The organism is Caulobacter sp. (assembly GCF_039596335.1).
Classification (GTDB): Bacteria; Pseudomonadota; Alphaproteobacteria; order Caulobacterales; family Caulobacteraceae; genus Caulobacter.
Genome location: NZ_JBCNJZ010000004.1, coordinates 1 through 54,943, shown reverse-complemented (window position 1 = coordinate 54,943; position 54,943 = coordinate 1). Strand labels below are relative to the sequence as shown.

The following is a 54,943-nucleotide window of genomic DNA, read 5'->3' as shown; positions in this document are numbered from 1 at the left end:
GCGCCTAGCGAGCCCAGCGACGCCGGCGCGACCCTGCCGCCGCCGACCCCGCCGGCGCAGAGCCAGCCGATCGCGCCTGTCAGCCGTTCGGACCTGCCGCCGCCGCCCGCCGCCCAGCCGCCGGCCCCCGCGCCGCAGCCGACGCTGCGCCCGGTTCCGCCGCGCACCGTGGTCACCACCACCGTCGCCGGCCCGGTCGTCAATGTTCCCGGCAAGCCTCAGGTCCGGACTGTCGGGTCCGGTGACGCCCTGGACGCCATCGCCCGCGGCATGGGCTCGACCCGCGCCGAGCTGGTCAAGCTGAACGACCTGAAGCCACCGTATAACCTGAAGCTGGGCCAGAAGATCAAAGGCCCGGCCAAGGACGACCAGAAGGCCTATGTCGTCCAGACCGGCGACACCATGTTCTCGATCGCCAAGCGTTTCAGCGTGACCTCGGCCGCCCTGGCCGAGGAGAACGACCTGTCGTCGGGCGCGGCGATCAAGAAGGGCCAGAAGCTGATCCTGCCGGACGGCTACAAGGACAAGGGCCCGACCAAGACCACGACGGTGATCCCGGGCACGCCCGTGCCGGTCCCGACCACCACCCTGGCCGGCGCTGCGCCGACGCCGTCGCGTCCGACCTATCAGCCCGAGCCGACCCCACAGCCGACCACGGTCAGCAGCACGACCACCACCACCAGCGTCACCGGTTCGGTCGTTACGGTCGCCGGTCCGCGCCAGATCCACACGGTCAAGTCGGGCGACACCCTGACGGCGATCGCCCGCAAGTTCGACATGAGCGTCAAGGAACTGGCCGACGCCAACGACCTGGACAGCAGCAAGCCGCTGAAGCTGGGCGCCAAGATCAAGGGCCCGGCCAGCTCCGCGAAAGCGTATGTGGTTGGCGGCGGCGACACCCTGGCCGCGGTCGGCAAGCGCTTCAGCGTCTCGGCCAAGGAACTGGCCGACGAGAACGACATCCGCATCAACGCCTCGCTGCGCAACGGCCAGCGCCTGCGCCTGCCCGACGGCTATCGCGACAAGGGCCCGATCAAGACCACGACGACGGTGACCCGTCCCGCGCCGACCCCGGCCGCGCCGAGCAACACCTACGCCCGCGCCGAGACGCCGACGCCGACCCCGGCGCCCCGTCGTGTCGAGCCGACCCCGTCGACGCCGTCGGCGCCGATCCCGTACACGACCGTGCGTCCCAACGCGCCGGTCGCCGCCCAGCCCGTGACGCCGCCGGCGTCGACGGCGCGTCCGATCATCGAGAGCAGCGCCGCCCCGACCGAGGCCGAGATCATCGCCTCGGGCAAGGGCAAGTTCGTCTGGCCGGTGCGCGGCGAGGTGATCTCCAGCTTCGGCGTCAAGGGCACGGGCCAGCGTAACGACGGCCTGGACATCCGCGCGTCCCAGGGCACGCCGGTGGTCGCCGCCGCCGACGGCGAAGTGGCCTATGCCGGCAACCAGGTTCCGGCCTTCGGCAACCTGGTGCTGGTCAAGCACGCCGACGGCTGGGTTACGGCCTACGCCCATCTTTCGACCACGGCCGTGAAGATGCGCCAGCAGGTGCGCCAGGGCGAGCAACTGGGCGCGGTCGGCCAGACGGGCGGCGCCGCCGAACCCAAGCTGCACTTCGAAATGCGCTACGCCCCGACCGCCAAGGACAAGGCCAAGCCGGTCGATCCCGGCCTGGTGCTGCCGCGCTAAGGCGAACGCGATCGCTGAAACTTGGACGGCCCGTTTCGAAAGAGGCGGGCCGTTCTGCTGTCCACAGGAAACCTCATTGCGGGTAACCCTTTGCGCGCCAAGCCTCGCCTAAGGTCGTGCGCCGATAGGGCAGGGAGCAGCCATGGCTTTGCGGATTCTGGGTTTGGCGTCGGCGCTGACTTTGGGGCTGGCCAGCTGCGACGACGGCGGCGCCAAGGTCGAGACCGGCGCGGGCATCACGGCCGTCGAGACGCCCGGCGCGCCTCAGCCGACGCCCTTCGCGATCGAGAACAGCGCCGTCATCCCGATCCGGTCTAGGGCCAGCCGCCGCGACTACGAGATCTTCGTCAAGACGCCGCCGGGCTACGACAAGCCTCAGAACGCCGGCCGGCGCTATCCCGTGATCTATCTGACCGACGGGCCCTACACCTTCCAGGTGGCCTCGGGGATTTCGCGCGTGCCGTTCAGCCAGGCGCGGTTCGACGAGTTCGTCATCGTCGGCCTGTCCTGGGCCAAGGGCGATGCGCCGGCCGACAGCCGTCGGCGCGACCTGACGCCGTGGCGCGATCCGCAGATCAAGGGCGAGACCGGCGGCGGTCCAGCCCATTTCGCCTTCCTCAAGGACGAGGTGATGCCGCTGGTCGAGGGGCGCTATCGCATCGATCCGGCCGAGCGCACGCTTGCGGGGCAGTCTTACGGCGCGATCTTCGGGCTATGGGTGCTGTTCCACGCGCCCGAGACGTTCGACAATTACATCCTGACCAGCCCGTCGATCTGGTACGCCGATAAGCAGGCCCTCAAGGACGAAGCGGCCTATGCCGCCGTGCACAAGGATCTGAAGGCCAACCTCTACCTCGCCGTCGGTTCGCGCGAACACCCTGGCGCCGGCGGCTGTCCCGGTTGCGATCACGACATGGTCGCCGACCAGGCCTTACTGGCGAAGACCTTGAAGTCACGCAACTACCCGGGCCTGCGCGTGCGCGCCGAGGTGGTCGAGGACGGCTATCACGAGACCACGTTCCCGATCGGTCTGATGCGCGGGATGCAGCAGCTGTACCTGAAGGACTAGTCCTTCTGCTTCCAGCTGAACCAGGGGCGGTCGCTCTTGGCCCGGCCAACCAGGATGAGGGCCAGGATCAGGAGGACCCTCAGGGTCGGCTCCAGCCAAGGATGGGCCTTGGTCAAGGCGTCAGGGATGGCGTGGAGGCTGAACAGCGCCACCACGAACGCCACCATCACCGCCCAGCCTTCCCAACTGCAGGGGAGGTCAGCGCCGTAGCCGTAGACCTTCGTCCGAAACCAGGGCTTGCCCATCAGGTCCTCGCGGTGGAGCGGTGGCTCACTATCCACCTATCCGCGATCTCTGAAAAGCCTAGCCGGGCAGCTTGACGCCCAGTTCGCCGGCCAGGTCGCGAACGAACTGCCAGGCCACGCGGCCCGAGCGGCCGCCGCGCTGGGTCGACCATTGGAGGGCGCGGCGGTCCAGGGTCGGATCCGACAGGCCAAACCGCTCGGCATAGGCGTGGATGGCGGCCAGGTAGGTGTCCTGGTCCATGGGCGGGAAGCCGATCCACAGGCCGAAGCGGTCGGAGACGCTCATCTCTTCTTCAGCGTTCTCGGCGGCGGCGATGGCGCCCTGGCTCTCGACGTGGTCGCGCGGCATCAGGTGGCGGCGATTCGAGGTGGCCACGAACAGCACGTTCTCCGGCGGACCCGAGACGCCGCCTTCCAGCGCCGACTTCAGGGCCTTGGCCGCGGCGGCGCCGTCCTCGAACGAGAGATCGTCGCACAGCACCACGAAGCGTTCGCCACGCGTGCGCAGCAGATCAAAGAGCGGGGGGAGGGCAGCGACCTCGTCGCGATCGACCTCGATCAGCTTCAGGTCCGGATATTCATTGGCCAGGGCGACAAAGGCGGCCTTGGTCACCGAGCTCTTGCCGGTGCCGCGCACGCCCCACAGCAGCACGTGGTTGCACGACAGGCCCACGGCGAAACGGCGCAGGTTCTCGACGAAGCGGGTCTTCTGGCGGTCGATGCCGACCAGCAGGTCCAGCGACAGCGGATAGTCCGGCGCGGCCACGAAGGCGCCGGCGAGCGGCTCGTGCCGGAACAGGCGCGCACCCGAGAAGTCGGGGGCGGCGGGCGGCGGCGGCGCCAGGCGCTCCAGGGCGTCGGCGATGCGGGCGAGAAGGGGCGCGGTCACGTCGGTCATAGCCTCGCTCCATACCGGGCGCGGTCGCATTGCAAAAGGGGAGGCGAACGCATAGCTTCCGCCGACTTGGCGCGACCCTATCTAACGGCGGCGCGCCGCACGGAATTTCTCGGAGTACCTATGAACAACCTCAACGCCCAGATCATTCAGCTCGCTCCCATCCTGCTGATGGTCGTGCTGTTCTACTTCATGCTGATCCGTCCTCAGCAGAAGCGCGCCAAAGAGCACCAGACGATGCTGGGTAACCTGAAGCGCAACGACACCGTCGTGCTGTCGAGCGGCGTGATCGGCAAGGTCGCCCGCGTCGAGGACAAGGAAGTCGGCGTCGAGATCGCCACCGGCGTGACCGTGAAGGTCGTGAAGGGCATGATCACCGAAGTCCGCGCCAAGGGTGAGCCGGCCGCGGCCAACGACGCCAAGAACTAAGCGACCAAAGTCCCCTGCGAGGCGTCCGTAGCGGCGTCGCCTGAAAAGTCACCGATCCATGCTGACCCTCTCCCGCTGGAAGATCATCGCCGTCACCCTGTCGGTGATCTTCGGCATTCTGTTCTCCTTGCCCAACGTGCTTCCTCAGAAGACGCTGGACGCCCTGCCTGGCTGGCTCCCGCACAAGAAGCTGAACCTCGGCCTCGACCTGCAAGGCGGCTCGTATCTGCTGTACGAGGTCGACACCGACGCGCTGCACCGCGAGCGTCTGTCGAACCTGCTGGAGGACACCCGCACCCAGCTGCGCAACGAGCGGATGCCGTTCGGCGAGCTGGCCCTGCAGGGCGAGGTGGTCACGGTCCGCATCGGTGACGCCGCGCGCTATGACGACGCCGTCAGCCTGCTGCGCCGGAACCTGGGCGCGCCCCTGGCCGGCGCGATCGGCGGCAAGGACGTCTCGGTCAATGGCCGTGGCGACCAGCGCATCGAGGTCCGCTTCGTTCCCGAGGCCGCCCGCGCCGACGCCGCCAAGGCCGTCGACCAGTCGATCGAGACGATCCGTCGCCGTATCGATAGCCTGGGCACCAAGGAACCCTCGATCAACCGTCAGGGCTCCAACCGGATCATGATCCAGGCCCCGGGCGAGAGCGACCCGCAGAAGCTGATCGCCGTGGTCGGCAAGACCGCCAAGCTCACCTTCCAGATGGTCGACGAGACGGTCACCGCCGAGGACATCGCCGCCGGCCGCATCCCGCCGGACGCCGAACTGCTGCAAAGCGAAGACCAGTACGCCCCGGTGTATGTGGTCAAGCGCCGCGCCGTCGTCTCGGGCGACGAACTGACCAACGCCTCGCAAAGCTTCGACCAGAACGGCCGTCCGGCCGTGGCCTTCGCCTTCAACGGCTCGGGCGCGCGCAAGTTCGGCGACGTCACGATGCGCAACCGCGACAAGCGCTTCGCCATCGTGCTGGATAAGAAGGTCATCTCGGCCCCGGTGATCAACGACCCGATCACGGGCGGCAACGGCATCATCACCGGCAACTTCACGGCCCAGAGCGCCAGCGAGTTGGCCCTGCTGCTGCGTTCGGGCGCCCTGCCAGCCCCGCTGAACATCGAAGACCAGCGCACCGTGACCGCCGAACTCGGCGCCGACGCCGTGCGCGCCGGCTCGATCTCGCTGGCCATCGGCGCAGTGGCGATGTTCGTCTTCGTGATCCTGGCCTACGGCCTGTTCGGGGTGTTCTCGGCCATCGCCCTGGTGGTCAACGTGCTGCTGATCATCGGCATCATGTCGTTCAGCCAGGCGACGCTGACCTTCCCCGGCATCGCCGGCCTGATCCTGACCCTGGCCGTGGCCGTCGACGCCAACGTTCTGATCTACGAGCGGATGCGCGACGAATCCCACGCCGGGCGAACGCCCATGGCCGCGGCCGACTATGGCTACAAGCTGGCCCTGACCTCGATCCTGGACGCCAACATCACCAGCCTGATCTCGGGCCTGATCATGTTCAGCTTCGGCTCGGGCCCGGTGAAGGGCTTCGCCTGGACCCTGGTGATCGGCGTGTTCACGTCGCTGTTCACCGCCATCTTCATCACCCAAGTGCTCATCGGCTGGTGGTTCAAGACCGCCAAGCCGAAGAAGCTGCCGATCGCATAGGAGATCCGACCATGCGTTGGCCCCTCATTCGCTACATCCCGCGCTCGACCCACTACCGGTTCGTGCGCTGGGCTCCCGTCGCGGCCGTCTTCTCGGCGATCCTCATCGTCGGGGCGATCGCCTCGCTGTTCTTCCACGGCCTGAACCTGGGCATCGACTTCAAGGGCGGCGTCTCGCTGGAAATCGCCATGTCGCGCCCGATCCCGGAGGCCGAGCTGCGCGCGGCCGTCGACAAGATCGGTGTCCATGACGCCCAGGTCCAAGGCTTCGCCAGCCAGCCGAACACGGCGATGGTGAAGTTCCTGCCGGCTGAGGGCGAGGCGGCTTCGGCGGCGTCCAAGCACGTCGAAGCTCAGCTGGTGAAGCAGTTCCCTGACCTTAAGGTGACCAGCCGCTCGGAAGTGGGCGCCAAGGTCTCGGGCGAGCTCTTGATGGGCGGCTTCAAGGCCCTGGGCATCGCCCTGGCCCTGACGCTGGGCTACATCTGGTTCCGCTTCGGCCTGTCGTACGGTTCGGGCGCGGTCGTGGCCGTGATCCACGACATCGTCCTGGTGCTGGGCGTGCTGTCGATCGCCGGCATCGAGTTCTCGATGACCGAGATCGCGGCCCTGCTGACGGTCATCGGCTACTCGATGAACGAGAAGGTCATCACCTTCGACCGCCTCAAGGAAAACCTGCGCAAGTACAAGACCACGCCGCTGCGCGACATCATCGACCTGTCGGAGAACGAGCGTCTGTCGCGGACGATCATCACCGGCACCACGGCCCTGCTGGCCCTGGGCGGCACGATGCTGTTCGGCGGTCCGGTGCTGTTCCCGCTGGTCTTCACCATGGTCATGGGCATCATCATCGGCACCTATTCGTCGATCTACATCGCCCTGCCGCTGATTCTGGTGTGGGGCGTCAAGCGCAACGACGACGACGCCACGCCGATCCGCTTCGGTCAGGCCTCGCGTCCCTGATGCGTCAGCCGCCGTCCATCGACGCCTGGGGCGGCGGCGGCTTTCGGGTCGCCGGCGTCTGGCGGCCCGGCTCGCTGCTGGTCATCGACGACCAGCCGCAGGACTGGGCCGCGACGTCGCTCGCGGACCTCACCCCCGACGCCTTCGCCCAGGTCTTCGCGGCCGGCGGCAGCGTCGAGTTCGTCCTGCTGGGCACGGGCCTGGTCAACGCCCTGCCGCCGCGCCCCGTTCGCGACGCCATCAAGGCGGCGGGCCTGGGCCTGGAGTTCATGAGCACCGAGGCCGCCACCCGGACCTACAACGTCCTGGCCAGCGAAGGCCGGCGCCTGGCCGCGGCGATGATCGCGGTCTGATTTCGCGCTGAGCGCCCCCTCCGTCTCGCTGCGTATCCGCAGCGATCCACCTCCCCCGCAGGCGGGGGAGGTGGCCCGAAGGGCCGGAGGGGGCGCTTTTGCCCGACTCTCCAAATCCCCCTAAGCTCCGCAGAGCAATCGAGGGGGAAACCGATGTCCGGACTGCTGTCCAACTTCCGCAACACCATCATCGTCAGCATCGTGCTGGCCCTGGTCATCGTGCTGGGCTACGGCCACGGCCCTCAGGGCCATAGCGCCGCCTACTTCCAGGCCGTGTTCCGCTTGCTGCACGTCTGGTTCGGCATCCTGTGGATCGGGCTGCTGTACTATTTCAACTTCGTGCAGATCCGGGTGATGCCGCAGATCCCGGCCGAGCTGAAGCCGGCCGTCAGCAAATACATCGCGCCCGAGGCCCTGTTCTGGTTCCGCTGGGCGGCCCTGGCCACCTGGATCATGGGCGTGGTCCTGGCGTTCAGCCGCGGCTATCTGGCCGAGGCGGCGACCCTGGGCCTGTGGGGCGGCTACACCCCCGGCGTCGACATGGGCTTCACCTTCATCGGCACCGGCATGTGGCTGGCCACGGTGATGTTCCTGAACGTCTGGGGCGTGATCTGGCCCAACCAGAAGCGCGCGCTGGGCATCATCGAGGTCGACGCCGAGACCAAGGCGAAGGCCGCCAAGACCGCCATGCTGTTCAGCCGCATCAACGTGCTGCTCAGCATCCCGATGCTGGCGACCATGGCGATGCACCAGACCATCTTCGGCTAAACAGCGCCGCGAAATGCTGTAAGGGGAGGGCCCGCCGCCTTGGCGGGCCTTCTTCGTTTGAGCGCATGGCCGACACCGAAACCCTCGACGATCTCGTCCGCCGCGTCGATCCCGATCGCTGGCTGGCCAGCCGCTTCATCAGCGACGCCGCTGCGCGGGCCGACATCATCGCGCTGTATGGCTTGAACTACGAGCTGGCCCGGGTGGCCGGCGGGGTGTCCAACGCCCTGATGGGCGAGATCCGCCTGACCTGGTGGCGCGAAGCCATGGAAGAGATCGCCGCCGGCAAGCCGCCGCGCAAGCATCCCAATGTCGAGGCCCTGGCCGCCTCCAAGTTCGATCCCAACGCCCTGGCCGCGCTGTCAGAGGCTCGTTTCACCGACCTGGACGAAGGGCCGCTGAAGGACGAGGCCGCGGTCATGGCCTATGTCGACGGCACCGCCGGCGCCCTGGCCGTGCTGGCCGCTCGCCGGCTGGATCCCAGCGCCGATCCGCACGCCGTGAAGGGCGCGGCGCGGGCCTGGGGTCTCTCGGGCCTGTGGCGGCTGAAACAGGCCGGCCGCGCGCGCCTGCCCAGCGACTGGACGCAAGCCGACGTCCAGCGCCGCGTCGAGGACCAGCTGAAGCTGGCCCGCGCCGAGGTGAAAGCTCTGCCGGTCGCGGCCTTCCCAGCCGTGGCCCCGGCGGCCCTGGCCCGCAGCTATGTTGGCCAGCGGGAGTTGGGCGAGCTCGAAAAAAAGGCCCGCCTCACCTTGGCGGTGGCGACGGGCCGATTCTAGCGGCTAGCGCAGGGGCCTACTGCCCCGGACGCTTGTTTCCCGTCCACTGGTCCAGCCAGTCCAGCACTTCCTTGTGCCACTGGACCGAGTTCTGGGCCTTCAGCACCCAGTGGTTCTCATTGGGGAAGTACAAGAGCTTGCTGGGCACGCCCTTGCGCTGCAGAGCACTGAACGTCGCCAGGCCCTGTTCGACGGGGATGCGGTAGTCCAGCTGGCCCTGGACCACCAGCTGCGGCTTGACCCACTTGTCGACGTGGTTCGCCGGATTGAAGGTCTCGTAGGTGGTGTTGGGCTGCCACGGCGTGCCGCCGTTCTCCCACTCGGTGAACCACAGCTCCTCGGTCGCATAGCCCATGGCGCGGGTGTCGAAGACGCCGTCGTGGTTCACCAGGCACTTCCAGGGCGCGTTCCAGTTGCCGGCGATCCAGTTGACCATGTAGCCGCCGTACGAGGCGCCCAGCGCGCAGGCGCGGTCAGCGTCGAGGAAAGAATATTTGGACAGGGCCGCGGCCCAGCCCTTCTGCAGGTCTTCCAGCGGGCGGTCGCCCCAGTGCTGGCTGATCGCGTCGGTGAAGGCCTGGCCGTAGCCGGTCGAGCCGTGGAAATCGACCATCACCACGGCGTAGCCGGCATTGGCGTAGACCTGCGGGTTCCAGCGGTACGACCAGCTGTTGCTGAACGAGCCCTGCGGACCGCCGTGGATTAGGAAGGCGACCGGATATTTCTTGCTGGCGTCATAGTTGGCCGGCTTCAGCACGAAGCCGTGCACGGTCTCGTCGTTCCAGCCCTTGAAATTGAACTGCTCAGGCTCGCCCCAGGCGACGTCCTTGAGGGCCTCGCTGCTGACGCTGGCCACCTTCACCGGACCGCCCTTGGGCAGGGTCATGTAGAGCTCCGACGGGCTCTTCAGCGAGTCGGACGCGTAGACGATGCCGGTCGGACCGACGTCGAAGGCCCCGACATGGCCCTCGCCGGTCAGGGCGGTGACCTTGCCGGTCTTCACGTCGATGGCGAACAGCTTGCCTTGGCCCACGTCCAGGGCGGTGGCGTAGATCGTCTTGCCGTCGCGGCTCCAGGCGATCGAGTCGGCCGAACGGTCCCAGGTCGGGGCCAGTTCACGGGCCTGGCCATTGGCCAGGTCGCGCACGATGATCCCGAAGCGGTCGGCCTCGAAACCCGGGCGCTTCATGGCGCGATAGGCGGCGAACTTGCCGTCGGTCGAATAGACCGGCGCGGCATCCCAGGCCTTGTTGGCCTCGGTCAGGTTGCGCGGCTTGTCCGAGCCGTCCAGCGCCACCGACCAGACGTCGTAGTTGGTGGTCCAGGCCTCGTCCTTGCCGGCCACCTTGGCCGAGAAGGTCAGGGTCTTGCCGTCCGGGCTGATGGTGAAGTCGTCGTCGCCGCCATAGGGCTTGGTGGGCGTGTCGCCGTCGAAGCCCTTCATCAGGTCGATCGCCTGTCCGGTCGCTACGCCGTCGGGACCCAGAGTCCAGGCGAACAGGTGGTTCTGCGTGCCATCGGCCCAGGTGTCCCAGTGGCGCACGAACAGCTTGTCATAGACGACGCCGGTGGCCTTGGTCGCGCCCTTGGCCGCCAGGCGGGCCTCGGTGCAGGACAGGTCGGCGCAGTCGGGAAACACGGCCTGGCCGACGACGATGGTCTTGCCGTCCGGCGCGACGCGGAAGGCCTGCACGTCGAACGGAGCCTTGGTCACCTGGGTCGCGGTCTCGCCCATGACGTCGGTGCGGAACACCTGCTCGGTCCCGCCGGCGCGGCTGGACGAGAAATAGATGGCCTTGCCGTCGGCGCTCCAGCGGCCGCTCGACGCGCCGCCGTCCGAGATCTTCAGCCGGCGCGGGGCCATCTTGGTCTTCAGGTCGGCGACCCACAGCGACATCGCCGCCTTGTTGGCCGGATAGTCCAGGGTGCGCACGGAATAGAGCACGTGGCGGCCGTCCGGCGACACGCGCGGATCGCTCAGGCGGTCCAGGCTGGCCATGTCCTTGGCGGTGAAGACATGAGGCTTTTGCGGGGCCTGGGCGTGGACGGCGGTAGCCGCCGCGGTCAGGGCCACGACGGAGGCGGCGAGGCGCAAGCTCTTGATCATGAAACCGAAATTCCCGGAAACAGTTATCCCTTTTGGCGGCGCAGCCTAGTCCTGCTTTCGCACTACGGCCAGGGGAGCCGGGCAAGAGATTCCCGACCACGGATCGCCGAGCGGCGTTCCGTTTCTACGCGTACGTTCGCATGACAAAAGCGTAATAAAGTCAGCTTCTTAGCGCGTAACAATCCGAAACAGACTTTGCTTTGCCGCGACGCAGCATCATGCCTAGTGCTAGGTCGGGGCGAAAGGGCGACCGCAGAGTCGTCCATCGAACGATAAGGGTTTCTTGTGTCGGCTTCGGGTTATTTTCAGCACACGGTCGCAGGGCCGGTGATCTTCGCGGGGATCGGCCTGCACACGGGTGCGCACGTTCGCGTCTCGGTGCGTCCGGCGGCCCCCGACGCGGGGATCGTCTTTGTGCGGACCGACGTGCACGCCTCCGACAACCGCGTCCCCGTCACGCCTGAGTCGGTCTGCCAGACGCAACTGGGCACCGTCATCTGCAATGGCGACGACATCCGCGTCTCGACCATCGAGCACCTGATGGCCGCCCTGGCGGCGCTGTCGATCGACAACTGCGTCGTCGAGCTGGACGGCCCGGAAGTGCCGATCATGGACGGCTCGTCCGAGCCCTTCGTCCAGATCCTGGACCGCGCCGGCCGCCGCCGCCAAGAAGCCGTTCGCCAGTACATCGAGATCCTGGCGCCGATCACGGTCGAGGAGGGCGACAAGCGCGCCAGCCTGCTGCCGTCGGACCGCTTCGAGGTCGCCTTCGAGATCGCGTTCGGCAGCAAGGCCATCGGCCGTCAGGTCGTGGACCTGGCGATCGACGAAGAATCGTTCCGCGCCGAGCTCTCGGACTGCCGCACCTTCGGCTTCGTTCGCGACGTCGAGGCCCTGCGCGCCATCGGCCTGGCCCGTGGCGGCTCGATGGAGAACGCCGTGGTCATCGACGGCGACCGCGTGCTGAACCCGGAAGGCCTGCGCCGTCCGGACGAGTTCGTGCGCCACAAGGCCCTAGACGCCATCGGCGACCTGTATGTGCTGGGCAAGCCCATCCTGGGCCGTTTCGAAGGCGTGCTGGCCGGTCACGGCCTCAATAACGCCGTGGTTCGGGCGCTTCTGGCGCAACCGCGCGCCTGGCGCCTGCGCAGCTTCGCGCCGGAACTCGCACAAGCGGTCTAAAGCCTGCTCGCAGGCTTTAGCTCTTAAAGTTAGAGCGTGACGGCCGCCGAAACCGGTTTCCACTTTCGGCTGTCACGCTCTGGGATAGCGTTCGAGAGTCGGGGCTCGGCGTTCGCATTTGCGCCTTTCACGGCGTGGTGTAGAAGCCTTCCACGGCGCAGGGGCGCGCGTTTGCTTCGAAGGTGAGACTCGGTGCTTCGTAAATTCTCGGGACGTTCGGCCGTCACCATCGCCGTCATGGTCGCCGCCGTGTCGGTGGGCGGCTGCGTCGGCAAGTCCAAGAAGCCGACCCTCGCCTACGAAGAGCGCCCCGTCGAGCTGCTGTACTCCACTGGCGCCGATCGCCTGGACCGTGGCAACTGGAACGAGGCCGTCGACTATTTCCGTGAAGTCGAGCGCCAGCACCCCTATTCGGAATGGTCGCGCCGCTCGATCATGATGACGGGTTACGCCCACTACATGGGCAACCAGTACAATGAGGCCATCGGCGACGCCGACCGCTTCATCTCGCTGTATCCGGGCAATCCGTCGGCGCAGTACGCCTACTATCTGAAGGCCATCTGCTATTTCGAGCAGATCGTCGACGTGAACCGCGACCAGGCCGCGACCGAGCAGGCCCTGGCCTCGCTGCGCGACGTGGTTCAGCGCTATCCCAACACCGAATACGCCACCGACGCCCGCCTGAAGATCGACATGGTCAACGACCAGCTGGCCGGCAAGGAAATGGCCATTGGTCGCTGGTACCTGAAGAACGGCAACACCCTGGCCGCGATCGGCCGGTTCAAGGCCGTGATCGAGCGCCACCAGACCACCTCGCACACGCCCGAAGCCCTGTATCGCCTGGTCGAGGCTTACATGACCCTGGGCCTGCTGGAAGAGGCCAAGCGCAACGGCGCGGTCCTGGGCTACAACTTCCCGGGCGATCGCTGGTACCTGGACGCCTACAAGCTGCTCAACGACAACGGCCTGCGCCCCGCCGTCGAGCCGCTGAAGGCGGGCACCAAGCGCAATGCGTTGGAGCGGATCCTGACCAAGGACAAGGACGCCACCCTGCCGCCCCCTGGCGAGCGCAAGGCCAAGAAGGGCCTGATGGGCGTTTTGGGCATGTAGTTGGGTGATGGAGCGAGTTTGTACTTGCTCCGTTCTCAAAGCCTCTTTGAAAAACTTTGATTCCCGGCGATCTTGCGACCCATGCTGATCGGCCTATCCATCCGTGACGTCGTGCTCATCGAGAGCCTGGACCTTGCTATCGGCGAGGGCCTGACCGCGCTCACCGGCGAAACCGGGGCGGGGAAGTCGATCATTCTCGACGCCCTGGGCCTGGCCACCGGCGCGCGCGCCGATGCGGGTCTGGTGCGCCGCGGCGCGACCGGCCACGCCTCGGCCACGGCGATCTTCGCCCTGCCGGCCGATCACCCCGCCTTCGCCTACCTGGACGACAAGGGTCTGGACTACGCCCGCGACGAGGACCTCGTTTTGCGCCGCCAGCTGTCGGCCGACGGCCGCAGCCGCGCCTTCGTCAACGACCAGGCCACCAGCGTCGGTGTGCTGAAGGATCTCGGCGCACTGCTGCTGGAGGTCCACGGCCAGCACGAGACCGTCGGCCTGCTGGATCCCAAGACCCACCGCAGCCTGCTGGACGCGTTCGGCGGCGTCAGCGTCGGGGCCGTCGCCTCGGCCTGGAGCGCCTGGCGCGCCGCCCGCGAGAAGGCCGAGGGCCTGCGCGACCTGGCCAGCCGCGCCGCCGCCGAGACCGAGGAGCTGACGCTTCGCCTGTCGGAGCTGGACCGTCTCGACCCCCGCGAGGGCGAGGAGGAGAGCCTGGCCGAGGAGCGGGCCCTGCTGAGCTCGGCCGAGAAGGTCATCACCGACGTCGCTTCAGCCCAAGACGCCCTGGGCGGCGAGTTCTCGGGCAAGCTGGCCCAGGCCTATCGCGCCCTGGAGCGGGCCCGCGATCGCGCCCTCCAGGCCGGCGCGCCGGCCGACGGCGCGGCCATGACCCGGCTACAGGCCGCCTGCGATGCGGTCGACCGCGCCCTGGTCGAAGCGCAGGAGGCCAGCGCCGCCATCGACGCCGTTGCCGAGTCGTTCGAGTTCGAGCCTGACCGCCTGGAAAAGACCGAGGAGCGGCTGTTCGCCCTGCGCGGCATGGCCCGCAAGCTGAACGTGCTGGTCCAGGACCTGCCGGCCAAGCGCGCCGAGTTCGCCGCCCGCCTGCAGGCCATCGAGACCTCGGAAGAAGCCTTGAAGGAGGCCGACGCCGAGGCTGCCGAGGCGCGCGAGACCTATCTCTACGCCGCCGAGGCCCTGTCGGCCGAGCGCCGCGCCGCCGGCGACGCCCTGGCCGTGGCGGTCGAGGCCGAGCTGACGCCGCTGAAGCTGGAAAAGGCCCGGTTCCGTGTCGCCGTCGAACCCTTGCCCGAGGATCGCGCCGGCCCGACGGGCCTGGATCGTATCGCCTTCGAGATCTCGACCAACCCCGGCGCACCGTTCGGACCGATGGAAGCCATCGCCTCGGGCGGTGAGCTGGCGCGCTTTGCGCTCGCCTTGAAGGCCGCCTTGGCCGCACGCGGCGGCGGCCCGCAACCGCTGATGATCTTCGACGAGGTCGACCAGGGCGTCGGCGGGGCCGTGGCCGACGCGGTGGGTCTGCGCCTCAAGCGCCTGGCCTCGGCTGCTCAGGTGCTGGTCGTTACGCACTCGGCCCAGGTCGCCGCCCGCGGCGACGCCCACTGGCGCATCTCCAAGTCCGGCGACGACACCTCGACGCGGACGAAGGTCGAGCCGCTGACGCCGTCCGAACGCGAGGAAGAGATCGCCCGGATGCTGTCGGGGGCGGAAGTGACCGAGGCCGCGAGAGCGGCCGCGCGGGCCTTGATGGCCTAACTCAACTTCGCTCATCCCCGCGAAAGCGGGGACCCAAGCCGAAGTAGATCTTGATCTAAAGCCGCGCCGCGACCTGAGAAGCCGCTTGGGTCCCCGCTTTCGCGGGGATGAGCGGTTGGTGAGATTTGATCCACCGCTGCAGGGGCGCATCCACGAAGCGCTCGAACAGCCAGGCGGCGACGATCGCGGCCGGGATGGCCATGGCCCACAGGATCCAGCCGGCGGCGGCGGGCAGGGCGACCTTCTGCTCCAGCAAGCGGACCACGCCGAACCAAACGGCGGCGACCAGGGTGTTGGTCAGGAACAGCGAGAAGCTCAGCTTCCCCGCGATGCCAGCCCACCGCCAGGCCTTGGGCTTGGATGCGCCGGCCGCGTAGATCAGGAAGCCCAGCAGGGCCAGGCTGAAGTGGTCGAAATTCCCCAGCGCCTGGATGCCGATGACGATGGCCAGGGTCGCGACGGCCAGCGGAACCGCTTGGCGGCGCGCCAGGGTGGTGACGGGCAGGCGGGCGATCAGCAGGCCGATCATGAACAGCGGCACGCCGCGGATCAGGCCATAGCGCAGCGGCAGCTGGTAGCTGTGGGCGCCCAAGATCTCCAGAGCGGCGAAATCGATGGCCACCCAGGCGCACACGCCCATGGCCAGCAGCTGCAGCGGGCGCTGCCACGCGGCCACGCGGCGCCAGACCAGCGGGAACAGGGCATAGGCGACGATCAGCGCCGACAGGGTCCAGGTCGGCACATTCCAGCCCGAGGTTCCCGGCACGAACCAGGCCTGGACCAGGAAGATCTGCGGCAGCAGCTGGTCCCAGGCGAACCACTGCGGGTTTTGCGGGGCCAGGCCGATGGCGCTGGTCGTGACGAAGAAGGCGACGAACAGGGCCAGCATGACCAGGTGCGCGGGCCAGATGCGCAGCACCCGGCGCTTCAGGAAGGCGAGGGCGCCAACCCCCGAGGCCTGGACGCGTGGGCCATAGGCGCGGGCCAGAACATAGCCCGACAGCATCAGGAAGAAGTCGGTGGCCAGGTAACCGCGCCCGAAGGCCGGCGAGAGTTCGAACAGCGACACCGGGGCGCGCTCGGCCACATGGTAGAGCACGATGAACAGCGCCGCCAGGAAACGCAGGGCGTCCAACGGTCCGTCGCGCGACAGGACGGGCGCAGCGGGACCTGTGCTGGACTTGAACATGGCGGGCTCCTTCCCGCGTCATATCGCAAGGTGGGCGCCAGATTTGCTAACGTGCGCAGACTTCCCGCCTTCCCGGATTCGCCCCGTGTCCCAGATCCCTGAATCGTCGATTTCTGTCGCCGACCTCACCGAAGCCCAGGCCGTCGAGGAACTGGAAGCGCTGGCCGATAGCCTGGCGGCGCACGACATCGCCTATCACAAGCAGGACGCGCCGACGATCGACGACGGCGCGTACGATGCGCTGAAGCGTCGTAACCTCGATATCGAGACCCGGTTTCCGCATCTGGTGCGCGACAATTCCCCGTCCATGCGGGTCGGCGCGGCGCGGGCCGAGCAGTTCTCGCCGGTCGAGCACGGCGTGCCGATGCTCAGCCTGGACAACGCCTTTTCCAACGATGAGGCAACCGAGTTCGACGCCCGCATCCGCCGCTTCCTGCGCCTGACGCCGTCCGACACAGTGGCCTACACCGCCGAGCCCAAGATCGACGGCCTGTCGGCCTCGCTGCGCTATGAGAAGGGCGTGCTGGTCCAGGGCGCGACGCGGGGCGACGGCCGGGTGGGCGAGGACGTCACCGCCAACCTGCGCACCATCAAGGACATCCCCCAGCGCCTGAAAGGCTCGGGCTGGCCCGACGTCATCGAGGTGCGCGGCGAGGTCTATGTCGAGCTGGAGGCCTTCGCCGCCTTCAACCAGGCCGCCGAGGAGGCGGGCCAGCGCACCTACGCCAATCCGCGCAACTTCGCCGCCGGCTCGCTGCGCCAGATCGATCCGAAGATCAGCGCCCAGCGGCCGCTGCGCTTCTTCGGCTATGCCTGGGGCCTGGTGTCGGAGCCGTTCGCCGACAGCCAGTGGGGCGCGCTGGAAGAGCTGGCCGAATGGGGCTTCGTGACCACGGCCCCGCCGGCCCGCCGCGTCGAGAACGCCCAGGGCTTGCTGGACGTCTATGCCGAATTCGAGACCCTGCGCCCGCAGCTGGGCTTCGACATCGACGGCGTCGTCTACAAGGTCGACGATCTGGAGCAGCAGCGCCGCCTGGGCTTCGTCTCGCGCTCGCCGCGCTGGGCCATCGCCCGCAAGTTCCCCGCCCAGCGAGCCCGCACCATCCTGGAAGCCATCGACATCCAGGTCGGCCGCACCGGCGCCCATACGCCGGTCGCCCGCCTGAAGCCCGTCACCGTCGGCGGCGTCTCGGTGACCAACGCCACCCTGCACAATGGCGACGAGATCGCCCGCCTGGATGTCCGCATCGGCGACACCGTGGTCCTACAGCGCGCGGGCGACGTGATCCCGCAGATCGTCGAGGTGGTGCTGGAGGCGCGACCGGACGGCGCGGTCATCTACGACTTCCCGCACGTCTGCGAATGCCCGCTGAAGACCGCCCTGGCCCGCGAAACCAACGCTAACGGCGTCGAGTCGGTGGTGCGCCGCTGCACCGGCGAGTTCGCCTGTCCGTTCCAGCGGGTCGAGCACCTACGCCACTTCGTGTCGCGCCGCGCCTTCGACGTTGAGGGGCTGGGCGAGAAGCAGCTGCAGGCCTTCTTCGACGCGGGCTGGATCACCGAGCCGGCCGACATCTTCAAGCTAGCCAAGGACGAGGAGAAGCTGGCGGCCCTGCGCGAGCGCGACGGCTATGGCGAGACCTCGATCGCCAATCTGGTGAAGGGCATCAACGACCGCCGCAAGATCGGCCTGGACCGGATGATCTACGGTCTGGGCGCGCGCGACATCGGCGAGACGACCTCGACCGTTCTGGCCCGCAACTTCGACCGCTTCGAGGACCTGCAGGCCGCCGCCGAGGCCGCCGCCAAGGGTCTGCCGGGCGAGACCTATCTGGAGCTTTCGACGGCTCAAGGCGTGGGCCCCAAGGCGCTGGATCTGCTGATCGAGGCGGGGAAGGGCGGCTTGCTGGCCGATCCCTGGCCCGAGGCCGCCGACCTGGAGATCAAGATCGGCCACGCGGTGCCCAAGCTGACCAAGCCCGCCAAGGCGGCTCTCGCCCAGCGCTATGGAGCCTGGGACGCCTTCGCCGAGGGCCTGGCCGACGCGGCTAAGGGTGCGCCGGGCGACGACTACCTGCATCTGGCGGCTGTCGACGGTGTTGGCCCCGTGGCCGCCCAGTCCCTGGCCCGGTTCTTCGCCGAGGAGCACAACCGCCAGAAGGTCGCCAACCTGGTCGCCGAGCTGGACATCCAGCCGGTCGCCAAGCCCAAGACCGACACCGCCGTGGCCGGCAAGACCATTGTCTTCACCGGCTCGCTGGAGAAGATGACCCGCGACGAGGCCAAGGCTCAGGCCGAGTCTCTGGGCGCCAAGGTCGCCTCGTCGGTGTCCAAGAAGACCGACCTGGTCGTCGCCGGCCCCGGCGCGGGCTCCAAGCTGAAGACCGCCACCGAGCTGGGCATCCAGGTGATGACCGAGGACGAGTGGCTGGAGATGGTCGCGAAATGAAGGTCATCGCCCTCGACTTCGAGACCGCCAACGAGCAGCGGTCCAGCCCGTGCTCGATCGGCCTGGCCTGGATCGAGGATGGCGAGGTGGCGCGGGTCGAGCACCACTACATCCGCCCGCCCGGCAACCGCTTCGCGCGCTTCAACATCGGCTTCCACGGCATCACGCCACAGCATGTCGAGGACGCCGAGGAGTGGCCGGAGGTGCTGGACCGTCTGCGGCCCGAACTGGAGGGCGCGCTGGTCCTGGCCCACAACGCCTCGTTCGACGTCAGCGTTATCCGCCGGACCTGCGAGCACTACGGCGTGGCGCCGCCCAGCTTCGACTACCTCTGCACGGTGCAGGTGGCGCGCGGCGTCTGGCCCGACCTGCCGTCGCACAAGCTGAACGTGGTCTGCGGCCATCTCAGCGTCGACTTCAAGCACCACGACGCGGCGGGCGACGCCTATGCCTGCGGGCGGGTGGCGCTGGCGGCGACGTCGTTGAACAGCCTCTCGCATGTCCGCGACTTGGCCGGCAGCCTGGGCATGACCGTCGGTCGCCTGCATCCCGACGGCTACACCCCGCCGCGCGGCGCGGTCAGCGCCCGCCGGCCGCGCGTCTTCGGCTGAGGCGCATCGCCGCAACCACAATTCCCGCCTCGTTTTCGCCGCGCCCCTTGTCCGAAGTGCAGGGATGACGCAACGAATGGGCTCAAACGCGCATTCGAATGCGTGAACCGACTAGGGAGTTTTGGATGCTTCGCACCGCCATGATCGCCGCCGCGCTGAGCGCACTCGCGGTCCCCGCCTTCGCTGCCGACGTCACCGGCCTGTGGGCGACCCCCAGCAACGGCGGCCAGGTCGAGATCGCCCGCTGCGGCAACAGCCTGTGCGGCAAGCTGGTGACCAGCAACCACATCAAGACCGACCCGGCCCGCAAGGACGCCAAGAACAAGGACGAGGCCCAGCGCAACCGTCCGCTGAAGAACCTGCAGATGCTTTACGACTTCACCGGCGGCCCCACCAAGTGGACCGGCGGCAAGGTCTACAACCCCGAGGACGGCGGCACCTATTCCGGCACGATCGAGCTGGTCAGCGACAACGAACTGAAGCTCAAGGGCTGCATCGTCGCCCCGCTGTGCAAGACGCAGAAGTGGACGCGGATCCGCTAGGACCCGCTATCCTGCGCGCCTAGAGCGGCGCGCAGGCCTCTTCCAGCCATGCCCGGATCTCCGGCTCGACCCGCGGGCCGATCTCCGTCAGCACCCGCGCGTGATAGGCGTCGAACTGTGCGACTTCCTCGGCCGTCAGCAGGGTCTTGTCGACCAGGCGGCGGTCGATCGGCGCCAGGGTCAGGGCCTCGAAGCGGTGCATCGGGCGATCGCCGCCGGCCACCGGTTCGGCGGGCATGACGACTTCCAGGTTCTCGATCCGGATGCCGTATTCGCCGTCCTTGTAGTAGCCGGGCTCATTCGAGACGATCATGCCGGGCTGCAGGGCGATGACGTTCGGGGCCTTGGAGATCCGTTGCGGACCTTCGTGCACGCCCAGATAGACGCCGACGCCGTGGCCGGTGCCGTGGTCGTAGTCCAGGCCGTGGGCCCACAGCGCCATCCGCGCCAGGGCGTCGATGGCCGAGCCGGTGGTGCCGGCCGGGAAGCGCAGGCGGGCGATGGCCAGGTGGCCCTTCAGCACCAGGGTGTTGCGCGTGACCATCTCGGCGCTGGGCTCGCCGATCGCCACCGTGCGGGTGACGTCGGTGGTGCCGTCCAGATACTGACCGCCGCTGTCGACCAGCAGCAGCGAGCCCATCGCCGCGCGCTCATTGCTGCGCTCGGTCGGACGATAGTGGGGCAGGGCGCCGTGGCCGTTGGCCGCGCCGATGGTGTCGAAACTGAGATCCTTCAGCACGCCGGTGGCTTCGCGGAACCCTTCCAGCTTGGCGACGGCCTCCTTCTCGTCCGGCGGATTGACCTGACCCTCGGTGGCCAGCCAGTGCAGGAACCGGGTCAGGGCCGCGCCGTCGCGCTTGTGGGCCTCGCGCGTACCGTCCAGCTCGACGTCGTTCTTGCAGGCGCGCGGCAGGGTGCAGGGGTCCATGGCCCGCACGACCTTGGCGCCGGCGGCGGCCAGCATGTCGAAGTACCAGGCAGAGGACTGGGTCGGGTCGACCAGCACGCTCTTGCCTGACAGATCGCCCAGCGCTTCGGCCAGCTTGTCCGGCGTCTCCAGCGAGACCTGGTTGCCCAGCCAGGCGGGCAGGGGCTCGGAAACCTTGGCCGGCTCAACGAACAGGCGGGCCGTGCCGTCGGCGTTCAGGATGGCCTGGGCCAGCGGCAGGGGGGAACGGATGACGTCGCCGCCGCGCACATTGAACAGCCAGGCGATCGACGACGGGGCGGTGATGACGGTGGCGTCGGCGCCCAGGGCCGCGACGGCCTCGCCGACGCGGGCGCGCTTGGAGCTCGACTCCTCGCCGGCATAGTCGACGGCGTGCGGCACGACCGGGGCCATCGGCTGGGCGGGGCGGGCGTCGCCCCAGGCCTCGTCGACCGGGTTGGCGGCGACGGGCTTGAGCACCGCGCCGGCGCGGGCGGCGGCGGCCTTCAGGCCGTCCAGGGCCGCGGGGCTGTGCAGGCGGGCGTCATAGCCGATCACCGCGCCCTTTTCGGCGGTCTCGAGATAGGCGGGGACGCCGCCCTCGACGAGGTCGCGGATCTCGAACACGCTCTGGTCGACCTGCTCGCGGACCTGCAGGGTGTAGCGGCCGTCGACGAACACGGCGGCGCGGTCCTTCAGGATCACGCCGGCCCCGGCCGAGCCGGTGAAGCCGCTGGCCCAGGCCAGGCGGTCGTTGGCGGCGGGCAGGTATTCGTTCTGGTGCTCGTCCTCGTGCGGCACGAGGAAACCGTCCAGCCCCTGCGCGGCCATGGCGGCGCGGATCAGCGGAACGTGCTTGGGCCCGAAGGACGGGTCGGTGGATTCGTCGAAGGTCTGGCGCATGGCAACCGATTTAGGCCTGTCCGGTGCGCCTGGGAAGATGCTCCCCCGCGATGCGGGGGAGCTGTCACGAAGTGACTGAGGGGGCTAATGCGGCCTATGCCCAGCTTGCCCCCTCCGGCCCTCTGGGCCACCTCCCCCGTATCGCGGGGGAGGATCTATTCTACGGCCGCTGCAGGACCAGCGTGGCCCAGGCGTCGCGGTGGATGCGGGTCACGACCTTGAAGCCGCGCGACAGGTAGGCGGCCTTGACCATGCGTTCCTGGGTGCGCAGCAGGCCCGACAGGATAACGGTGCCGCCCGGGACCAGGGCTTGCTTGATCTCCTGGGCCAGGCTGATCAGCGGGCGGGCCAGGATGTTGGCGAAGACCAGGTCGTAGGGGGCGTTCTTGGCCACCAGCTGGTTCGACAGGCCCGAGGCGTGGACGAACTGGGCGTTGGCCTTGTTGACCTTGGCGTTCTCCTTGGAGATCCGCACGGACGGCTTGTCGATATCGGTGCCGACGGCCAGCTTCGTGCCGGTGCGGGCGGCGGCGATGGCCAGAAGGCCCGTGCCGGCGCCGACGTCCAGAACCTTGTTGAACTTCCGGGCCTTGATCAGGCGGTCATAGGCCTGCAGGCAGCCGACGGTGGTGCCATGGTGACCGGTGCCAAAGGCCGCGCCGGCCTCGATGCGCAGGTTCACGGTGCTGGCGGGCAGGCGGCCGCGGTCGTGCATGCCGTAGACGAAGAAGCGGCCCGCGCGCACCGGCGGCAGGCCCGACAGCGCCATGGCCAGCCAGTCGGCGTCGGCCAGGGTGTCGCGATGGACCTTCAGGTCGTACTCGCCCAGCAGCGCCATCAGGCTGGCGTCTTCGTCGTCGGTCGTCGGGAAGGCGTCGATGCGCCAGACGCCCTTGTCCTCGTCCTCTTCCAGGATCGAGTAGGTCGCGCCTTCCAGGCCGGGATGGTTGTCGATGGCGTCGGCGGCGGTCTCGGCCTCGACGCGCGAGCCGCGGGCGACGATCTGTTGGGGCGTGTAGTCGGTCATGCCGCTCCGTTAGCGGCAAAGGCGCAGAAAAGCGAGCTTTAGCGCGTGGTCATGCCGGTCGCGGCCGCGTCGGCCATCACCATCGGCGCGGGCTCAGCGCTGCGGTCCTCAGGCAGTGAGACGTCCAGAATATCGCCGCGCGACGAGGCCCAGCGCGGGGCGGTGTCGACTTGCGGCGGCGGCGTGGCGGGACCGTGGCTGGCGGGGACGTAGGGCGGGACCTCCGGCTCCGGTGGCAGCGGATACTCGGCGAACTCGACCGGCGGCGGGGGCTGCTGGCTCTTCACGAAGTCCTCGCCAATCACGTAGTCGGGGATCTTGCCGGCGGGCCACGCGGTCGGCTCGGCCGTGTTCTCGTACGACGCCATCACTGGCGCCATGTCCGGCATGGGGCCGGCGTCTTGCGGTCCGGTCTGCATCGCCAGGCCCGCGAGGGCGCCGACGAAGGCGCAAGCCGGCGCGCCATAGGCCACGGGACGGGTGAGGGCGAAGGCCTTCAGGTTGGCGAGGATGTTTTCAAGCCGCTGATCCATGTCGGCATAGCGCGCGAAGGGGCGGTTTGGTTTCTGGCCCCCACCTGACCGCTTCGCGGTCATCCGCCCCCAGAGGGGGCAGACGCAGACCCGTCTTCCCCCCTCCGGGGGAGGAGCGCCGAAGGCGCGGAGGGGGCAAGTCAGCCGATCAAGCCTTCTCCACAAAACTATCGATGACCTTCTTCTCGCCCGCCTTGTCGAAGGCCACGGTCAGTTTGTTGCCTTCGATACTGGCGACCTTGCCGTAGCCGAACTTGACGTGGAACACGCGGTCGCCGCGCGAATAGGCGCTGTTGGTCGGGGCCGAGACCGCCACCAAGCGGCCTTCGCCCTCGATCGGGGCCGAGCGGGCGGACGAGCCGGCGCGGACGCCGCGCCACGAGCCGCCGCGATCTGCGACACCGGCCGTGCGTTCCTGCGCGCGCTTCCAGCCGGGGCTGTCGTAGCTGCCGCCCTGGAAGGTCGAGCCGCCGGTGTCGTCCCAGCGCGAGGGGGCGGTCGACTGCATGCCGGGACCGCCGCCGTAATAGCCGGTCTCCGACGCCGCATCGACGTGGGCCAGGGGCAGTTCGTCGACGAAGCGGCTGGGGAGCTGGCTGGTCCAGCGGCCATAGACCTGCCGGTTGGCCACGAAGCTGATGCGGGCCTCTTCGCGGGCGCGGGTGATGCCCACGTAAGCCAGGCGGCGCTCTTCCTCGAGGCCCTTTTCGCCCTTGTCGTCCATGCTGCGCTGGCTTGGGAATACGCCTTCCTCCCAGCCGGGCAGGAAGACCAGCGGGAATTCCAGGCCCTTGGCCGAGTGCAGGGTCATGATCCAGACGGCGTCGCCGGTGGCTTCGCGGTCCAGGTCCATGACCAGCGAGACGTGCTCCAGATACGCCTCCAGCGTCTCGAAGGCGCCCATCGACTGGACCAGTTCCTTCAGGTTCTCCAGGCGGGTCTGGCTGGTCGGGCCCTTGTCCAGGCGCAGGGCGTCGGTATAGCCGCTCTCCTCCAGCACCGTCTCCAGAAGACGCTGGTGGTGGATGTTGCCGACCATCGAGCGCCAGCGGTCCAGATCGCGGATGAAGTTGCTGAGCGCCGTGCGGGTGCGGGCCGGCAGCTCGTCGCTGGTGATGATCTGGCGAGCGGCCTCAGTGGTCGAGATCCCGCCCAGCCGGGCGATCTGCAGCAGCTTCTGCACCGAGGTGTCGCCGATGCCGCGCTTGGGCGTGTTGACGATGCGCTCGAAGGCCAAATCGTCGTCGGGCGACTGGATCAGGCGCAGATAGGCGTGGGCGTCGCGGATCTCGGCCCGCTCGAAGAAGCGCGGGCCGCCGACCACCTTGTAGGGGATCTGCAGCAGCACGAACCGCTCTTCGAAGGCGCGCATCTGGAACGAGGCGCGCACCAGGATGGCCATCTGGTTGTAGCGTCGGCCGGCCTTCCTGGCCTTCTCGATCTCGTCCGCGATCATCCGGCTCTCGGCCTCGCCGTCCCAGACGCCGCTGACCTTGACCTTTTCGCCGCCCTTGGCCGGTGTCCACAGGGTCTTGCCCAGGCGGCCCTTGTTGGCGGTGATCAGGCCCGAGGCGGCGGCCAGGATGTGCTCGGTCGAGCGGTAGTTGCACTCCAGCCGCACGACCTTGGCGCCGGCGAAGTCGCGCTCGAAGCGCAGGATGTTGTCGACCTCGGCCCCGCGCCAGCCATAGATCGACTGGTCGTCGTCGCCGACGCAGCAGACATTCTGCCGGCCCTGGGCCAGCAGGCGCAGCCACAGATACTGGGCGACGTTGGTGTCCTGATACTCGTCGACCATCACGTATTTGAAGCGGCGCTGGAAATCCTCCAGCACGTCGGGATGCCCCGTGAAGATCGTGATGTTGTGCAGCAGCAGGTCGCCGAAGTCGCAGGCGTTCAGGATGCGCAGGCGCTCCTGGTACTGTCGGTACAGGCTGATGCCCTTGCCGTTGGCGAACTCGCCGGCCTCGCTGGTGGGCACCCGGTCGGGCGTCCAGCCGCGGTTCTTCCAGGCGTCGATCAGCCCCGACAGGATGCGTGGGGTCCAGCGCTTGGCGTCGATGTTCTCGGCCTCGATCAGCTGCTTCAGCAGCCGCTCATTATCGTCGGTGTCGATGATCGTGTAGTTCGACTTCAGCCCCACCAGCTCGGCATGGCGGCGCAGGATCTGGGCGGCCACCGAGTGGAAGGTGCCCAGCCAGCGCAGGCCCTCGGCCTCCGGACCGATGATGTGGGTGATCCGCTCGCGCATCTCGCGCGCGGCCTTGTTGGTGAAGGTGACGGCCAGCATTTCCCAAGGCCGCGCCTTGCCGGTCGCCAGGATGTGGGCCAGGCGCGTGGTCAGCACCCGGGTCTTGCCGGTGCCGGCGCCGGCCAGCACCAGTAGCGGGCCTTCGGTCGTCACCACGGCTTCGCGCTGCTCGGGGTTCAGCCCGTCCAGATAGTCAGGCGCGTGCAGGGGCGACGCCGGCGGTTGGGCGCGGGCCAGGTCGGAAATGCGCGGGGAGGGGAGGTCGCCTGGAAAACCAGCCGAGTCGTCATCAGGATACATGGAACATATGTAGCACAAACTGTGCGGGGCTTAAGCCCCAAGGAGGCCGTGTGCGGCTCTAAAAGCGGAACTTCCCCGCTTGGGTACCGTTGATCCGCCAACAGCAACTGAGCCACAAGGCGCGGAGTTTCTCATGGCCGAAGGTACCAACAGCAGCAGCGGCGGCGGCAACAGCGGCTTGGCGTTCATCGTCGGCGGACTGGTGGTCGTGGTCGCGGTGCTCGCCTTCTTCATGTTCTCGGGCGGCATGACCCAGAAGAAGAGCATCGACGTCGATATCTCGGCCTCGGCGCCGAAACTGGACGCGCCGAAACTGCCCGAAGCGCCGAAGGCCCCCGGAGGCTAGGGCGCGATGAAGACGCTCGCGCACGATCATCGACATTCGCACGGCGGCAGCGGCGGCGGCTTGATGGCCGCCCTGCTGGTGGTGGTCCTACTGGCCGGCGCCGTCTGGGGCGCCTGGCGACTGGGCGTGATGGCCGGCGACAAGGTCGAATGGCGCCAGCGCCTGCCGGATACGCCCCTGACGCTGCGTCGAGGGCCGAATCCGCAGCCTACGCCGCTGCCGATCCAGCGGCGGCCGGGGGTTGAGGCGGAAGTCCGCTAACCCTGTCATCCCGGGCGAAGACCCGGGACCGCAGGAAGTGCGGCGTTTGCAGTGGTCCCGGGTCTTCGCTTCGCTTCGGCCGGGATGACACTTGGGTGGTGGCCTACCCGCCCGCTCTACCCAGCGCGAACACCCGGCACGCCGAGGCCAGCGGTCGCTCGCCCCGTTCGGTGTCGATCTTCTGAACCAGGCCCGCAAAGCTCAGCCCATCGGCCGCGGCGGCGCGGTCCAGCACCGCCCAGAACTCGGGCTCCAGCGCCAGCGAGGTGGCGTGGCCGGCCAGGTTCACCGAGCGCTTCTTCAGTCCCGCCATCAGTCTTCGCGCCCAATCACTCTTCGCGCTTGGCCCCGTCCAGGTCGCGCTTCAGCTTGTCGGCGCGGGCGGCGTCGAGGGACTTCTCGCCCTTGGTGCGGCCGAACTTGGCGCGGTTCTCGGCGGCGCGGGTCTTGTCGTCGGCTTTCGCCTTGGCCTTGCGGGCCTGATTGAGGTTGACGATGTCGGCCATGGCTACTTCGCCGCCTTAGGGGGCGTCGCGGGACGGATGACCAGGGTTTCCTGCAGCCTCAGGGTCTCGCCCTTCTTCAGGATGAAAGGCGCGCGGCCCGGGAAGACGCAGTTCTGCATCGACAGCTCCTTGCGCAGGATCCACTGGGTGATCGGCTGGCCATTGGCCTTGCAGGCCAGGCCCAGGCTCCAGGCGGGACCCGTGCCGGCGGGCCAGGCAAAGCCCATCGACGCGCCGGCCGTGACGGCGGTGTTGGTCGCCGTCACCGTCTTGCCGGCCGAGGCGAAGGTCAGGTTCTGCGGCTGGACGAAGCGGGCCGAGAACCCGCCGTAGCCCTTGACGTCATCGCTGCCGCCCAGGCCCAGGGCGTCGACCTTGGACGTGATCGTGGTCTCGAAGTCGATGCGGCGGCCGCCGGCCTTCAACGGGTGGACGGTGACCTTGGTGGTCTCGCCGGCGACATAGGTCACCTCGCCGTTGATCTTGACCAGCCAGTCGGCGTCGATGGTCAGGGTTCCGCCGCCTTGGGCGTCGCCCTTGAAGCGCTTCTCGCGCACCGACGGGGCGATGTCCTTCATGAACCACTGGTCGGCCACCGACTTGCCGTTCACGGTGATCTGGTGCCAGGCCCAGAACAGGCCGCGCTGGTGCAGGTGGTCGGCCGGACGGTCCTCGGTCAGCACCGCGCCGTCCGGCGCGTACAGCGGATGGATGTAATTCAGGCGGCCCGGCTCAGCCGGATCGGCCGCCTTGGTGCGGTAGACCAGCACGGTCTTGCCCGCCTCGGTGATCGTCACCGTATCGTCGGCCATGACGGCGTCGACCCGCTTGCCGACCGCGGGATCGGCGAGGACAGGGGCGGCCGTCGCCAGGCACAGGGTCGCGGCGAGGATCGGAAGGCGGGCGCGGAAGGTCATGCGTCATCCTTAGCGAGGGCCCGCGCCAGGGCCGGGCGGGTGGAGGCGCGCGCCAGCCAGTCGTCGTACACCGCATGCGGCGGCAGCATCTGGCGGGCGAACTGCAGGAGACTGATAAACAGGATGTCGGCGGCCGAGAAGTGGTCTCCCAGCAGCCAGGGCGAGCTTTCCAGCGTGATCCGCAGCCGATCGTCCAGGGCGCCGTAGATCTTCTTGTCCTCGTCGTCCTGCCGCTGCTTCCACAGATTGACCACCGAGGGCTCCAGCACCCCGGCGTAATAGGCCAGCCACGACAGGTACGGACCACGCAGCGGATCGCCCACCGTGGGGCCCAGGCCCGCGCTGGGGAACTTGTCGGTGAGGTAAAGCGCGATGGCCGCCGACTCGGTGATCAGCACACCCTCGTCCAGCAGGGCCGGCACCTGGCCGTGCGGGTGCGGATTGGCCGGGTCGCGCTCGCCGGTGTTGTTGTGACTGCGATAGATGCCGACCGTCCTGACCTCATAGGGCGCGCCCAGCTCCTCCAGAAGCCACAGGAAACGGGTCGAGCGCGAGCGGGGAGCGTGGAACAAGGTCAGCATGGCGGCCTCATGAATGAGAACTTAACAAGAACAAATCTTGTCGGGCGCCGCAAGCCGAAACTTGGCAGCAGGCGCGACCGTTGAGGGGACGGAAAAGGGGACCAGCCGGTCCCGCGATTGGGAGACGACGACATGATCGACCTCACGCAAATCAAGGAACACCAGGAAGTCGTCGGTTCGGACGGCGGCCACGTCGGTCGCGTCGACCACGTCATGGGCGGCGAGATCGAACTGGCCAAGCTGGACCTGGGCGGCGGCTTCAAGCACCACATGATCCCGCTGTCGTGGGTGGAATATGTCGACGACGACAAGGTCCACCTGAGCCTGACCAAGGACGACGCCAAGTCCAAGTGGCGCGAGAAGCACTAGATCTCAGCACCTAGTGACATCGAAGGGCCTCCGTCCGCAGGGACGGGGGCCTTTTGCTTGACCGCATCCCAGAAGCAGCCGCCTATCCGCGCCGATCAGCGCGAGGGGTCTTGGCATGTACACGCTCTATGGTTCGCCCAGCACGGCCGGCACGGCCATCCACTGGATGCTGCTGGAGCTGGGTCAGCCGTTCGACCTGAAACTGCTGGACTTCGACAAGGCCGAGCACAAGTCGCCGGACTATCTGGCGCTCAATCCCGACGGTTTCGTGCCGACCCTGATCGTCGACGGTGCGCCCGTCACCCAGATGGCGGCGATCGCGGCCCTGCTGGCCGAGCGCCATCCCGAGGCCGGCCTCGCCCCGCCGCCCGGCTCGCCCGCGCGCGCCGACTATCTGAGTTGGAGCTACTGGCTGGCCAACAGCTGGCAGCCGCACTTCCGGGGCTGGTTCTATCCGGACGAGCCGGCCGGCGCGGCGGCGCAGGACGACGCCCAGGCCGTGGCCCGCGCGCGGATCGAGGCTGGGCTGGAGCGCCTGAACGCCCGCTTGGCTGACCGCGACTACCTGGCGGGCGACAGCTTTACGACCGTGGACCTGCTGACCACCATCCTGTGCCGCTGGACGCGCAACATGCCCAAGCCGGCGACGGAATGGCCGAACCTAAAGCGCTATCTCGACACGATCCGCCAGCGCCCGGCCCTGCGCGAGGTCCATGTCCGCGAGGGCCTGACCGACTGGATCAACGGCTAGCGCGGCAGCCGAAAGTGGACGCCGGTTTCGGCGCCCGCCGCGCGCCCGATAGAAAGGTCTAGCCGATCCGGCTCGACATGCCGCCGTCGACGGGCAGCACAACGCCGGTGACGAAGCGGGCCTCGTCGCTGGCCAGGTAGAGGGCGGCATAGGCGGTGTCCCAGGCCGTGCCCATGGCGCCGCCCAGCGGCACGCGGGCGCTGCGGCTGGCGCGGACAGCTTCGATGGTCTGGCCGGTGGCCTCGGCGACGCCGGCGACGGCCATCGGCGTGTCCATCAGCCCCGGCGCGACGGCGTTGCAGCGCACGCCCTTGCCGGCATTGGCCTGGGCGACGCTGGAGGTCAGGCGATTCACCCCAGCCTTGGAGACCTCGTAGGCCAGCTGATTGCCGCCGGCGATTCCGGCCAGAGATCAGATGTTGACGATCGCGCCCGACCCTTGCGCGCGCAGGACAGGGAGGGTGGCGTGGGTCACCCGCCACAGGCCCTTCAGATTGACGTCCAGGATGCGGTCGAAGGCGTCCTCGGTCAGGCGATGGGCCGGGCCGTCGCCCCCGCCGCCGATGCCGACATTGTTGACCAGGATGTCGAGCCCGCCGAGTTGAGCCTGGGCGGCGGCCACGATCGCTTCGCCGACCTCGGCCTGGCGGATGTCGGCGGCCAGGGCGTGGGCGGTCCCGCCCTCGGCCGCGATCAGGGCGGCGGTCTCCTGGGCGCGGTCCAGGTGGCGATCGACGCAGAGGACGTCGGCCCCTTCGCGGGCGAACAGCAGGGCGATGGCGCGGCCGTTGCCGATGGTCTCGCCCGGCGTCTGTCCAGCCCCGACCACGACGGCGCGCTTGCCTTCCAGGCGGCCGGCCACGCTCAGAAAGCCTTCAGGTCGGGATCGAGGGTCTGGCCTTCGTCCAGCTGCACCCCGAAGGTGTTCAGCAGCATCGACACCTGGGTGTACTGGCCGGCGGTGAACACCACGTCCATGACTTGCTTCTCGCTGAAGTGGGCCAGCAGCGCCTTCCAGGTCGGGGTCGAGACGAACTGGTCGTGGTGCAGCTCGTCGGTGGCCTGGATCAGCACCGCGTCGGCCGGGCTCCAGCCGGCGGCCGCGCCGGCCTTCAGGCGTTCGATCTCATCGTCGCTGAGGCCACAGCGGCGGCCGATCTCGGCGTGCTGGGTCCATTCATAGCCGCTGCGGCACAGGAGGCCGGTTCGCAGGATGACGATCTCGCGCTCGCGCGGCGGCAGGTCGTTCTTCTTGGAGAGGACGTAGTTGCCCCAGGTCAGGAACGCCTTCAGCGCCTTGGGCGCATGGGCCATGGTCCGGAAGATGTTCAGCACCGGTCCCGCCGGGATCACGCCGCCGCCGCCCAGCGGCGCCAGCACCTCGGCCTGTTCGGCGTTCCAGTCTTCGGGCGCGAGCGGACGGATCCGCGGCTGTGACAGGCGCATACGAAAAATCCTCCCGGCTCGGCGGACTTGAGGCCGCTTTGCCGAGAGGATCGTTCGTTTAGTCGCCTGACGTCAAACGTTCGTTTGATGTGGCTACTTCACGCTGGCGCAGAAGCGCTGGATGCGCTGGCAGGCGTCTTCCAGCACGTCGTTGGCGGTGGCGTAGCTGATGCGGAAGAACGGCGACAGGCCGAAGGCCGCGCCATGCACGACGGCTACGCCCTCGGCTTCCAGCAGTTCGCCGGCGAAGTCCTCGTCGCTGGTGATGACCTTGCCCGAGGGGGCGGTCTTGCCGATCAGGCCGGCGCACGACGGGTAGACGTAGAACGCGCCTTCCGGGGTTGGGCAGTCGATGCCCTGGGCCTGGTTCAGCATCGACACGACCAGGTCGCGGCGCTCCTGGAACAGCTTGGCGTTCGGCTTGATGAAGTCCTGCGTGCCGTTCAGCGCCTCCAGCGCCGCCCATTGCGAGATTGAGCAGGGGTTGGAGGTCGTCTGGCTGATCATCTTGCCCATGGCCTTGATCAGCGCTTCGGGACCCGCGGCGTAGCCGATGCGCCAGCCGGTCATCGAATAGCCCTTGGAGACGCCGTTCATCGTCAGGGTGCGGTCGTAGAGCTTGGGCTCGACCTGGGCGATGGTGGTGAATTCGAAGTCGTCGAACACCAGGTGCTCGTACATGTCGTCGGTCAGCACCCAGACGTGCGGGTGCTTGAGCAGCACGTCGGCCAGGCCCTGCAGCTCGGCGCGCGTATAGGCGCCGCCCGACGGGTTGGACGGGCTGTTGATGATGAGCCACTTGGTCTTGGGCGTGATCGCTGCTTCCAGGGCCGCCGGGGTGATCTTGAAGCCGCTCTCGGCCGTGGTCTCGACCGAGACGGGCGTGCCGCCGGCCAGCAGGGTCATGTCGGGATACGACACCCAATACGGCGCGGGGATGACGACCTCGTCGCCCGGGTTCAGGGTCGCGACGAAGGCGTTGTAGATCACCGGCTTGCCGCCCGGGGCGACATGCACCTGGCTCGGCTTGTACTCCAGGCCGTTCTCGCGCTTGAACTTGGCGCAGATGGCGGCCTTCAGCTCGGGCATGCCGTCGGGGTCGGTGTACTTGGTCTTGCCGCCCTTGATCGCCGCGATGGCGGCGTCCTTGATATTGTCCGGGGTGTCGAAGTCCGGTTCGCCCGCGGACAGGGCGATCACGTCACGTCCGGCGGCTTTCAGCGCGCGCGCCTTGGCGCTGATGGCGATGGTGGCCGACGGTGCGATGCGCCGCAGGGCGGCGGACTCAAGCGACATGGTTCAGGACTCCCCTGGAAAGGACTTGGCCTTGAAAGACCGGTTTCAGGATTGCGGCGGTCTTTACGCCCGCGCTTGGCGCGGCGCAACGCGGGGAACCGCGTTTCGTGAAGGTTTTGGGTCAGGCGGTCTTTGAGCGCAGAACCGCAGCATAGGCGGCCAGGTGGCGAGCCAGGCCCTGGCGGGTGCGCTCGTCGGTCAGACCGCCGTTCTCGAACTTGCCCGGCGCCTGGCCGACCAGCACGTCCGACAGCGGGGCCAGGTCACAGCCGGCGCGCTTGAGGTTCAGGCGCAGGGCGTCCTGGGCGCGGACCGTGCCGGTGATCCCGGGGCTGGCGCCGATCGCGCAGGCCAGCTTGCCGTCCAGCGGAGCAGGCTTGCCGCGCGAGGCCCAGTCGATGGCGTTCTTCAGCACCGCGGTCAGGCCGCCATTATATTCGGGACAGGCGATCAGCAGGCCGTCGGCCTCGCGCACGGCGGTCTTCCAGGCGGCGACCGACGCCGGCTCGCCCTGGTCCTCGAGGTCCTGGTTGAAGAACGGCAGCTCGCCCAGCCCGCTGAAGATCTCGATCGACAGCTCTTCCGGCGCCAACTCGCGGGCGGCGTGCAGCAGGGCGGTGTTGTACGAGGCAGCGCGCAGGCTGCCGGAAATGGCCAGAATCTTCATTCAGACAGGTTAGACGGCCTGGGCTTGGATGTCCTCGTTGCCTAGCAGCATCGGGCCGACCTGGGCCCACAGGCGGGTGATCTCCTCGGCGGCGGACGAGCTCGGATCCCACTCGCAGACCGAACGGCCGTGGGCGATCGATTGCTGGAAGGCGGCGCGAGCGCGCAGGCCGATCGGCGAGACCGGCATGCCGACGAAGCGCAGGGCCTCGGCGGCCTTCAGCACGGCCGGCGGCTCGAAGCCGTTGCGCTTGGGCGGGGCCTGGCTGAGCACGATGACGCCCTTCTTGCCCAGACGGCGGACGGCCTCGGCCGAGCGCACCACCGAGGCGATGTCCAGGAAGGTCGGGCGGCAGACCAGCACGCACAGGTCGGCGCACTGGATGGCCTGCAGCACGTCGGCCTCGGGGGCGGCGGGGGTGTCGATGACCAGCACGTCCTGACCGTGGTTGCTGGCGTGGACCTGGGTCGAGAACAGCTTGCCGGCGTTGATCTCGGCCAGGGTCGGGCCGTCGCCGGTGCGGGCGCGCAGCACGTCGGAGGCCGAGCGCTGGGGATCGATGTCGGCCAGCATGGTCTTGAGGCCGGCCAGGTGGGCGGTGATCGCCAGATTGATCGAAAGCGTCGTCTTGCCGGCGCCGCCCTTACGCGAGATGACAGCCAGGGTCTTCACGAAGCAACTCCCTATCAGGCCAAGGTTTTCGACCCTTGCAGCCTGTGGATAAGTAACGCTGTCATGTGAAGCTCACGCAACCGAAATGTCGTGACAGGCGAGCGTTAATGTCCCCGGATCGCGGTTTGAGGGGAGGGGCGGTGCGTCCTGGTGGCGCTTGACCCTGGACAGCGCCTGCGCGAGGAGGGGCGGTGATCCGCCGTATCCTCGATTTCGTCACCAATATGGACGCCCGCGCCTGGCGCACGGTGGCGGTCTCGTTCGTGCTGTTCGGCGGCGTGGGCGTGGTCTTCCTGTTCGGCGCGCAGCTGCTGGGCGTCAACGGCGAGGCGGCGGTCGAGCACTGGCTGGGCGCGGCCACCGGGCCCTGGGCCCTGCCAATGGCCGTGGCCGCCTTTGCGGTTATGGCTTTCCTGGGCGTGCCGCAGTTCGTGCTGATCGCCGCGGCGGTGGTCGCCTTCGGGCCCTGGACCGGTTTCGCCTACAGCTGGATCGGCACCCTGGTCTCGTCGCTGGTCGGCTTCTGGCTGGGTCGGGCCTATGGCGCGAAGATCCTGCGAGATTTCGCCGGCGAGGGCGTCAGCAAGTTCATGCGGATGATCGGCCGCAACGGCTTCATGGCCAGCCTGATCGTGCGCCTGGTGCCGTCGGCGCCGTTCATCGTCGTCAACATGGCCGCCGGCGTCACACCGATGAAGCTGCGGGACTTCGCGGCCGGCACCGCCATCGGCATCGTCCCGAAGATCGCCCTGACCGCTTTCGCCGGCAATTCGATCGTCCAGGCCATGCGCGGCGGCGGCAAGCAGCACATCGTCATGATCGCCCTGGCCGTGGTCATCTGGCTGGGCATGGGCCTGGTCAGCCGCGCCTGGCTGAAAAAGCGTGAAGCGGCGGAAGAAGGGCAGGGCTGAACGGCCTGGGCCGTTAAGTTCGCCGACATCTTGCCCTGTCCAGGCGGCTAGCTGGGCATAAACTTGCCGAGGCTGCGGCCTATCGCGCCGCGGGCGCAAATTGCTTGCTCGATTCTGGGGCGATGTGTAGAAAGTCGGCCATGAACGTCGCGCGCGCACTGCTTTCGCTTCGGCTTACCAACCCCTGGGCGCTCTAGGGGCCGCGCATCGTCGTGGCCGGGCGCACAGGGGATATTGACCCGCAGCCCGCACGCCACACACCCCATTCGACGAGTACCCCCATGACCACCCCCGCCAACGCCGCTTCGGACAAGCGCGACAACGTCGTCATTTTCGACACCACCATGCGCGACGGCGAGCAGTCGCCCGGCGCGTCGATGTCGCTGGAAGAGAAGCTGGAGCTGGGCAAGATCCTCGAGGAGATGGGGGTCGACATCATCGAGGCCGGCTTCCCGATCGCCTCGAACGGCGACTTCGAGGCCGTCCGCGAAGTGGCCAAGATCGTCAAGAACTCGACCATCGCCGGCCTGTGCCGCGCCCACCAGGTCGATATCGACCGCTGCGCCGAGGCCCTGAAGCCCACCCAGCGCGGCCGCATCCACGTGGTCATCGCCACGTCCGACCTGCACATGAAACACAAGCTGCAGATGGAGCCGGATCAGGTGATCGACGTGATCGCCCGCTCGGTGGCCCACGCCCGCAACCTGCGCGACGACGTCGAGTGGTCGGCCGAGGACGCCACCCGCAGCGACCGCCAGTTCCTGCGCCGCGCCATCGAGACCGCCATCAAGGCCGGCGCCACGACGATCAACCTGCCCGACACGGTGGGCTACACCTATCCGTCGGAATATGCCGACCTGTTCAACTGGATGGTCAACAACGTCGAGGGCGCCGACCGCGTCATCTTCTCGACCCACTGCCACAACGACCTGGGGCTGGCCGTGGCCAACAGCCTGGCCGGCGTGCAGGGCGGGGCTCGCCAAGTCGAGTGCGCCGTGAACGGCCTGGGCGAGCGCGCCGGCAACGCCGCACTGGAAGAGATCGTCATGGCCCTGAAGGTGCGCGGCGACCGTCTGCCCTTCCAGACCGGCATCGACACCACCCACATCACCCGCGCCAGCCGCTACGTCTCGGCCATCACCGGCTTCCCGGTGCAGTACAACAAGGCCATCGTCGGCAAGAACGCCTTCGCGCACGAGAGCGGCATCCACCAGGACGGCATGCTCAAGAACCGCGAGACCTACGAGATCATGACGCCGGAGTCGGTGGGCCAGGCCCCGTCCAGCCTGGTCATGGGCAAGCACTCGGGCAGCCACGCCTTCCGCGCCAAGCTGAAGGACCTGGGCTACGAGCTGGGCGAGAACGCGCTGAAGGAAGCCTTCGGCCGCTTCAAGGACCTGGCCGACCGCAAGAAGCACGTCTACGACGACGACATCATCGCCCTGGTCGACGACGCCCTGGCGCGCGGCTCGGAGAAGATCCGCGTCTCGCACCTGCGCGTGGTGGCCGGCACCGACGGCCAGTCGGCCGAGCTGACCCTGGACGTCGACGGCGTCTCCAAGACCGCCGAGGCGACCGGCGACGGTCCCGTCGACGCAGTGTTCAACGCCATCCACAAGATCGTGCCGCACGACGCCGCCCTGCGCCTGTTCCAGGTGCATGCGGTGACCGAAGGCACCGACGCCCAGGCCCAGGTCTCGGTGCGTCTGGAAGAGGACGGCCGCATCGCCACCGGCGCGGCCGCCGACACCGACACCCTGACCGCTTCGGCCAAGGCTTACGTCAACGCGCTCAACAACCTCTTCGCCCGCAAGGAGAAGAGTGCGCCGGCGGCGATCGCCAGCGGGTTCTAGGGCGCGATAGCCGAAAGTGGCTGCCGGTTTCGGCGGCCATCGCGCCCCAACTAAGCCGCGCGGCGGCTGCTGAAAGGCCGCGTCGCCAGGATCTCGGCCCTCAGGTGCGCCTGGGGCTGAACGTCCAGACCCAATTCCCGCAAGGCTTCGGCGAGCGCCCTGCGGGGTGTCTCGTCCAGCAGCGCGCCCGCGTCCACAACCAGCGTCCCGCCGGGGCGCAGCAGGGTGTAGGTCGCGGCGATGACGGCGCGCGCGTCGGGCAGGGTCGGGCAGTCCAGCACCAGCAGCACGTCGCTGCGCTCGTCGGCCGCCCCGCAGGTGGCCCGGCGCGCGGCCTCGACGCGCTGGTAGCCGCGCCGCCACAGCTGGCACATGGCCTCCCCCGCGCCCGGACCCGCCACGGCCACGAAGGCCAACGGCGTTGCCTGGGCCAGGTCCAGCATGCGGTCGAGCGCAGGATTGAGCCCTTCGGCCGGCACGCCCAGCAGGAACTGGGCGGCTTGACGGAGCGGGGAAGGCGACATGGCGGAGAAACCTCTCAGGGAGACTGCCGCCTGTCTTGCGCCCAGGGCGCGTAAAGGCTCCATGCGAAACCCGCCTACCGGTCTAAGGACGGCGTAAAGGTCGAAGAGATGATCTGGATTCCCATCACGGTGGCTGCGGCCGCCCTGCAGGTGGCGCGCAACGCCGCCCAGCGGTCGATCATGGGCGGGGCCGGGCCCTGGGGCGCGACCCTGGTGCGGTTCCTGTTCGGCCTGCCGTTCGCCACGGTGTTCGCGGTGGTCGCCTGGCTGGTGACGCCGGCCGTGGTCCCGCATGCGACGCCGCTGTTCTGGCTGGCCTGCGCGGCGGGGGCGGCGCTGCAGATGGGGGCGACGGCCGCCCAGCTGACCGCCATGCATCGCTCGACCTTCGCTCTAGGCACGGCCATGCAGCAGAGCGGCCTGATCTTCGCCCTGGCCTGGGGCGCGCTGTTCTTTGGCGACAAGGTCGGGCCGGTGACCTGGCTGGGCGCGCTGGTCGCCTCGGGCGGGCTGGCGGCCCTGACCTGGCCGCGCGGCGAGGTGGTCATGCGCCGGGGCGCGCTGACGGCCGGGCTGGGCGCGGGGGCGATGTTCGCCATGAGCGCCAACTGCTTCCGTCAGGCGAGCCTGGCTTTTGATCCGGCCCACGCGGCCGTCTCGGCCCTGGTGACGGTGATGGTGGTGCAGGCGATCCAGACCGTGGCCCTGACCGGCTATCTGGCCTGGCGCAATCCCGACGCCCTGAAGGCGGTGGTCGCGGCCTGGCGGCAGTCGCTAGGGGCGGGGTTCTGCGGCGCGGCGGCCTCGGGCCTGTGGTTCACGGCCATGGCCCTGTCGCCGGTGGGGCCGGTGAGGGCGGTCGGGGTGGTCGAGATGCCCATCGCCGCCATCGCCGGACGTCGTCTGTTCAAGGAGCGTCTGTCATGGACGCAGATCGCCGCCGGGGCCGTAACGGCGGTCGGCGTGGCGATGGCCGCCTTGGGCTAGATTTCGCCATGTTCGGGTGCTTGGCCAGCTTGACCGCAAAAGCCTTAGATAAGCCCGCGAATAGACCTTGAATTCAACGCTTTCGCAGGGCAAACGGGCGGCGTCGGCGCGTTTTTGGCCGCTCGGACGACGGCGCGGCCAGGGTGCGGCGCTCCCGTCGGGTGACAGGACACGCGGACTGGGTCGAAATCCCCTAAATGCGGGAATCATGTTGTCCTCGCATTGAGATGAAGTAGGAGCCGTTTCTTCTCCGCCGACGCCGTCCCCGGGACGGAAAAGGCTCCGCTTCTTCGACTTGCCCACCTCTTCTTCTTCGAACTGCCCGTAACGCCCCTCCTACCCCTCAGTCAGGGCTCTCAATGTTCTCTTCCCTCTTCGGCGTGATCTCGAACGACATCGCCATCGACCTCGGAACGGCCAATACCCTCATCTATCAGAAGGGTAAGGGCATCGTGCTGAACGAGCCGTCGGTCGTGGCGCTGCGCAATGTCGGCGGCCGCAAGGTCGTCCACGCCGTGGGCATCGAGGCCAAGCAGATGCTGGGCCGCACCCCGGGCCACATGGAAGCCATCCGCCCGATGCGCGACGGCGTCATCGCCGACTTCGAAGTCGCCGAAGAGATGATCAAGTACTTCATCCGCAAGGTTCACAACCGCAAGGGCTTCGTGAATCCGAAGGTGATCGTGTGCGTGCCGTCGGGCGCCACCGCCGTGGAACGTCGCGCCATCAACGACAGCTGCCTGAACGCCGGCGCCCGCCGCGTCGGCCTGATCGACGAGCCGATGGCCGCCGCGATCGGCGCCGGCCTGCCCATCCACGAGCCGACCGGCTCGATGGTCGTCGACATCGGCGGCGGCACCACCGAGGTGGCCGTGCTGTCGCTGTCGGGCATCGTCTATTCGCGCAGCGTCCGTGTCGGCGGCGACAAGATGGACGAGGCGATCATCAGCTACATGCGTCGCCACCATAACCTGCTGATCGGCGAAACGACCGCCGAGCGCATCAAGAAGGAAATCGGCACTGCCCGCGCGCCGGCCGACGGCGAAGGCCTGTCGATCGACGTCAAGGGCCGCGACCTGATGCAGGGCGTGCCGCGCGAAGTCCGCATCTCGGAAAAGCAGGCTGCCGACGCCCTGGCCGAACCGGTCGGTCAGATCGTGGAAGCCGTGAAGGTGGCCCTGGAAGCCACCCCGCCGGAACTGGCTTCGGACATCGCCGACAAGGGCATCATGCTGACGGGCGGCGGCGCGCTGCTGCGCGGCCTGGACGCCGAGATCCGCGACCACACCGGCCTGCCGGTGACGGTGGCCGACGATCCGCTGTCGTGCGTGGCCCTGGGCTGCGGCAAGGTGCTGGAGCACCCGAAGTGGATGAAGGGCGTCCTGGAATCCACCCTGGCCTAAAGTAACATTGCTCTAGAGACGCCTCGGGGGGCGTCGGGAGACAGAAGTCCGTGCCCTTTCGCGAAGGTCCCCTCGGCGACCTGAAAGTGCCGCTTACCTGGACGGCGGCGGTGGCCCTGATCGTGGCGGCCGTCATCGCCGTGGCCTTCCTGCTGGCTGATCGTCGAGAGACGCTGCAGGAACAGGCCTATGGCGTCACCCGCCAGACGGTGGACGTCGTGGCCAAGCCGGTCAGCGGCGCCATCGCCGCGCCGGGCCGCTGGACCGGGCTCGGCTTCGACTACATCCGCAGCTATTTCTTCACCGCGTCGGAGAACCGTCGCCTGAAGGCCGAGCTGGCCGAGATGCGTCAGTGGCGTGACCGCGCCCTGGACCTGCAGGACCAGAACCAGCGCTTCAAGTCGCTGATGGGCCTGCGCACGGATCCGCCGATCCCAATGGCGGCCGCCCGCGTGGTGGCCGACAGCCGCGGCCCGTTCGCCAACACCCGCCTGGCCGACGCCGGTTCGGAGCGCGGCATCGTGGTGGGTAATCCCGTGCTGAACGAGCGCGGCCTGATCGGCCGGGTCGTCGGCGTTTCGCGCGGCGCCAGCCGCGTGCTGCTGCTGACCGACATCGCCTCGCGCACGCCGGTGATGATCGACCGGACCAACGCCCGCGCCATCCTGACCGGCGACGGCGGCCCCAATCCGAAACTCGAATACCTGCGCGGCGTCGATCCGATCCAGCAGGGCGACCGAGTCGTGACCTCCGGCGACGGTGGCGTCGTGCCGCGCGGCCTGCCGGTGGGCGCGGCCGTGAAGGGCCTGGACGGCCGCTGGCGCGTGGTGCTGTTCGCCGACCAGTCGTCGATCGATTATGTCCGCATCCTGCTGTTCAAGGACTTTGCCCAGCTGGCCGACGAAAAGGCGCTGCAGACCCGCAGCCTGCCGCCGGTGACGACCGAGGATCCGCAGACCTCGATCCTGTCGAACCCGACTCCGACCCCGGCCCCCACGGCGGCCACGCCTCCAGCCGCCCGGACCCCGACCTCGACTCCGGCCCCGGCGACGACGACGCCCGCTCAGCCCAGACCGGCGGCGCCGCGTCCGGCCGCGCCCGCTACGCCAGCGCCTGTGCCCGCGCCGACGGGAGCCCCCCGATGAGCATGAGCGGCGCGCGGCCTCTCAACCCCGGCCGCTGGCTGGGCGTGCCCATGCTGCTGTGCATGGCGGCCACGGTGGTGTTCGCCGCGCCGATCCGCATCTGGGGCCTGCAGCCACCCGAGCCGATCTTCGCCATCGTCCCGGCCTTCGCCTGGGCGCTGATCCGTCCGTCGATCCTGGCCCCGTTCGCCATCCTGTTCCTGGGCCTGTTCCAGGACATGTTCTGGGGCGGTCCGACCGGCCTGTGGGGTCTGTCGCTGCTGGTCGCCTACGCCATGGTGCTGATCCTGCGCAACATGATGACCGGCCAGAGCCGCCCGATGCTGTGGATCTGGTTCGCCGGCGCGACGGCTGTGGCCATGGGCGCGGGCTTCCTGTTCAGCATGCTGGACAGCCTGGCCATGCCCAGCCTGCTGGCCGTGTTCTGGCAGTTCCTGGTTACGGCCCTGCTGTTCCCGTTCGCCCACCGCCTGCTCGATCGCTTCGAGGACGCCGACGTGCGGTTCCGGTGAGGCGATGAGCGAACCGTCCATCTTCTTTTTCGAGGTCAATGAGCGCCAAGGGGTCTTCCACCGGCGCGCGTTCCTCTTGGGCGGTCTGACGGGCGTGGGCCTGCTGGCTCTGGGCGGTCGCCTGGCCCAGCTGCAGCTGGTCGAGGCCCAGCGCTATCAGAAGCTTTCGGCCGGTAACCAGTTCAACTACCGCCTGGTGCCGCCGCCGCGCGGCCTGATCCTGGACCGCAACGGCGTGTCGCTGGCGTCCAACCGGCCCAACTTCCGGCTGATGATCAACAAGGACAAGGGCCTGGACGCCGAGGCCGTCCTGGACGACCTGACCAAGCTGGTCCCGATCGACGGCACCCGTCGCGCCCGCGTGCTGCGCGACCTGGAGCGCGCGCCGCGCAAGGCGCCGGTCGTGGTGATGGAGGACCTCTCGTGGGAGGAGTTCAGCCGCGTCAACATCCGCGCGCCGGAACTGCCCAACGTCACCGCCGATATGGGCGAGGTGCGGGTCTATCCGTTCGGCGGCGCCTTCGCCCACGTGATCGGCTATGTCGCCAAGGTCAGCGATCGCGACCTGGAAACGGCCAAGAAGGACCCGACCCAGGACCAGGACCTGCTGCACCATCCGGGCTTCCGGATCGGCAAGCAGGGGGTCGAAAAGGCGTTCGACATCGAGCTGCGCGGTCGCACCGGGGCCACCAAGGCCGAGGTCGACGCCCAGGGCCGCGTCGTGAGGCTGGATCCGGCCGGCGATGTGCCGCCCACCCCGGGCAAGGCCATCCGCCTGACCCTGGACGCCGACATCCAGAACCGCGCCCTCGAGGTGATGGGCGAGGAGAGCGGGGCCATCGTGGTGATGGACTGCCGCAACGGCGACCTGCTGGCCATGGCCTCGGCGCCCAGCTTCGACGCCAACCGCTTCGTGCGGGGTCTCAGCGGTCCCGAGTACAAGGCCTTGTCCGAGTACGAGCGCAAGCCGCTGCTGGACAAGTCGATGACGGGCCTGTTTCCGCCCGGCTCGACCTTCAAGCCGACCGTCGGCTTGGCGGCGCTGCAGGCCGGGATCGACCCCAACATCCGCATCAACTGCCCTGGCAGCTGGTACTATGGCGGCCGCACCTGGCGGTGCTGGCAGAAGGGCGGCCACGGCGCCCAGAACATGCACGACGCCATCAAGAACTCGTGCGACATCTACTTCTATCAGACGGCGCTGAAGATCGGTCCGGACGCCATCGCCAGCGCGGCGCGCGCCGTCGGTTTCGGCCAGATCTTCGACATCGGCATTCCTGGCCAGAAGCGCGGCATTGTTCCCGATCGGGAATGGAAGAAGCGCGCTTTCAAGCGCAATCCGGCCAACCAAATCTGGTTTCCGGGCGAGACGCCCAGCTACGGGATCGGGCAGGGGGCTCTGACCGTCAACGCCCTGCAGCTGGCGGTGATGACCGCGCGCCTGGCCAACGCCAAGAAGGCCCTGGTGCCGCGCCTGGTCAAATCGGTCGGTGACGTTGAACAGCCGGCGGGGTCGGACGTGCCTGACCTGCCGTTCTCGCCCGAGCATCTGGCCTATGTGCGCGGCGGCATGGCCGCCGTGGCCAACGACGTGCGCGGCACGGCTTATCGCAACAGCCAGCTGGGCATTGGCGACGTGCAGATGGCCGGCAAGACCGGTACGGCTCAGGTCCGCAGCTACGACAAGGGCGTCTCGCGCGACAGCAAGGACGTGCGCTGGCGGCTCAAGGACCACAACCTGTTCGTGGCGTTCGCGCCCTATGACGACCCTCGCTATGCGGTGTCGGTCATCATCGAGCACGGCGGCATGGGCGGCGCCACGGCCGGCGCGCCGCGTGCGCGCGAGGTGATGCGCGTGGCCCTGCTGAAGGATCCCGAGATCCGCGCCCGCATCGAGCGCCCCGCGCCCCTGCCCGAGGCCCCGGTCGAGGATGTCATGGAAGGCGCCGCGCCCGAGGATCCGATCGAGGAAGCCCCGCCGCCCGAGCCGGGTCCGCCCCCGCCCGGCACCCCGACAGGAGGCCAGCAATGACTTTGAGCGGCGGCCTCAGCCGGCCCGGCGAACGCGACCGGCCGACCATCAAGTTCATGGAGATCGACTGGACGTTCTGTCTGGTCCTGTGCCTGATCGCCGGATCCGGCGCCCTGATGCTGTTCTCCATCGCCGGCGCCCAGTGGGAACCGTGGGCGGCGCGCCATCTGCTGCGTTTCGGCGTCTATTTCATCATCATGGTCGCCCTGGCCATGTGCGACCTGCGTTGGTGGTTCATGGCCGCCTATCCGGTCTACGGGATAGGCCTGCTGCTGCTGGTCGCGGTCGAGGTAGTCGGCGACGTGTCGCTGGGCGCCCAGCGCTGGCTGTCGATCGGCGGCTTCCGCTTCCAGCCGTCCGAGGTGATGAAGATCGGCCTCGTCCTGGCCCTGGCCCGCTACTATCACGGCCTGTCGTCGGATAGCGCCCGCATGTCCTGGCGCCTGCTGATCCCGATGGCGATGATCGGCGCGCCCGTGCTGCTGGTCGCCCACCAGCCTGACCTGGGCACCGCGGTGCTGATCGCCGCCACCGGCCTGTCGATCGTGGTGCTGGCCGGCCTGTCCTGGCGGATCATCGGGGCTGGCGTCCTGGCCGTCCTGGTCGCCATCCCGCCGTTCGTGATGTTCGTGCTGCACGACTATCAGCGCAACCGCGTGCTGACCTTCATGAACCCAGAGAGCGACCCGTCGGGCAACGGCTACCACATCCTGCAGTCCAAGATCGCCCTGGGCTCGGGCGGCCTGCTGGGCAAGGGCTTTGGCCTGGGCTCGCAGAGCCAGCTGAACTTCCTGCCGGAAAAGCAGACCGACTTCATCTTCGCCACCCTGGCCGAGGAGTTCGGCTTCGTGGGCTGCTTCACGGTGCTGTTCCTGTACGGGGCGGTGATCTTCATGGCCCTGCGCATCGCCTCGATCAGCCACAGCCACTTCGGCCGCCTGGCCGCGGGCGGCACGATCTCGACCTTCGCGCTCTATGTGCTGATCAATGGCGGCATGGTGATGGGCATGGCCCCGGTCGTGGGCGTGCCGATGCCGATGCTGTCGTACGGCGGCACGGTCATGCTGACGGTGATGATCGGCTTTGGCCTGATCCAGGCCGTGCGCGTCCACCGCTACACCGAAGTGACCAGCGGCAAGGGCTCGTTGATGTAGAGGCAGAACTGTCATCCCGGGCGGAGCGTAGCTCAGACCCGGGACCGCGGCAGGCTCAGAGTGCCCGCGGTCCCGGCTCGGCGCGCTTCGCGCTGGGTCGGGATGACAGTCTTTTACGACACCAGCGCCGCGTCGGTCGCGCGGATCAGGCCGTCGATGACGCCCGGTTCGGTCGAGGCGTGGCCGGCGTCCCAGATGATGTCGAAGCGGGCTTCGGGCCAGGCCTTGTGCAGGCGCCAGGCGCTGTCCAGCGGCGTCACCACGTCGAAGCGGCCCTGAACGATCCAGCCGGGGATGTGACGGATCTTGTCGATATTGGCCAGGATCCAGCCGTCGTGGTCGAAGAAGCCCTTGTTGGTGAAGAAGTGGCACTCGATCCGCGCGAAGGCGATCGCGAAGTCTTCTTCATTGAACTTGGGGGGACGGGCCTCCGGCCCTCGAAGCGAGATGGTGTCGCCTTCCCACTGGCTCCAGGCGGCGGCGGCTTCCAGCTGCACGCGGCGATCGGGGGCCACCAGGCGGCGGTGATAGGCGGCCATAAGGTCGCCGCGCTCTTCCTCGGGGATCGGGGCCAGGAAGCGCTCCCAGGCGTCGGGGAACAGCATCGAGGCGCCTTCCTGGTAGAACCAGCGCAGCTCGCGGTCGGTCAGCAGGAAGATGCCGCGCAGCACCAGGCCGTCGACGCGGTCAGGGTGCTTGATGGCGTAGGCCAGGGCCAGGGTCGAACCCCACGAGCCGCCGAACACGGTCCACTTCTCGACGCCCAGATGCTCGCGCAGACGCTCGATGTCCTCGATCAGGCTCCAGGTGGTGTTGTCGTCCAGGCTGGCGTTCGGACGCGAGCGGCCGCAGCCGCGCTGGTCGAACAGGGTCATGCGCCATTTGGCCGGATCGAAGAACCGCCGCATGGTCGGGTTGACCGCGCCGCCCGGACCACCGTGCAGGATCACGCAGGGCTTGCCGCGCGGGTTGCCGCACTCCTCGTAATAGATCTCATGCTGGCTGCCGGTGGGCATCCAGCCAAACGAGAAGGGCTCGACTTCGCGGTAAAGGCTGCGACGGCCGACGGAACTCATGGCGGCGACGGAAACGTTACGATCCATGGCGCGACCCTAGCGTGTTTCCAGCCGGGCTGTGAACGGAGGAAACACCCGGGCTCGCGCCTTTCGTAACCTTATGTATGTTGCGGCCCATGACTCAGATCCCGCCTGAAGACTATTCCGACGACGAACTGCTGGAGATGCTCAATCCGATTCAGCTGGCCGAACTCGACCGTCAGATCGGCGAGATGTTCGGGGCCGAGGGCGTCGACCGGGTCGAGGCCCTGTACGCCATGGCCAACGTCTACAGCCTGCGCGCCGCCGAGCGCGACGAGGTTTCCGCCCTGGCCATGCTGCAGCTGGCCGCCGCCATGCGCCGTCGGGCCGAGGCGATGATGGCGTCGCGAAACTAGGCTCTACTGCGGGAACTTGCGGTCCAGCCAGTCCAGCAGGGCGGCGTTGACCTGGTCGGGCTTCTCCTGCTGGGTCCAGTGGCCGCTGCCCTCGATCAGCACCTTCTCCAGATCCTCGATCTGCTCGCCCATGCGGTCGGCCATAGACGGCGGCAGCACCACGTCCAGCTCGGCCATGATCATCAGGCAGGGGATGCCGTCGATACGGCGGGGCAGGGCCTCGGCGCGCTCCCAGTTGCGGGTGAAGTTGCGGTACCAGTTGATGCCGCCGGTGAAGCCGGTGCGCTGGAACGCCTCGACGAACACAGCCAGCTCGTCGGGCGTCAGGAACTGGTGCGGGTCGGTCGCCGGATCGTAGTGGGCCAGGGCGTCCTGCAGAGCCAGACTGCGCTTCTCGGCCGGACGCGAGAGGAAGTCCTCCTGCGTGCCCTTGGGCAGGCGCATGAAGAAGCGGATGGTCTTTTCCGGATCCGCTCCCAGCTGGGCGTCGGCCACGCCCGGCTTCTGGAAGTGGACGATGTACATGTCGTCGCCATAGGCGTTGCGGTACATCTGGATCGGATCCAGCGGCAGGCGCGGGGTGAAGGGCGTGTTCAGCCCCACCACGCCGGCGATACGGTCAGGATGCAGCAGCGGCGCCTGCCAGACGACGATGCCGCCCCAGTCGTGGCCGACCAGGATCGCCTTCTCCACGCCCAGATGGTCCAGCAGGCCCACCAGGTCGCCGGTCAGATGGTCGATGTCATAGGCCTCGACTGCTTCGGGGCCGGGCGTCAGGCCATAGCCGCGCTGGTCGGGCGCGATCACCCAGCGGCCGGCGGCGGCCAGGGCGGCGATCTGGTAGCGCCACGAGAAGGCCAACTCCGGGAAACCGTGGCAGAAGACGATGGGCACGCCCTGACGCGGACCGGCCTCGTAATAGGCCAGGCGCACGCCGTTGACGTCGGCGAACTGCGGCTCGGGCAGGGGCGGGGCCGGCGGGTGGGCTGCCGTCATGAGCGCTGTTCTCCCAATATTCTTATGTAATTGCCGATCACCCTGAAGCCCGCATCGGGTCCTCGCAAGCTGCATTTGAGGTTTCCGTCGCGGCAGATGGGCGTAAAAGGCGCGCATGACTGACATGACCGCGCCGCCGCCCTCCGCCGTTCCCTGGCGGCTCGTTCTGCTGCTGGGCGCGATGACGGCCTTCGCGCCGATGTCGATCGACATGTACCTGTCCAGCCTGCCGTCGATCGGCCGGACCCTGAACGCAGGGCCCGACCAGACCCAGGCGACCTTGGCGGCCTTCTTTGCCGGCATGGCCATCGGCCAGTTCATCTATGGCCCGGCCTCTGACCGGTTCGGCCGCCGGCCGCCGCTGCTGATCGGCATCAGCGTCTATGTCATCGCCTCGGTGGTCTGCGCCCTGGCCCCGACCATCGACACCCTGATCGCCGCCCGCTTCGTGCAGGCCCTGGGCGGCTGCGCCGGGGCGGTGATCGCGCGGGCCGTGGTCCGTGACCGCTTCAGCCACACCGACACGGCCCGGGTCCTGTCGCTGATGACCCTGATCATGGGTCTGGCGCCGGTGCTGGCCCCGCAGTTGGGCGGCGTTGTGCAGTTCCTGGGCGGCTGGCGGGCGGTGTTCTGGACCCTCACGGGCTTCGGCGCGCTGATCGGCCTGTGGGTGTTCTTCGGCCTGTCGGAGTCGCGCTCGGCCGAGACCGAGGCCCAAGCCCGCTCCGAAAACCCGCTGCACGCCTATGTCGCGCTGTTCGGCATGCGCCGACTGGTGGGCTATGCCCTGGCCGGGGCGCTGAACGGGGCGGTGCTGTTCACCTACATCTCGGGCGCGCCCGACCTGGTGATGGGGACCTATGGCCACACGCCGCTGGTCTTCAACCTGATCTTCGCCTTCAACGCCGTGGGCATCATCGGGGCCAGCCAGGTCAATCGCTGGCTGCTGCGCCGCGCCACGCCCGACCAGGTGCTGAAGAAGGCCAGCATCGCCTCGATCGTGGCGGCCTTCCTGCTGACCATCGCCGCCTGGACCGGCTGGGGCGGCCAGTGGAGCGTGCTGCCGCTGCTGTTCGGGGCTCTGTCGATCTATGGCCTGATGGGCGGCAACACAATGGCGGGCGCGCTCAGCGTCGATCCGCGCCGCGCCGGCTCGATCTCGGCTTTGATGGGCTCGTCGTCGTTCGGGGCGGGGGCTCTGGCCGCCTGGGTCGGCGGCCTGCTGCACGACGGCACCGCCAAACCGGTCGCCGCCGTGATGTTCGCCTGCCTGGTGGGCTCGGCCCTGGCGATCTTCTTCCTGGCCCTGCCGGGCGCGAAGAAGTGTCAGGCCTAGGCCTGATCCTTCCAGGTGAAGCCGCGCCAGGCCAGCACGGCCCAGCCGATCATGAAGGCCAGCCCGCCGATCGGCGTGATCGCGCCCAGCATCCGCGGCGCGCCCAAGGCCATGGCGTAGAGCGAGCCCGAGAACACCAGGGTCCCGAACAGGAAGAGGCCCGCGGCCGCGCCCATGCCCTTGACGCCGGCCCGGCCGAGGGCGGCCGCGCCGATCACGGCCAGCGCATGATACATCTGGTATTGCGAGCCCTTGGTCAGCCACTCGACCGGCTTGGGCTCGGTGACGCCGTGCGCGGCGAAGGCGCCGAAGCCCACGGCCAGCAAGCCGCTGATCGCCGCCAGCCCGGTCCAGGTCCGGGCAGTCCAAGCCGTCGCCATCCGCCTTACGTTCCGTCACCGTTGCAATCGTCAACCGCGACCTTAACGTCGATCATCTGGACGTAAAGCGACGCCGCTTCCTTACGGAAACAAGAGCGCCGCATAAGTCAGGGAGGACGGCATGGCGCTCACCTGGGGCGACGATTACCCGATCCATCAGACGCCCGAGCCGGTCGCCTATGCCGGGACGGATCGGAACTTCTACGATCGCTATTTCTTCAACGGCTATGCTCCGCAAGGCGATGGCGGTGACCTGTTCTTCGCGGCCGCCTTCGGGGTCTATCCGCACCTCAACATCGCCGACGCGGCCTTCTGCGTGATGAAGGACGGCCAGCAGGTGAACCTCCACGCCAGCCGCTGGCTGAAGATGGAGCGGATGGACCTGAGCGTCGGGCCGATCCGCATCGACGTGGTCGAGCCGCTGCAGCGCCTGAAGCTGACCGTGACCGCGCCCGAGCAGGGGATCGCCGCCGAGATCGTCTTCACCGGCCGGGCCTTCCCGATCGAGGAGCCGCGCTTCGTGCGCCGCAATGGCCCGCGCACCCTGCTGGACTACACCCGGCTGACCCAGAACGGCCGCTATGCCGGCTGGATCGAGATCGACGGCGTGCGCACGCCGGTGGACGGCTTCGTCGGCACCCGCGACCGCTCGTGGGGCGTTAGGCCGGTCGGGGCGCGCGACGCCCAGGAGTTGGCCCCGCCGACGTTGCCGCAGTTCTTCTGGCTGTGGGCGCCGTGCAATTTCGAGGACGGGAGCCTCTTCTTCCACACCAATGACGACGAGCTGGGCCGGCTGTGGAACCGCCGCGCGATGTGGCTGGCGGACGGCGGCCGCGAGGACCACTTCGGCGGCTTCACGGACTCGTCCTGCGCCATCCAGTGGAAGCCCGGCACGCGCCACGCCGCGGCTGCGACCCTGGACCTCGGCGCGGATGGCTCCATGACCATCGCTCCGAAGACCGAGTTCTTCATGCTAGGCCTGGGCTATGGCCATCCGGTCTGGGGCCACGGCCAGAACCATGGCGCGCTGAAGGTCGAGCGCGAGGAGTTTACCCTGGCCGATCTGGACCGGGCCATGCCGCATCACCTGCACGTCCAGGCGCTGAGCGACGTGACCTATGTCGATGGCGCGGGGCGCGAGCGGCGCGGGCGCGGGGTGTTCGAGCAGCTGATCATCGGACCGCACGCGCCATCGGGCTTCGCCTCGATCCTGGACATGGCGCCTTGAGCGGCCTGCAGGAGCGCCTGGAGGCGTACCTGACCCGCGCCTGGGACCAGCCGGTGACGGTAGACGATCTCTCGCGCATCCCCGGCGGGGCCAGCCGCGAGACCTATCGCTTTGTGGCGAGGGCAGGGGAGACCGCCCGGCCACTGATCCTGCGCCGCGATCCGCCCGGCAGCCTGATCGAGACCGATCGCAGCCTGGAATATCTGGCGCTGGAGAGCTTCCACGATCGCGTGCCCGCGCCGCGGCCCGTGGCGATGGACGCCGAGGGGGCGGAGCTGGAGCGGCCGTTCTTCATCATGGAGCGGATCGAGGGCGGGGCCGTGGCCTCGCCGTTCACGGTCACGCCCTATGGCGCCCATGCCCGGACGGTGGGCGAGGCGTTCTTCAACATCCTGGGCAAGATCGCCGGGGCCGAGCCCGCCGACCTGCCGCTGGCCCGCGAAGGGGTTCCCGCGCCGGAGACCTGCTGGGCGACCGCTGTCGACCACTGGGCCGGCGTCATCGAGGCCGACGAGCAGCATCCCCAGCCCATCGTCCGCGCCGCCATCCGGGCCCTCCGCCGCAAGCCGCCGCCGCCGCCCAAGGCCGTGCGGGTGGTGCATGGCGACTATCGCGGCGGCAATTTCCTGCACGATCCGCAAGGCCGCATCCTGGCGGTGCTGGACTGGGAGATGGTCCATCTGGGCGATCCGCTGGAGGACCTGGCCTGGGCCATCGACCCGCTGTGGAACCCGTTCGACGCCTCGACCGTCGCGGCGATGATCCCCCGTGACGAGGCGCTGGCCATCTGGTCGAAGGCCAGCGGCCTGACGGTCGACGAGGACGCCCTGGCCTGGTGGTCGCTGTTCGCGGCGGTGAAGGGCCAGGCGATCTGGACCTCGGCGGCCAAGGAGTACCGCGACGGCGGCTTCAAGGAGCCGATCCTGGCGGTGTCGGGCTGGTACACGGCCCGGCGGCACGACGAGATCCTGGTCGATGCGCTGATGCGCTTGGAGGGCCTCCAATGACGCCCAGTCTGCCCGACATCCTGGTCGGCAACTTCATGTGCATGGCCGATCCCGGGCCGCCTGAGCAGCAGGGCGAGTTCATGGCCGGCAAGGTGGGGCTGGTGGCCCTGCTGTCGCTGCTGGCCGCCCAGGAGGCCGAGCGCGGCGTGGCGGCGCGGGTCGAGGAGAACGCCCTGATCCGCGCGACGCTGGACGAGGCGGCGGCCGACTACGGGCTGGATCCGTCCTGGCCGGCGACCGAGGGCCTGACGATCCCGGCGCTGGACAGCGTCAACGTCGCCCTGCGCAAGGCCCTGATCGATCTGCATGAGGCGGTCGAGGCGCGCGAGGACAGGACGCGGCATCACGCGATCCTGCGGCTGTACGCCAAGATGGCCGCGTTGCGCCGGCTGGAGCTGCCTCCGCTGCCGGCGCGTTAGGCGCGCGCTATCTGTGCTTCTCGTGCTTGGCCACTTCCTCGGGGGAGATGTCCAGGGGCGCGGGGGCGGCGGCGTTGTAGGCGGGGGTCTGGTTCAGATCCATGACCACGCTGCGGTGGCCCTGCCAGATCATGTGCAGGGCGACATAGAGCACGATGGCCAGGCCGACGAAGCCGATCCAGCGGTGCTTGTGCAGCAGGTTGGCAATGGCGCTGGCGGCCACGCCCATCAGGATGATCGACAGGATCAGGCCGAACACAAGGATGCCGGGGTGCTCGCGGGCGGCGCCGGCGACGGCCAGCACGTTGTCCAGAGACATCGAGACGTCGGCGATCAGCACCTGGATGAAGGCCTGCTTGAAGGTCTTGGCCTGACGCGCCTTGGGCTCGGTGGTCGGGTCGCCGTCGATCATCGCCATGGCGTCGTCGTGGGCGGCCTGCTCACGCATCTCGCGCCACATCTTCCAGCACACCCACAGCAGCAGGAAGCCGCCGGCCAGCAAGAGGCCGATGACGCCTAGCAGCCAGGTGGTGATCAGGGCGAAGCTGATGCGCAGCACCACGGCCGCGCCCAGGCCATACAGGATGACCTTCTTGCGCTCCTTGGGCGGCAGACCGCCGGCGGCCAGGCCCACGGCCACGGCGTTGTCGCCGGCCAGGACCAGGTCGATCATCAGGACTTGCAACAGGGCCATCAGCGGCCCCTGCATCCCGCCCAGCTGGGCGCTCAGAGCTTCAAACATGTGTCCTCAATGCGGCGACGCGGCCGGGGATGCAAGGCGCAAAAGGCGGGAGGCGGCGCTTAAAGCAAAAGCGCCCCGGATCGCTGATCCGAGGCGCTCATTCTGGGGGACCGGCGCGCAGTTTAGTGCGTGTGTTCCGGCTGCTTGGCGTGGTGGTCTTCGCCATGAGGCTCCGGCGCCGTGGCGGCGACCATGGGGTTCACATAGGCGACATGCTCGGCCGGGGCGTGAGCGTGCGGCTCGGCGTGATGAGCGTGGTCGTGGGCCCCGTGGTCCTGAGCGTGGCCATGGTCGGCGTGAGCCTCAGGGTGGCCATGGGTGTCATGTCCATGACCATCGCTGGCGTCATGCGCGTGATCTTCCTCATGGTGCGCGGAGAAGGCCGAGGCCGCGACCGCGCCCACCGCCGCGCCGCCGGCGGCGGCCACGAACGGGTTGACGTACGAGACGTTGGCCGAGGCCGGCTTCGGATCCTCGAACTCCATCTCGTTGCGGCCGTAGTCGGTCAGGGTGCGGTACTTGCGCTGACGCTCTGCGCGACGGCGGGCCGCCGCGGCGTTGCGCGAGACACCGACCAGGATGATCAGGGCCAGCAGCACCAGGGCCACGCCCAGCACGGTCTTGGTCGACACGTCGCCCAGGCCCGGCAGCGAGATCTTGCCGTTCAGCCCTTCCAGCTTGAAGTCGCCGAACGACTTCTTGGCCTTGGCGGGCAGGGTGAAGACGCGCTTGCTGATCTCGCCCAGGGCGAAGCCTTGCGGCTGCTTGGTCCCGTTCAGCTCGACGCCGAACTGCGAGCGGATCTGGCCCTTGGCCTCCGGGCCCGGCTTGACCTGCCAGGCGAAGGTGGTGGGCTCGCCCGGCTTGACCACGGCGGTCTGGCGACCGTTCGGCGTGATCTCGTAGCCTTCGCCTTCCAGATTGGCGTAGGCGCTGGTCTTGCGCGCGGCCTTGCCCTGACCGAGCTTGGCGGCCTCTTCCTTGATGCGGTCGCCCAGGGTGACCGGCAGGGACAGGGTCACCTGACCAGGCTGGTTCTTCGACAGGCTCTCGCCCGCGGCCAGGACGGCGCCGGCGGTGGCTTCCGGCGCGACGGCGGCCTGCAGCTGTTCCAGCTTCGAGGCCGGCTTCGCAGGCTTGGCCGGAACGACCGGCACGGCGGCCACGACGGGCGGCTTGGTCAGCGGCTTGGCCGGAACGACCGGCTTGGCGGCCTGGATCGGCGCGGGGGCCGGAGCGACGGTCTTGGGCGTCACCGGCTTGGCGGCGACGATCACAGCCGGTTTTGGCGCCGGCTTCGCCGCAGGCGCCGGCTTGGCCGGGATGGTCGCATAGACGCGATGTGGCTGGGCCGCAGGCTTCTGGACGTAGCGACGCGGCTGTTCCGTGCGCGACGACCCCTTGGGATTGGCGATCGGGCGCATGGCCGTGACCAGCGTGCCGTCGGGACGGCGCCAGGTCTTCAGGTGCGCATTGTGCTGACCCGGCGGGGGCAGGGGGCGCTCGGTGACATAGCCCGGCTGCTGGCCCGGACCGCCCAGCAGGCCGTCCTGGGCCTGGCTGGCGTCCGGCGCCGGCGCAGCGCCCATCAGGTCCGGCGCCGGATAGTTGGCCTCGGCGTGATACTCGCTGGCGGGCGGCGGCGCGTCCACGGGCTCGCCGCCGCTGCAGCCGGCCAGCAACAGCGCGGCCGTCGCCGAAGAAGCCAGGGCGGCCAGGCGCATCTTACGTCCAAACATCGGGTCCCCCGATCCCATGTCAGAATTCCTCCGCAGAGCAGGCGCTCGCGGACCACTGTTCGCGAGAGAAGCACGAGCTTGCGACGAAATCAAAACGGTTAAGAGAGATTCACGAACCGGTTTCTTCCTTCGCGCGAACTTTCGACGCCTCGTAAAGCGCGACCGCGGCGGCGGCGGAGACATTCAGGCTCTCGAAACCGCCCGGCATCGGGATCTTTCCCAAGGCGTCACAATGCTCTGCGACCAGTCGGCGGACGCCTTCACCTTCCGAACCCAGAACCAGTACGGTCGGCTGGCTGTCCAGCACCGCTTCCAGGCTTTCCTCGGCCTCGCCGGCCAGGGCGACCGCCCGCCAGCCCATGTCGGCCAGTTCCTCGAGGGCGCGGGAGAGATTGACCACGCGCGCGTGTGCGATCTTGTCGACCGCGCCGACGGCGGTCTTGGCCAGCACGCCTGACAGCACCGGGGCGTGGCGGTCCTGCAAGATGACGCCCTTGGCCCCGAATGCGGCGGCCGAGCGGAAGATGGCGCCGATGTTCTGCGGGTCGGTGATCTGGTCCAGCATGACCAGAAGGCCCTCGGCGGGCGAGCCCATGTCGGCGATCGACAGCGACTCAGGCTCGTCGATCTTCAGGGCCAGGCCCTGGTGCACGGCGCCCTGCGGCAGCTGCTTGGCGATTTCCTGGCCTTCCATCACCTGCAGGCAGGCCAGCTTCTGGAGATTCGGCGCGAGTCGCTTGGCGCGATCCGGGGTGGCCAGAAGGCGCTTCGGAGCGGGTCGAAGGGGGTTCGAAAGCGCCGCTTCTACGGCGTGAGTCCCCCAAATCCAGTCCTTGGCGTCGCCTTGGCCCCGAGAAAAGCTGTTTTCTTTCCGGGGCTTGGAACGAAAATCGCGTCCTTGTGCAGAAGGTCGTTTCCGGTCGTTGCGTTCGGAATGAGAGGACACTATAAGACGCGCTCCGATTTGGGGCCCCAAGGGTTTCTGGGCCGGCCGGCGCTGCTCTTAGCATCGTCCGTCACCGGCAAAAGAAGCTTTTGTTCCGTTTCGTAGTTCAATGGCTTGCTGTTGTGCGTCGAACCGGATAAAGGCCGCCGGCTTCGGAACTCCGTCGCGTGCTTGGGGGAATGTCCCGAGTGGCAAAGGGGGGGGACTGTAAATCCCCTGGCGTTAGCCTTCGTAGGTTCGAGTCCTACTTCCCCCACCATGCACGCGACGAGTTTCGGAAGATCGGCGAGGGCGTCCCAGAGCCAGAGACCGGGAGCCGATCGCGACCCCGCAAGCCCCGTTTTGGGTGTTTGGGCGGGTATAGCACAATGGTAGTGCAGCAGCCTTCCAAGCTGAGGATGCGGGTTCGATTCCCGCTACCCGCTCCAGCTCCCCGAGTTACTCCCAACAACAGCCCGCCGGCGCGAAGGTAAAGACGATGGCCAAGGAAAAGTTCGAACGCACTAAGCCGCACTGCAACATCGGCACCATCGGTCACGTTGACCATGGCAAGACGACGCTGACGGCCGCGATCACGATCACGCTGGCGAAGTCGGGCGGCGCG

At 68.4% G+C, this 54,943-nt stretch carries 55 protein-coding genes, 2 tRNA genes and 1 pseudogene (1 of these 58 cut by a window edge); 34 read left to right on the top strand and 24 right to left on the bottom strand.

The window, feature by feature from the left end; translation table 11 throughout:
* Positions 1-1,695, top strand: partial view of a LysM peptidoglycan-binding domain-containing protein gene (locus ABDW31_RS09290; protein ID WP_343698505.1) — the 3' portion only. The gene continues 168 nt to the left of window position 1, outside the view; only the last 1,695 of its 1,863 coding nucleotides appear in the window; its start codon lies beyond the left edge, outside the window; the stop codon is at positions 1,693-1,695.
* A gap of 142 nt (positions 1,696-1,837) precedes the next feature.
* Complete coding sequence (locus ABDW31_RS09285; RefSeq protein WP_184720895.1) at positions 1,838-2,764, top strand: alpha/beta hydrolase-fold protein; 927 nt, start codon at positions 1,838-1,840, stop codon at positions 2,762-2,764.
* Here the strand turns inward: ABDW31_RS09285 and ABDW31_RS09280 are convergent.
* Positions 2,761-3,045: a hypothetical protein gene (locus tag ABDW31_RS09280; protein WP_343698504.1), complete on the bottom strand. Its 285-nt coding sequence runs from the start codon at positions 3,043-3,045 to the stop codon at positions 2,761-2,763. The two genes, ABDW31_RS09285 and ABDW31_RS09280, sit on opposite strands and share 4 nt — an antisense overlap.
* A gap of 22 nt (positions 3,046-3,067) precedes the next feature.
* Positions 3,068-3,907 (bottom strand): ATP-binding protein, encoded by an 840-nt coding sequence (locus ABDW31_RS09275; protein ID WP_343698503.1) that lies wholly within the window; start codon positions 3,905-3,907, stop codon positions 3,068-3,070.
* 120 nt (positions 3,908-4,027) lie between these two features.
* Between ABDW31_RS09275 and yajC the strand changes: the two genes are divergently transcribed.
* The 6 genes from yajC (at position 4,028) to ABDW31_RS09245 (ending at position 8,852) form a co-directional block, all read left to right on the top strand.
* Entirely contained in the window at positions 4,028-4,333 is a 306-nt protein-coding gene (yajC, locus tag ABDW31_RS09270) for a preprotein translocase subunit YajC (RefSeq protein ID WP_343698502.1), read from the top strand.
* Between the two features lie 58 nt (positions 4,334-4,391).
* On the top strand, positions 4,392-5,990 hold the full coding sequence (gene secD, locus ABDW31_RS09265; RefSeq protein ID WP_184720888.1) for a protein translocase subunit SecD: 1,599 nt from the start codon (positions 4,392-4,394) through the stop codon (positions 5,988-5,990).
* Positions 5,991-6,001: 11 nt separating this feature from the next.
* Positions 6,002-6,952, top strand: coding sequence for a protein translocase subunit SecF (gene secF, locus ABDW31_RS09260; protein ID WP_343698501.1), 951 nt, complete (start codon positions 6,002-6,004; stop codon positions 6,950-6,952).
* Positions 6,952-7,305 carry an MTH938/NDUFAF3 family protein gene (locus ABDW31_RS09255; RefSeq protein ID WP_184720884.1) on the top strand — a complete coding sequence of 118 codons (354 nt, stop codon included), beginning with the start codon at positions 6,952-6,954 and terminating at the stop codon, positions 7,303-7,305. The genes secF and ABDW31_RS09255 overlap by 1 nt, the downstream gene beginning before the upstream one ends.
* 153 nt (positions 7,306-7,458) lie before the next feature.
* Positions 7,459-8,073 (top strand): urate hydroxylase PuuD, encoded by a 615-nt coding sequence (locus ABDW31_RS09250; RefSeq protein WP_184720882.1) that lies wholly within the window; start codon positions 7,459-7,461, stop codon positions 8,071-8,073.
* Between the two features lie 65 nt (positions 8,074-8,138).
* Positions 8,139-8,852: a squalene/phytoene synthase family protein gene (locus tag ABDW31_RS09245; RefSeq protein WP_343698500.1), complete on the top strand. Its 714-nt coding sequence runs from the start codon at positions 8,139-8,141 to the stop codon at positions 8,850-8,852.
* 16 nt (positions 8,853-8,868) lie between these two features.
* On the opposite strand, the gene ABDW31_RS09240 is transcribed toward ABDW31_RS09245, so the two are convergent.
* Entirely contained in the window at positions 8,869-10,959 is a 2,091-nt protein-coding gene (locus ABDW31_RS09240; RefSeq protein WP_343698499.1) for a S9 family peptidase, read from the bottom strand.
* A 285-nt stretch (positions 10,960-11,244) separates the two neighbouring features.
* Between ABDW31_RS09240 and lpxC the strand changes: the two genes are divergently transcribed.
* The 3 genes from lpxC to recN all read left to right on the top strand — a co-directional run bounded on the left by lpxC (position 11,245) and on the right by recN (position 15,027).
* Entirely contained in the window at positions 11,245-12,141 is an 897-nt protein-coding gene (gene lpxC / locus ABDW31_RS09235) for a UDP-3-O-acyl-N-acetylglucosamine deacetylase (protein ID WP_184720877.1), read from the top strand.
* Between the two features lie 192 nt (positions 12,142-12,333).
* A complete protein-coding gene (locus ABDW31_RS09230; protein ID WP_343698498.1) occupies positions 12,334-13,251 on the top strand; it encodes an outer membrane protein assembly factor BamD in 918 nt (305 codons plus the stop codon).
* Positions 13,252-13,332: 81 nt separating this feature from the next.
* Entirely contained in the window at positions 13,333-15,027 is a 1,695-nt protein-coding gene (gene recN, locus ABDW31_RS09225) for a DNA repair protein RecN (RefSeq protein WP_343698497.1), read from the top strand.
* A 55-nt stretch (positions 15,028-15,082) separates the two neighbouring features.
* Here the strand turns inward: recN and ABDW31_RS09220 are convergent, their stop codons facing one another.
* Positions 15,083-16,216, bottom strand: coding sequence for an acyltransferase (locus ABDW31_RS09220; RefSeq protein WP_343698496.1), 1,134 nt, complete (start codon positions 16,214-16,216; stop codon positions 15,083-15,085).
* Positions 16,217-16,301: 85 nt separating this feature from the next.
* Here ABDW31_RS09220 and ligA point away from each other — a divergent pair, with 85 nt between their 5' ends.
* From ligA to ABDW31_RS09205, 3 genes are all read left to right on the top strand, one after another.
* Positions 16,302-18,665 (top strand): NAD-dependent DNA ligase LigA, encoded by a 2,364-nt coding sequence (gene ligA / locus ABDW31_RS09215; RefSeq protein ID WP_343698495.1) that lies wholly within the window; start codon positions 16,302-16,304, stop codon positions 18,663-18,665.
* Entirely contained in the window at positions 18,641-19,276 is a 636-nt protein-coding gene (locus ABDW31_RS09210) for a 3'-5' exonuclease (protein ID WP_343698494.1), read from the top strand. Before ligA ends, ABDW31_RS09210 begins: the two co-directional genes overlap by 25 nt.
* A 125-nt stretch (positions 19,277-19,401) precedes the next feature.
* On the top strand, positions 19,402-19,818 hold the full coding sequence (locus tag ABDW31_RS09205; RefSeq protein ID WP_343698493.1) for a DUF2147 domain-containing protein: 417 nt from the start codon (positions 19,402-19,404) through the stop codon (positions 19,816-19,818).
* 19 nt (positions 19,819-19,837) lie between these two features.
* On the opposite strand, the gene ABDW31_RS09200 is transcribed toward ABDW31_RS09205, so the two are convergent.
* The 4 genes from ABDW31_RS09200 to ABDW31_RS09185 all read right to left on the bottom strand — a co-directional run bounded on the left by ABDW31_RS09200 (position 19,838) and on the right by ABDW31_RS09185 (position 25,760).
* Positions 19,838-21,649, bottom strand: coding sequence for an aminopeptidase P family protein (locus ABDW31_RS09200; RefSeq protein ID WP_343698492.1), 1,812 nt, complete (start codon positions 21,647-21,649; stop codon positions 19,838-19,840).
* A gap of 160 nt (positions 21,650-21,809) precedes the next feature.
* Positions 21,810-22,676: a 50S ribosomal protein L11 methyltransferase gene (locus ABDW31_RS09195; protein ID WP_343698491.1), complete on the bottom strand. Its 867-nt coding sequence runs from the start codon at positions 22,674-22,676 to the stop codon at positions 21,810-21,812.
* Between the two features lie 38 nt (positions 22,677-22,714).
* Complete coding sequence (locus tag ABDW31_RS09190) at positions 22,715-23,209, bottom strand: hypothetical protein (RefSeq protein WP_343698490.1); 495 nt, start codon at positions 23,207-23,209, stop codon at positions 22,715-22,717.
* A 148-nt stretch (positions 23,210-23,357) separates the two neighbouring features.
* Positions 23,358-25,760, bottom strand: a complete 2,403-nt coding sequence (locus ABDW31_RS09185; protein ID WP_343698489.1) for a UvrD-helicase domain-containing protein — start codon at positions 25,758-25,760, stop codon at positions 23,358-23,360.
* A 133-nt stretch (positions 25,761-25,893) separates the two neighbouring features.
* Between ABDW31_RS09185 and ABDW31_RS09180 the strand changes: the two genes are divergently transcribed.
* The gene (locus ABDW31_RS09180) at positions 25,894-26,106 is read left to right on the top strand and encodes a hypothetical protein (protein ID WP_184720863.1); all 213 of its coding nucleotides are present in this window, start codon (positions 25,894-25,896) and stop codon (positions 26,104-26,106) included.
* A gap of 6 nt (positions 26,107-26,112) precedes the next feature.
* Positions 26,113-26,367, top strand: a complete 255-nt coding sequence (locus tag ABDW31_RS09175) for a hypothetical protein (RefSeq protein ID WP_343698488.1) — start codon at positions 26,113-26,115, stop codon at positions 26,365-26,367.
* 103 nt (positions 26,368-26,470) lie between these two features.
* Here ABDW31_RS09175 and ABDW31_RS09170 read toward each other — a convergent pair whose 3' ends face one another.
* Genes ABDW31_RS09170 through ABDW31_RS09155 form a run of 4 tightly spaced genes read right to left on the bottom strand, consistent with a single transcriptional unit; the run spans position 26,471 to position 28,371 of the window.
* A complete protein-coding gene (locus ABDW31_RS09170) occupies positions 26,471-26,680 on the bottom strand; it encodes a ribbon-helix-helix domain-containing protein (protein ID WP_343698487.1) in 210 nt (69 codons plus the stop codon).
* Positions 26,681-26,696: 16 nt separating this feature from the next.
* Positions 26,697-26,873: a DUF4169 family protein gene (locus ABDW31_RS09165; protein WP_184720858.1), complete on the bottom strand. Its 177-nt coding sequence runs from the start codon at positions 26,871-26,873 to the stop codon at positions 26,697-26,699.
* 2 nt (positions 26,874-26,875) lie between these two features.
* Positions 26,876-27,790 (bottom strand): DUF6807 family protein, encoded by a 915-nt coding sequence (locus ABDW31_RS09160; protein ID WP_343698486.1) that lies wholly within the window; start codon positions 27,788-27,790, stop codon positions 26,876-26,878.
* On the bottom strand, positions 27,787-28,371 hold the full coding sequence (locus ABDW31_RS09155; protein WP_343698485.1) for a glutathione S-transferase family protein: 585 nt from the start codon (positions 28,369-28,371) through the stop codon (positions 27,787-27,789). Before ABDW31_RS09155 ends, ABDW31_RS09160 begins: the two co-directional genes overlap by 4 nt.
* A 132-nt stretch (positions 28,372-28,503) precedes the next feature.
* Between ABDW31_RS09155 and ABDW31_RS09150 the strand changes: the two genes are divergently transcribed.
* Positions 28,504-28,740 (top strand): DUF2171 domain-containing protein, encoded by a 237-nt coding sequence (locus tag ABDW31_RS09150; RefSeq protein WP_172262540.1) that lies wholly within the window; start codon positions 28,504-28,506, stop codon positions 28,738-28,740.
* A 115-nt stretch (positions 28,741-28,855) separates the two neighbouring features.
* A complete protein-coding gene (locus ABDW31_RS09145) occupies positions 28,856-29,491 on the top strand; it encodes a glutathione S-transferase family protein (protein ID WP_343698484.1) in 636 nt (211 codons plus the stop codon).
* A 58-nt stretch (positions 29,492-29,549) separates the two neighbouring features.
* On the opposite strand, the pseudogene ABDW31_RS09140 reads toward ABDW31_RS09145, so the two are convergent.
* From ABDW31_RS09140 to ABDW31_RS09120, 5 genes and pseudogenes are all read right to left on the bottom strand, one after another.
* A pseudogene (locus tag ABDW31_RS09140) lies at positions 29,550-30,320 on the bottom strand (SDR family NAD(P)-dependent oxidoreductase).
* Positions 30,321-30,355: 35 nt separating this feature from the next.
* Entirely contained in the window at positions 30,356-30,937 is a 582-nt protein-coding gene (locus ABDW31_RS09135) for a carboxymuconolactone decarboxylase family protein (RefSeq protein WP_184720848.1), read from the bottom strand.
* A 93-nt stretch (positions 30,938-31,030) separates the two neighbouring features.
* The gene (locus tag ABDW31_RS09130) at positions 31,031-32,233 is read right to left on the bottom strand and encodes a pyridoxal phosphate-dependent aminotransferase (RefSeq protein ID WP_184720846.1); all 1,203 of its coding nucleotides are present in this window, start codon (positions 32,231-32,233) and stop codon (positions 31,031-31,033) included.
* A 121-nt stretch (positions 32,234-32,354) separates the two neighbouring features.
* Positions 32,355-32,900 (bottom strand): NADPH-dependent FMN reductase, encoded by a 546-nt coding sequence (locus ABDW31_RS09125; protein WP_184720844.1) that lies wholly within the window; start codon positions 32,898-32,900, stop codon positions 32,355-32,357.
* A gap of 9 nt (positions 32,901-32,909) precedes the next feature.
* Entirely contained in the window at positions 32,910-33,572 is a 663-nt protein-coding gene (locus ABDW31_RS09120; protein ID WP_184720842.1) for a ParA family protein, read from the bottom strand.
* Between the two features lie 191 nt (positions 33,573-33,763).
* Between ABDW31_RS09120 and ABDW31_RS09115 the strand changes: the two genes are divergently transcribed.
* Together ABDW31_RS09115 and ABDW31_RS09110 are read left to right on the top strand one after the other, a co-directional pair.
* The gene (locus tag ABDW31_RS09115; RefSeq protein ID WP_184720841.1) at positions 33,764-34,483 is read left to right on the top strand and encodes a TVP38/TMEM64 family protein; all 720 of its coding nucleotides are present in this window, start codon (positions 33,764-33,766) and stop codon (positions 34,481-34,483) included.
* 281 nt (positions 34,484-34,764) lie between these two features.
* Positions 34,765-36,336 (top strand): 2-isopropylmalate synthase, encoded by a 1,572-nt coding sequence (locus ABDW31_RS09110; protein ID WP_184720839.1) that lies wholly within the window; start codon positions 34,765-34,767, stop codon positions 36,334-36,336.
* 50 nt (positions 36,337-36,386) lie between these two features.
* Here the strand turns inward: ABDW31_RS09110 and ABDW31_RS09105 are convergent, their stop codons facing one another.
* Positions 36,387-36,860, bottom strand: coding sequence for a hypothetical protein (locus ABDW31_RS09105; protein ID WP_343698483.1), 474 nt, complete (start codon positions 36,858-36,860; stop codon positions 36,387-36,389).
* Between the two features lie 108 nt (positions 36,861-36,968).
* Here ABDW31_RS09105 and ABDW31_RS09100 point away from each other — a divergent pair, with 108 nt between their 5' ends.
* From ABDW31_RS09100 to rodA, 6 genes are all read left to right on the top strand, one after another.
* Positions 36,969-37,847 carry a DMT family transporter gene (locus ABDW31_RS09100; protein WP_184720835.1) on the top strand — a complete coding sequence of 293 codons (879 nt, stop codon included), beginning with the start codon at positions 36,969-36,971 and terminating at the stop codon, positions 37,845-37,847.
* Between the two features lie 359 nt (positions 37,848-38,206).
* Complete coding sequence (locus ABDW31_RS09095) at positions 38,207-39,250, top strand: rod shape-determining protein (protein WP_010919417.1); 1,044 nt, start codon at positions 38,207-38,209, stop codon at positions 39,248-39,250.
* Between the two features lie 50 nt (positions 39,251-39,300).
* Complete coding sequence (mreC, locus tag ABDW31_RS09090; RefSeq protein ID WP_184720833.1) at positions 39,301-40,395, top strand: rod shape-determining protein MreC; 1,095 nt, start codon at positions 39,301-39,303, stop codon at positions 40,393-40,395.
* On the top strand, positions 40,392-40,907 hold the full coding sequence (locus ABDW31_RS09085; RefSeq protein ID WP_184720832.1) for a hypothetical protein: 516 nt from the start codon (positions 40,392-40,394) through the stop codon (positions 40,905-40,907). The genes mreC and ABDW31_RS09085 overlap by 4 nt, the downstream gene beginning before the upstream one ends.
* A 4-nt stretch (positions 40,908-40,911) precedes the next feature.
* A complete protein-coding gene (gene mrdA / locus ABDW31_RS09080) occupies positions 40,912-42,939 on the top strand; it encodes a penicillin-binding protein 2 (protein ID WP_184720829.1) in 2,028 nt (675 codons plus the stop codon).
* Positions 42,936-44,093: a rod shape-determining protein RodA gene (gene rodA / locus ABDW31_RS09075; protein ID WP_184720827.1), complete on the top strand. Its 1,158-nt coding sequence runs from the start codon at positions 42,936-42,938 to the stop codon at positions 44,091-44,093. The genes mrdA and rodA overlap by 4 nt, the downstream gene beginning before the upstream one ends.
* A 113-nt stretch (positions 44,094-44,206) precedes the next feature.
* Here rodA and pip read toward each other — a convergent pair whose 3' ends face one another.
* Positions 44,207-45,196, bottom strand: a complete 990-nt coding sequence (gene pip, locus ABDW31_RS09070) for a prolyl aminopeptidase (protein ID WP_184720825.1) — start codon at positions 45,194-45,196, stop codon at positions 44,207-44,209.
* Between the two features lie 89 nt (positions 45,197-45,285).
* On the opposite strand from pip, the gene ABDW31_RS09065 reads away from it, so the two are divergent.
* Positions 45,286-45,546: a low temperature requirement protein A gene (locus ABDW31_RS09065; RefSeq protein WP_184720823.1), complete on the top strand. Its 261-nt coding sequence runs from the start codon at positions 45,286-45,288 to the stop codon at positions 45,544-45,546.
* A gap of 3 nt (positions 45,547-45,549) precedes the next feature.
* Here ABDW31_RS09065 and ABDW31_RS09060 read toward each other — a convergent pair whose 3' ends face one another.
* A complete protein-coding gene (locus ABDW31_RS09060) occupies positions 45,550-46,542 on the bottom strand; it encodes an alpha/beta hydrolase (RefSeq protein ID WP_343698482.1) in 993 nt (330 codons plus the stop codon).
* 115 nt (positions 46,543-46,657) lie between these two features.
* On the opposite strand from ABDW31_RS09060, the gene ABDW31_RS09055 reads away from it, so the two are divergent.
* Complete coding sequence (locus ABDW31_RS09055) at positions 46,658-47,878, top strand: multidrug effflux MFS transporter (RefSeq protein ID WP_184720819.1); 1,221 nt, start codon at positions 46,658-46,660, stop codon at positions 47,876-47,878.
* On the opposite strand, the gene ABDW31_RS09050 is transcribed toward ABDW31_RS09055, so the two are convergent.
* Positions 47,875-48,258 carry a DUF423 domain-containing protein gene (locus ABDW31_RS09050; RefSeq protein ID WP_343698481.1) on the bottom strand — a complete coding sequence of 128 codons (384 nt, stop codon included), beginning with the start codon at positions 48,256-48,258 and terminating at the stop codon, positions 47,875-47,877. The genes ABDW31_RS09055 and ABDW31_RS09050 overlap by 4 nt on opposite strands.
* A 121-nt stretch (positions 48,259-48,379) precedes the next feature.
* Here ABDW31_RS09050 and ABDW31_RS09045 point away from each other — a divergent pair, with 121 nt between their 5' ends.
* From ABDW31_RS09045 to ABDW31_RS09035, 3 genes are read left to right on the top strand one after another with little or no spacing between them, the layout of a single operon-like run.
* On the top strand, positions 48,380-49,486 hold the full coding sequence (locus tag ABDW31_RS09045; protein ID WP_343698480.1) for a hypothetical protein: 1,107 nt from the start codon (positions 48,380-48,382) through the stop codon (positions 49,484-49,486).
* A gap of 5 nt (positions 49,487-49,491) precedes the next feature.
* On the top strand, positions 49,492-50,493 hold the full coding sequence (locus ABDW31_RS09040; RefSeq protein WP_343698812.1) for a phosphotransferase family protein: 1,002 nt from the start codon (positions 49,492-49,494) through the stop codon (positions 50,491-50,493).
* Positions 50,490-50,912 carry a hypothetical protein gene (locus ABDW31_RS09035; RefSeq protein WP_343698479.1) on the top strand — a complete coding sequence of 141 codons (423 nt, stop codon included), beginning with the start codon at positions 50,490-50,492 and terminating at the stop codon, positions 50,910-50,912. Before ABDW31_RS09040 ends, ABDW31_RS09035 begins: the two co-directional genes overlap by 4 nt.
* 7 nt (positions 50,913-50,919) lie before the next feature.
* Here ABDW31_RS09035 and ABDW31_RS09030 read toward each other — a convergent pair whose 3' ends face one another.
* The 3 genes from ABDW31_RS09030 to rlmB form a co-directional block, all read right to left on the bottom strand.
* Complete coding sequence (locus tag ABDW31_RS09030; protein WP_184720811.1) at positions 50,920-51,654, bottom strand: TerC family protein; 735 nt, start codon at positions 51,652-51,654, stop codon at positions 50,920-50,922.
* A 122-nt stretch (positions 51,655-51,776) separates the two neighbouring features.
* On the bottom strand, positions 51,777-53,393 hold the full coding sequence (locus tag ABDW31_RS09025) for a stalk-specific protein X (RefSeq protein WP_343698478.1): 1,617 nt from the start codon (positions 53,391-53,393) through the stop codon (positions 51,777-51,779).
* Positions 53,394-53,502: 109 nt separating this feature from the next.
* A complete protein-coding gene (gene rlmB, locus ABDW31_RS09020) occupies positions 53,503-54,339 on the bottom strand; it encodes a 23S rRNA (guanosine(2251)-2'-O)-methyltransferase RlmB (RefSeq protein WP_343698477.1) in 837 nt (278 codons plus the stop codon).
* 173 nt (positions 54,340-54,512) lie between these two features.
* On the opposite strand from rlmB, the gene ABDW31_RS09015 reads away from it, so the two are divergent.
* The 3 genes from ABDW31_RS09015 to ABDW31_RS09005 form a co-directional block, all read left to right on the top strand.
* A tRNA-Tyr gene (locus ABDW31_RS09015) sits at positions 54,513-54,598 on the top strand.
* Between the two features lie 95 nt (positions 54,599-54,693).
* Positions 54,694-54,767: transfer RNA gene (locus ABDW31_RS09010), tRNA-Gly, on the top strand.
* A gap of 50 nt (positions 54,768-54,817) precedes the next feature.
* A partial coding sequence (locus tag ABDW31_RS09005) for a GTP-binding protein (protein ID WP_343698811.1) occupies positions 54,818-54,943 on the top strand: 126 nt, incomplete at its 3' end.

Bases quoted from the DNA above. Each gene is read 5' to 3' on its own strand.
- ABDW31_RS09190 (WP_343698490.1), bottom strand. From the start codon at position 23,209: ATGGATCAGCGGCTTGAAAACATCCTCGCCAACCTGAAGGCCTTCGCC.
- ABDW31_RS09245 (WP_343698500.1), top strand. From the start codon at position 8,139: ATGGCCGACACCGAAACCCTCGACGATCTCGTCCGCCGCGTCGATCCC.
- ABDW31_RS09240 (WP_343698499.1), bottom strand. From the start codon at position 10,959: ATGATCAAGAGCTTGCGCCTCGCCGCCTCCGTCGTGGCCCTGACCGCG.
- ABDW31_RS09030 (WP_184720811.1), bottom strand. From the start codon at position 51,654: ATGTTTGAAGCTCTGAGCGCCCAGCTGGGCGGGATGCAGGGGCCGCTG.
- ABDW31_RS09045 (WP_343698480.1), top strand. From the start codon at position 48,380: ATGGCGCTCACCTGGGGCGACGATTACCCGATCCATCAGACGCCCGAG.
- ABDW31_RS09155 (WP_343698485.1), bottom strand. From the start codon at position 28,371: ATGCTGACCTTGTTCCACGCTCCCCGCTCGCGCTCGACCCGTTTCCTG.
- ABDW31_RS09135 (WP_184720848.1), bottom strand. From the start codon at position 30,937: ATGCGCCTGTCACAGCCGCGGATCCGTCCGCTCGCGCCCGAAGACTGG.
- ABDW31_RS09275 (WP_343698503.1), bottom strand. From the start codon at position 3,907: ATGACCGACGTGACCGCGCCCCTTCTCGCCCGCATCGCCGACGCCCTG.
- pip (WP_184720825.1), bottom strand. From the start codon at position 45,196: ATGGATCGTAACGTTTCCGTCGCCGCCATGAGTTCCGTCGGCCGTCGC.
- ABDW31_RS09065 (WP_184720823.1), top strand. From the start codon at position 45,286: ATGACTCAGATCCCGCCTGAAGACTATTCCGACGACGAACTGCTGGAG.
- rodA (WP_184720827.1), top strand. From the start codon at position 42,936: ATGACTTTGAGCGGCGGCCTCAGCCGGCCCGGCGAACGCGACCGGCCG.
- ABDW31_RS09255 (WP_184720884.1), top strand. From the start codon at position 6,952: ATGCGTCAGCCGCCGTCCATCGACGCCTGGGGCGGCGGCGGCTTTCGG.
- ABDW31_RS09185 (WP_343698489.1), bottom strand. From the start codon at position 25,760: ATGTATCCTGATGACGACTCGGCTGGTTTTCCAGGCGACCTCCCCTCC.
- ABDW31_RS09055 (WP_184720819.1), top strand. From the start codon at position 46,658: ATGACTGACATGACCGCGCCGCCGCCCTCCGCCGTTCCCTGGCGGCTC.
- ABDW31_RS09170 (WP_343698487.1), bottom strand. From the start codon at position 26,680: ATGGCGGGACTGAAGAAGCGCTCGGTGAACCTGGCCGGCCACGCCACC.
- ABDW31_RS09130 (WP_184720846.1), bottom strand. From the start codon at position 32,233: ATGTCGCTTGAGTCCGCCGCCCTGCGGCGCATCGCACCGTCGGCCACC.
- ABDW31_RS09060 (WP_343698482.1), bottom strand. From the start codon at position 46,542: ATGACGGCAGCCCACCCGCCGGCCCCGCCCCTGCCCGAGCCGCAGTTC.
- ABDW31_RS09250 (WP_184720882.1), top strand. From the start codon at position 7,459: ATGTCCGGACTGCTGTCCAACTTCCGCAACACCATCATCGTCAGCATC.
- secD (WP_184720888.1), top strand. From the start codon at position 4,392: ATGCTGACCCTCTCCCGCTGGAAGATCATCGCCGTCACCCTGTCGGTG.
- ABDW31_RS09145 (WP_343698484.1), top strand. From the start codon at position 28,856: ATGTACACGCTCTATGGTTCGCCCAGCACGGCCGGCACGGCCATCCAC.
- ABDW31_RS09285 (WP_184720895.1), top strand. From the start codon at position 1,838: ATGGCTTTGCGGATTCTGGGTTTGGCGTCGGCGCTGACTTTGGGGCTG.
- ABDW31_RS09100 (WP_184720835.1), top strand. From the start codon at position 36,969: ATGATCTGGATTCCCATCACGGTGGCTGCGGCCGCCCTGCAGGTGGCG.
- recN (WP_343698497.1), top strand. From the start codon at position 13,333: ATGCTGATCGGCCTATCCATCCGTGACGTCGTGCTCATCGAGAGCCTG.
- mrdA (WP_184720829.1), top strand. From the start codon at position 40,912: ATGAGCGAACCGTCCATCTTCTTTTTCGAGGTCAATGAGCGCCAAGGG.
- ABDW31_RS09205 (WP_343698493.1), top strand. From the start codon at position 19,402: ATGCTTCGCACCGCCATGATCGCCGCCGCGCTGAGCGCACTCGCGGTC.
- ABDW31_RS09150 (WP_172262540.1), top strand. From the start codon at position 28,504: ATGATCGACCTCACGCAAATCAAGGAACACCAGGAAGTCGTCGGTTCG.
- ABDW31_RS09200 (WP_343698492.1), bottom strand. From the start codon at position 21,649: ATGCGCCAGACCTTCGACGAATCCACCGACCCGTCCTTCGGGCCCAAG.
- ABDW31_RS09175 (WP_343698488.1), top strand. From the start codon at position 26,113: ATGAAGACGCTCGCGCACGATCATCGACATTCGCACGGCGGCAGCGGC.
- ABDW31_RS09105 (WP_343698483.1), bottom strand. From the start codon at position 36,860: ATGTCGCCTTCCCCGCTCCGTCAAGCCGCCCAGTTCCTGCTGGGCGTG.
- ABDW31_RS09035 (WP_343698479.1), top strand. From the start codon at position 50,490: ATGACGCCCAGTCTGCCCGACATCCTGGTCGGCAACTTCATGTGCATG.
- ABDW31_RS09220 (WP_343698496.1), bottom strand. From the start codon at position 16,216: ATGTTCAAGTCCAGCACAGGTCCCGCTGCGCCCGTCCTGTCGCGCGAC.
- secF (WP_343698501.1), top strand. From the start codon at position 6,002: ATGCGTTGGCCCCTCATTCGCTACATCCCGCGCTCGACCCACTACCGG.
- ABDW31_RS09085 (WP_184720832.1), top strand. From the start codon at position 40,392: ATGAGCATGAGCGGCGCGCGGCCTCTCAACCCCGGCCGCTGGCTGGGC.
- ABDW31_RS09160 (WP_343698486.1), bottom strand. From the start codon at position 27,790: ATGACCTTCCGCGCCCGCCTTCCGATCCTCGCCGCGACCCTGTGCCTG.
- ABDW31_RS09110 (WP_184720839.1), top strand. From the start codon at position 34,765: ATGACCACCCCCGCCAACGCCGCTTCGGACAAGCGCGACAACGTCGTC.
- yajC (WP_343698502.1), top strand. From the start codon at position 4,028: ATGAACAACCTCAACGCCCAGATCATTCAGCTCGCTCCCATCCTGCTG.
- ABDW31_RS09025 (WP_343698478.1), bottom strand. From the start codon at position 53,393: ATGTTTGGACGTAAGATGCGCCTGGCCGCCCTGGCTTCTTCGGCGACG.
- ABDW31_RS09095 (WP_010919417.1), top strand. From the start codon at position 38,207: ATGTTCTCTTCCCTCTTCGGCGTGATCTCGAACGACATCGCCATCGAC.
- ABDW31_RS09195 (WP_343698491.1), bottom strand. From the start codon at position 22,676: ATGACCGACTACACGCCCCAACAGATCGTCGCCCGCGGCTCGCGCGTC.
- ABDW31_RS09050 (WP_343698481.1), bottom strand. From the start codon at position 48,258: ATGGCGACGGCTTGGACTGCCCGGACCTGGACCGGGCTGGCGGCGATC.
- ABDW31_RS09125 (WP_184720844.1), bottom strand. From the start codon at position 32,900: ATGAAGATTCTGGCCATTTCCGGCAGCCTGCGCGCTGCCTCGTACAAC.
- ABDW31_RS09165 (WP_184720858.1), bottom strand. From the start codon at position 26,873: ATGGCCGACATCGTCAACCTCAATCAGGCCCGCAAGGCCAAGGCGAAA.
- ABDW31_RS09180 (WP_184720863.1), top strand. From the start codon at position 25,894: ATGGCCGAAGGTACCAACAGCAGCAGCGGCGGCGGCAACAGCGGCTTG.